The 48,314-nt window shown below is 35.4% G+C and carries 42 protein-coding genes and 3 pseudogenes; 18 read left to right on the top strand and 27 right to left on the bottom strand.

The features are described 5' to 3' along the window. Positions 1-689: 689 nt before the first annotated feature. A complete protein-coding gene (locus CQZ94_RS25875; protein ID WP_105587747.1) occupies positions 690-3,734 on the top strand; it encodes an efflux RND transporter permease subunit in 3,045 nt (1,014 codons plus the stop codon). Positions 3,735-3,783: 49 nt separating this feature from the next. On the opposite strand, the pseudogene CQZ94_RS31960 reads toward CQZ94_RS25875, so the two are convergent. The 4 genes and pseudogenes from CQZ94_RS31960 to CQZ94_RS25855 all read right to left on the bottom strand — a co-directional run. Beyond that, positions 3,784-4,220, bottom strand: a pseudogene (locus tag CQZ94_RS31960) (P-loop nucleotide/nucleoside kinase family protein); the annotation flags it as partial. 15 nt (positions 4,221-4,235) lie between these two features. Further along, positions 4,236-5,156, bottom strand: coding sequence for a phosphate ABC transporter permease PstA (gene pstA, locus CQZ94_RS25865; RefSeq protein ID WP_105587746.1), 921 nt, complete (start codon positions 5,154-5,156; stop codon positions 4,236-4,238). Between the two features lie 2 nt (positions 5,157-5,158). Then, the gene (gene pstC / locus CQZ94_RS25860) at positions 5,159-6,049 is read right to left on the bottom strand and encodes a phosphate ABC transporter permease subunit PstC (RefSeq protein ID WP_002090872.1); all 891 of its coding nucleotides are present in this window, start codon (positions 6,047-6,049) and stop codon (positions 5,159-5,161) included. Positions 6,050-6,120: 71 nt separating this feature from the next. Further along, positions 6,121-7,020, bottom strand: a complete 900-nt coding sequence (locus tag CQZ94_RS25855; protein WP_142395938.1) for a phosphate ABC transporter substrate-binding protein PstS family protein — start codon at positions 7,018-7,020, stop codon at positions 6,121-6,123. 509 nt (positions 7,021-7,529) lie between these two features. Between CQZ94_RS25855 and CQZ94_RS25850 the strand changes: the two genes are divergently transcribed. The 3 genes from CQZ94_RS25850 to CQZ94_RS25840 are packed head-to-tail and all read left to right on the top strand — an operon-like array spanning position 7,530 to position 9,884. Further along, positions 7,530-7,787 (top strand): FeoA family protein, encoded by a 258-nt coding sequence (locus CQZ94_RS25850; RefSeq protein WP_105587743.1) that lies wholly within the window; start codon positions 7,530-7,532, stop codon positions 7,785-7,787. Continuing rightward, complete coding sequence (locus CQZ94_RS25845; RefSeq protein WP_105587741.1) at positions 7,784-8,506, top strand: FeoB small GTPase domain-containing protein; 723 nt, start codon at positions 7,784-7,786, stop codon at positions 8,504-8,506. The genes CQZ94_RS25850 and CQZ94_RS25845 overlap by 4 nt, the downstream gene beginning before the upstream one ends. Further along, positions 8,484-9,884: a nucleoside recognition domain-containing protein gene (locus CQZ94_RS25840; protein WP_105587739.1), complete on the top strand. Its 1,401-nt coding sequence runs from the start codon at positions 8,484-8,486 to the stop codon at positions 9,882-9,884. The genes CQZ94_RS25845 and CQZ94_RS25840 overlap by 23 nt, the downstream gene beginning before the upstream one ends. Before the next feature lie 217 nt (positions 9,885-10,101). Here CQZ94_RS25840 and CQZ94_RS31370 read toward each other — a convergent pair whose 3' ends face one another. The 8 genes from CQZ94_RS31370 to CQZ94_RS25800 form a co-directional block, all read right to left on the bottom strand. After that, entirely contained in the window at positions 10,102-10,239 is a 138-nt protein-coding gene (locus CQZ94_RS31370; RefSeq protein WP_105587737.1) for a hypothetical protein, read from the bottom strand. A gap of 12 nt (positions 10,240-10,251) precedes the next feature. Beyond that, positions 10,252-11,418 carry a Ger(x)C family spore germination protein gene (locus CQZ94_RS25830; RefSeq protein WP_142395937.1) on the bottom strand — a complete coding sequence of 389 codons (1,167 nt, stop codon included), beginning with the start codon at positions 11,416-11,418 and terminating at the stop codon, positions 10,252-10,254. Continuing rightward, entirely contained in the window at positions 11,402-12,523 is a 1,122-nt protein-coding gene (gene gerLB / locus CQZ94_RS25825) for a spore germination protein GerLB (protein ID WP_105587735.1), read from the bottom strand. The genes CQZ94_RS25830 and gerLB overlap by 17 nt, the downstream gene beginning before the upstream one ends. Further along, positions 12,524-14,002: a spore germination protein GerLA gene (gerLA, locus tag CQZ94_RS25820; RefSeq protein ID WP_105587734.1), complete on the bottom strand. Its 1,479-nt coding sequence runs from the start codon at positions 14,000-14,002 to the stop codon at positions 12,524-12,526. Positions 14,003-14,104: 102 nt separating this feature from the next. Further along, on the bottom strand, positions 14,105-15,577 hold the full coding sequence (locus CQZ94_RS25815) for a sodium:solute symporter family protein (RefSeq protein WP_105587733.1): 1,473 nt from the start codon (positions 15,575-15,577) through the stop codon (positions 14,105-14,107). Continuing rightward, entirely contained in the window at positions 15,574-15,771 is a 198-nt protein-coding gene (locus CQZ94_RS25810) for a DUF3311 domain-containing protein (RefSeq protein ID WP_105587732.1), read from the bottom strand. Before CQZ94_RS25810 ends, CQZ94_RS25815 begins: the two co-directional genes overlap by 4 nt. A gap of 1 nt (position 15,772) precedes the next feature. Further along, a complete protein-coding gene (locus CQZ94_RS25805) occupies positions 15,773-16,948 on the bottom strand; it encodes an amidohydrolase (protein ID WP_105587731.1) in 1,176 nt (391 codons plus the stop codon). 129 nt (positions 16,949-17,077) lie between these two features. Beyond that, entirely contained in the window at positions 17,078-17,788 is a 711-nt protein-coding gene (locus tag CQZ94_RS25800) for a C39 family peptidase (protein ID WP_105587750.1), read from the bottom strand. Between the two features lie 409 nt (positions 17,789-18,197). Here CQZ94_RS25800 and CQZ94_RS31365 point away from each other — a divergent pair. The 8 genes and pseudogenes from CQZ94_RS31365 to CQZ94_RS25765 form a co-directional block, all read left to right on the top strand. Beyond that, positions 18,198-18,355, top strand: a pseudogene (locus tag CQZ94_RS31365) (amino acid permease); the annotation flags it as partial. A gap of 282 nt (positions 18,356-18,637) precedes the next feature. Beyond that, positions 18,638-19,513 carry a cytochrome aa3 quinol oxidase subunit II gene (locus tag CQZ94_RS25795; protein WP_105587730.1) on the top strand — a complete coding sequence of 292 codons (876 nt, stop codon included), beginning with the start codon at positions 18,638-18,640 and terminating at the stop codon, positions 19,511-19,513. Positions 19,514-19,546: 33 nt separating this feature from the next. Then, positions 19,547-21,481 (top strand): cytochrome aa3 quinol oxidase subunit I, encoded by a 1,935-nt coding sequence (gene qoxB / locus CQZ94_RS25790; protein WP_002204397.1) that lies wholly within the window; start codon positions 19,547-19,549, stop codon positions 21,479-21,481. A 13-nt stretch (positions 21,482-21,494) separates the two neighbouring features. After that, positions 21,495-22,097: a cytochrome aa3 quinol oxidase subunit III gene (gene qoxC, locus CQZ94_RS25785; RefSeq protein ID WP_105587728.1), complete on the top strand. Its 603-nt coding sequence runs from the start codon at positions 21,495-21,497 to the stop codon at positions 22,095-22,097. Then, a complete protein-coding gene (gene qoxD / locus CQZ94_RS25780) occupies positions 22,098-22,409 on the top strand; it encodes a cytochrome aa3 quinol oxidase subunit IV (protein WP_070140909.1) in 312 nt (103 codons plus the stop codon). Between the two features lie 221 nt (positions 22,410-22,630). After that, positions 22,631-24,460 carry a monovalent cation:proton antiporter family protein gene (locus CQZ94_RS25775; RefSeq protein ID WP_105587726.1) on the top strand — a complete coding sequence of 610 codons (1,830 nt, stop codon included), beginning with the start codon at positions 22,631-22,633 and terminating at the stop codon, positions 24,458-24,460. A gap of 18 nt (positions 24,461-24,478) precedes the next feature. After that, a complete protein-coding gene (locus CQZ94_RS25770; protein WP_142395936.1) occupies positions 24,479-24,769 on the top strand; it encodes a DUF4022 family protein in 291 nt (96 codons plus the stop codon). A 14-nt stretch (positions 24,770-24,783) separates the two neighbouring features. Then, positions 24,784-25,221 carry a GNAT family N-acetyltransferase gene (locus CQZ94_RS25765; RefSeq protein ID WP_105587725.1) on the top strand — a complete coding sequence of 146 codons (438 nt, stop codon included), beginning with the start codon at positions 24,784-24,786 and terminating at the stop codon, positions 25,219-25,221. A 41-nt stretch (positions 25,222-25,262) separates the two neighbouring features. On the opposite strand, the gene CQZ94_RS25760 is transcribed toward CQZ94_RS25765, so the two are convergent. From CQZ94_RS25760 to CQZ94_RS25750, 3 genes are all read right to left on the bottom strand, one after another. Beyond that, positions 25,263-25,697: a hypothetical protein gene (locus CQZ94_RS25760; RefSeq protein ID WP_105587723.1), complete on the bottom strand. Its 435-nt coding sequence runs from the start codon at positions 25,695-25,697 to the stop codon at positions 25,263-25,265. A 4-nt stretch (positions 25,698-25,701) separates the two neighbouring features. Then, complete coding sequence (locus CQZ94_RS25755; RefSeq protein WP_105587722.1) at positions 25,702-25,902, bottom strand: helix-turn-helix transcriptional regulator; 201 nt, start codon at positions 25,900-25,902, stop codon at positions 25,702-25,704. Positions 25,903-26,038: 136 nt separating this feature from the next. Next, entirely contained in the window at positions 26,039-27,331 is a 1,293-nt protein-coding gene (locus tag CQZ94_RS25750) for an NCS2 family permease (RefSeq protein WP_105587720.1), read from the bottom strand. A 281-nt stretch (positions 27,332-27,612) separates the two neighbouring features. On the opposite strand from CQZ94_RS25750, the gene CQZ94_RS25745 reads away from it, so the two are divergent. Continuing rightward, a complete protein-coding gene (locus tag CQZ94_RS25745; protein WP_105587719.1) occupies positions 27,613-29,004 on the top strand; it encodes an amino acid permease in 1,392 nt (463 codons plus the stop codon). A gap of 173 nt (positions 29,005-29,177) precedes the next feature. Continuing rightward, the gene (locus CQZ94_RS25740) at positions 29,178-30,725 is read left to right on the top strand and encodes a DNA-binding protein (RefSeq protein ID WP_105587717.1); all 1,548 of its coding nucleotides are present in this window, start codon (positions 29,178-29,180) and stop codon (positions 30,723-30,725) included. A 40-nt stretch (positions 30,726-30,765) separates the two neighbouring features. Here the strand turns inward: CQZ94_RS25740 and CQZ94_RS25735 are convergent, their stop codons facing one another. Continuing rightward, positions 30,766-32,487, bottom strand: a complete 1,722-nt coding sequence (locus CQZ94_RS25735; protein WP_105587716.1) for a DUF2339 domain-containing protein — start codon at positions 32,485-32,487, stop codon at positions 30,766-30,768. A 139-nt stretch (positions 32,488-32,626) separates the two neighbouring features. Continuing rightward, the gene (gene brnQ1, locus CQZ94_RS25730) at positions 32,627-33,928 is read right to left on the bottom strand and encodes a branched-chain amino acid transport system II carrier protein BrnQ1 (RefSeq protein ID WP_105587714.1); all 1,302 of its coding nucleotides are present in this window, start codon (positions 33,926-33,928) and stop codon (positions 32,627-32,629) included. A gap of 253 nt (positions 33,929-34,181) precedes the next feature. Between brnQ1 and CQZ94_RS25725 the strand changes: the two genes are divergently transcribed. Next, positions 34,182-35,567 (top strand): peptide MFS transporter, encoded by a 1,386-nt coding sequence (locus tag CQZ94_RS25725; protein WP_105587712.1) that lies wholly within the window; start codon positions 34,182-34,184, stop codon positions 35,565-35,567. Positions 35,568-35,597: 30 nt separating this feature from the next. Here CQZ94_RS25725 and CQZ94_RS25720 read toward each other — a convergent pair whose 3' ends face one another. From CQZ94_RS25720 to CQZ94_RS25700, 5 genes are all read right to left on the bottom strand, one after another. Beyond that, positions 35,598-36,719 carry a YHYH domain-containing protein gene (locus CQZ94_RS25720; protein WP_105587711.1) on the bottom strand — a complete coding sequence of 374 codons (1,122 nt, stop codon included), beginning with the start codon at positions 36,717-36,719 and terminating at the stop codon, positions 35,598-35,600. Positions 36,720-36,862: 143 nt separating this feature from the next. Next, complete coding sequence (locus tag CQZ94_RS25715) at positions 36,863-37,495, bottom strand: class A sortase (RefSeq protein WP_105587709.1); 633 nt, start codon at positions 37,493-37,495, stop codon at positions 36,863-36,865. A gap of 116 nt (positions 37,496-37,611) precedes the next feature. Next, the gene (locus tag CQZ94_RS25710) at positions 37,612-38,085 is read right to left on the bottom strand and encodes a DUF2178 domain-containing protein (RefSeq protein WP_105587708.1); all 474 of its coding nucleotides are present in this window, start codon (positions 38,083-38,085) and stop codon (positions 37,612-37,614) included. Continuing rightward, positions 38,078-38,305, bottom strand: coding sequence for a helix-turn-helix transcriptional regulator (locus CQZ94_RS25705; protein ID WP_105587707.1), 228 nt, complete (start codon positions 38,303-38,305; stop codon positions 38,078-38,080). Before CQZ94_RS25705 ends, CQZ94_RS25710 begins: the two co-directional genes overlap by 8 nt. Positions 38,306-38,409: 104 nt before the next feature. Next, positions 38,410-39,660, bottom strand: a complete 1,251-nt coding sequence (locus CQZ94_RS25700; protein ID WP_105587705.1) for a 3D domain-containing protein — start codon at positions 39,658-39,660, stop codon at positions 38,410-38,412. Between the two features lie 661 nt (positions 39,661-40,321). On the opposite strand from CQZ94_RS25700, the pseudogene CQZ94_RS32465 reads away from it, so the two are divergent. After that, positions 40,322-40,702 (top strand): annotated as a pseudogene (locus CQZ94_RS32465) (methyl-accepting chemotaxis protein); the annotation flags it as partial. A 255-nt stretch (positions 40,703-40,957) separates the two neighbouring features. Next, a complete protein-coding gene (locus tag CQZ94_RS25690; protein ID WP_002010553.1) occupies positions 40,958-41,770 on the top strand; it encodes an undecaprenyl-diphosphate phosphatase in 813 nt (270 codons plus the stop codon). Positions 41,771-41,957: 187 nt separating this feature from the next. Here the strand turns inward: CQZ94_RS25690 and CQZ94_RS25685 are convergent, their stop codons facing one another. After that, positions 41,958-42,161, bottom strand: coding sequence for a hypothetical protein (locus CQZ94_RS25685; protein WP_105587704.1), 204 nt, complete (start codon positions 42,159-42,161; stop codon positions 41,958-41,960). Positions 42,162-42,332: 171 nt separating this feature from the next. Here CQZ94_RS25685 and CQZ94_RS25680 point away from each other — a divergent pair, with 171 nt between their 5' ends. Then, the gene (locus CQZ94_RS25680; RefSeq protein WP_105587702.1) at positions 42,333-43,484 is read left to right on the top strand and encodes a VanZ family protein; all 1,152 of its coding nucleotides are present in this window, start codon (positions 42,333-42,335) and stop codon (positions 43,482-43,484) included. A gap of 7 nt (positions 43,485-43,491) precedes the next feature. Here the strand turns inward: CQZ94_RS25680 and CQZ94_RS25675 are convergent, their stop codons facing one another. The 4 genes from CQZ94_RS25675 to cerA form a co-directional block, all read right to left on the bottom strand. Continuing rightward, a complete protein-coding gene (locus tag CQZ94_RS25675) occupies positions 43,492-44,805 on the bottom strand; it encodes a D-arabinono-1,4-lactone oxidase (protein ID WP_105587701.1) in 1,314 nt (437 codons plus the stop codon). Then, positions 44,793-45,965 carry an amino acid deaminase/aldolase gene (locus tag CQZ94_RS25670; RefSeq protein ID WP_105587699.1) on the bottom strand — a complete coding sequence of 391 codons (1,173 nt, stop codon included), beginning with the start codon at positions 45,963-45,965 and terminating at the stop codon, positions 44,793-44,795. Before CQZ94_RS25670 ends, CQZ94_RS25675 begins: the two co-directional genes overlap by 13 nt. Before the next feature lie 106 nt (positions 45,966-46,071). Beyond that, positions 46,072-47,073, bottom strand: coding sequence for a sphingomyelin phosphodiesterase (gene sph, locus CQZ94_RS25665; protein ID WP_105587698.1), 1,002 nt, complete (start codon positions 47,071-47,073; stop codon positions 46,072-46,074). 77 nt (positions 47,074-47,150) lie between these two features. Further along, complete coding sequence (gene cerA / locus CQZ94_RS25660; protein ID WP_105587696.1) at positions 47,151-48,002, bottom strand: phospholipase CerA; 852 nt, start codon at positions 48,000-48,002, stop codon at positions 47,151-47,153. Positions 48,003-48,314: the final 312 nt, after the last annotated feature.

The following is a 48,314-nucleotide window of genomic DNA, read 5'->3' as shown; positions in this document are numbered from 1 at the left end:
TCAAACTCTCCAATAAAGTTAGTTTGTCTAGCATCTAAAAATAAAAATTGACGTTTCACGTTGTTTGTTTCGTTCAGTTTTCAAAGAACTTATTTGCCGCTTCAAAAGCGACTTCATCATATTAACATCTTCATTTTTCGATGTCAACTATGTTTTTTAATTTCTTTTTTGTCGTTTTCTGCGTTTCCGCATCAGCGACGTTTATTAATATACCATCATGATTTTTAAATAACAAGTATTTTTTATAAAAAAATACAAAAAGTTATCTATCTTACTTTCTTCTATAGAAAGAACCATTATCCTTTCTACTGAAAACATCCATTTTGATTGTATACAAGTTACTATACACTATCATCAACCAGGCGGTATTTCACAACAACTCCCTAACCTTTAGTCCTCTCCTTTTTAAATTTTACAATTACCACAGTTCTACTTAAGAAGGACAAATAACCATTTAAATGTAGAGTAACAAAAAACGAGGCCACTATACTAGAGCAAAACTTTAATTAATGATTTTTCTCTCCAATCAGGAATTTTACTTCCACAAATAACGAACTTCCCCTCGAAATATTAACTTAAGATTATTGTTAGAATTTTTTTACATTTAATTAATGAAAGATATCCATTTTTTGTTATATAGTAAGAAAGTGCCCACAAAACTATAAATAAACTACTGGAGGAATTATCTTATGGATAGGTTAACAAAATTTTCATTGAAAAACCGAGCCGCTATTATTATCATGGTTTTTCTCATTTCCATACTCGGCGTTTATTCCGGCTCTAAATTACCTATGGAATTTTTACCAAGCATCGATAACCCAGCGATAACTGTCACGACATTATCACAAGGGCTTGATGCTGAAACGATGACCAAGGACGTAACTGATCCCCTTGAAAAACAATTTCGTAATTTAGAACATATCGATGGCATCACTTCTTCCACACACGAGGGATTATCACGCATCGACATTGCATATACATCCAAGGCAAATATGAAAGACGCGGCACGCGAAGTCGAAAAAGCAATTAATACAATTAAATTACCTAAAGTTGTAACTAAGCCTGTAGTTAGCCAATTAAATACTTCTATGATTCCACTCGCTCAAATTACCATCCAGAAGCAGAACGGATTTTCAAAAGCTGACGAAAAACAAATCGAGAAAGAAATCGTACCACAACTCGAAAGCATTGATGGTGTTGCCAATGTTATGTTTTTCGGAAAATCAACTTCCGAATTATCCATCGTACTTGACCCTAACCAACTAAAAGATAAAAATGTAACATCAGAGCAAGTATTAGCAGTTTTACAAGGAAAAGAAACTTCCACTCCAGCCGGAGCAATTACCGTTAATAAGGAAGAATACAACCTTCGTGTCATCGGAGATATAAAAAATGTAAATGACATTAAAAATATTACCGTTACACCTCAAGTAAAGTTACAAGATGTCGCTCAAATTGAACTAAAACAACATCATGATACCATCTCGCATATAAACGGAGAAGAAGGAACAGGATTAGTCATCATGAAAGAGCCGAGTAAAAACGCGGTTGCAATTGGAAAAGAGATTGATAAAAAGATTAAAGATATAAGCAAGCAATATAAAGATCAGTTTTCTATTAAACTTCTAGCTTCAACTCATGAGCAAGTTGAAAATGCTGTTACTAGTATGGGAAAAGAAGTAATCCTCGGGGCAATTGCTGCAACTCTCATTATCTTAATCTTTTTACGCAGCTTCCGAACAACACTCATCGCTGTCGTTAGTATTCCATTATCTATTTTATTAACACTATTTTTACTCCATCAATCTAACATCACACTTAACATTCTAACTCTTGGCGGCTTAGCCGTTGCCGTGGGACGCCTCGTCGATGATAGTATCGTTGTAATCGAGAACATTTTCCGTCGTTTACAAAAAGAAACCTTCTCTAAAAATATTATTCTTGAAGCAACCAAAGAGGTCGCAGTCGCAATTACCTCTTCTACTTTAACAACAGTCGCCGTTTTTTTACCTATCGGCCTCGTGTCAGGAGTAATCGGTAAACTAATGTTACCTATGGTATTAGCAGTTGTATATTCTATCCTTTCTTCTTTAGTCGTTGCGTTAACAGTTGTTCCACTTATGGCTTTTTTACTACTCAAAAAAACAAAACGTCGCAATTCACATTCTTCACCGCGATATGTCGCTACATTAAAGTGGGCTCTTTCTCATAAGTTTATCATTCTACTCACTTCTTTTTTATTGTTTGCAGGATCCATTGCAGCCTACATATTACTACCGAAAGCGAACATAAAGTCTGAGGACGATACAATGCTATCCGTTAACATGACATTTCCAACCGATTATGATCCTGAAGCTAAAAAACAAAAAGCCTTTGATTTTGAAAAGAAACTACTCTCTAATTCTGATGTAACAGATGTTATTTTGCGAATGGGATCTAGCGCAGAAGATGCACAATGGGGACAGACAACTAAAAACAATCTTGCAACTATATTTGTAGTCTTTAAAAAAGGATCTGATATCGACCAATATATTAAAGAATTAAAAAAAGAGCATAATGCTTTTGAACCAGCTGAACTTGATTATATAAAAACTAGTTACTCTGACTCTGGAGGCGGAAACAACTTACAATTTAACGTAACTGCTACTAACGAAACAAATTTAAAAAAGGCCGCTAACATCGTCGAAACAAAACTAAAAAGTATGGACGATCTCTCTAAAGTAAAAACAAATATAGAAGACTCTAAAAAAGAATGGCAAATTCATATCGATCAAACAAAAGCGGAACAACTCGGTTTAACACCAGAATTAGCAGCACAACAAGTATCATTCCTTATGAAGAAATCTCCTATTGGGGAAATCTCAATCAATAATGAAAAAACAACTATTATGATAGAACATAAAAAGGCATCCATTAACAAACAAGAAGATATTTTAAACACAAACATACTATCACCTATTAACGGACCAATTCCTTTAAAAGACATTGCAACTATTTCAGAAAAGCGACTTCAAACAGAAATTTTCCATAAAGATGGGAAAGAAACGATACAAATTACTGCAGAAGCTTCAAGTGAAGATTTAAGTAAAGTAAGCGCAGAAGTAAACAAGGCTATAGCCGACTTAGATTTACCTAACGGAGCAAAAGTAAATATCGCAGGTGCTACCGCGTCTATGCAAGAAAATTTCACAGATTTATTCAAAATTATGGGGATTGCAATTGGGATTGTATATTTAATTATGGTTATCACCTTCGGGCAAGCACGTGCTCCTTTCGCGATTTTATTCTCTTTACCATTAGCTGCTGTCGGTGGTATTTTAGGATTAATCATTTCAAGAACACCTGTTGACGTAAATTCATTAATCGGCGCATTAATGTTAATCGGGATTGTCGTTACAAACGCTATTGTATTAATAGAAAGAGTGCAACAAAATCGGGAAAACGGTATGGAAACAAGAGAAGCCTTACTAGAAGCTGGATCTACTAGATTGCGCCCAATTATTATGACAGCTATAACAACAATCGTCGCTATGCTACCACTCCTATTCGGTCAATCTCAAGCAGGAAGTATGGTATCCAAAAGTCTGGCCGTCGTTGTAATCGGTGGTTTGGCAGTCTCAACGGTTCTTACATTAGTAGTCGTTCCCGTTATGTATGAACTATTAGATAAAATCGGGAGAAAAAGACGCTCCCGCAGAAAAATAAGTACTTCTACAGAAACACCTGATATTTAAACTAAAAGGCGTTATCTTCATAATTGAAGATAACGCCTTTTAGAATTCCCTACCTATCGATATAATCCAGCACTTTTTTCGTATATCGCTCTAGTGGCTTACCAGAATCTACAAGAAGATATTCATCATTTAAAATCCTTTTACTGCCATCTAGCCACTTTTTTCAAACGCTACTTCTGATTCTACTGACTTATCTTATGTTCACGCGTTTGTAACCTACGATTAATTTCTTCTATATTATTAAGATAACATTCAATATATTTATATGTAGCACCATACTTCCGACATAAACCTATTCCTTTTTCAACCATCCCATCATAGAGACATGGACTATCTAATATAACACTATGTTCTTTTTCCAAAAAAACCTATCAGTTCCCACTCAATATCATAGGAGACTCCCCCAACAACTGTTGATTCAATCCCTTTTGCCGTTATTGATTTTAATAAATGGCCGTAAAAAAACTCCCTGTTTATAAACAGAGAGTTCTTACCTTCAATTTATGCCGCTTTTACCTTCTTCGTCGTTTTACGACTTTTTTTCGTTCCTGTAAAACGCTTGTGTAATACAGATGCTACGAAACGAGAAATGATATTAAAGAGTAATACCATAATAATTAATACAGCTGCAGATTTCGTTGCAATTAACTTCGCATCTGGGATAATCCCTTCAGAGTTTAATTTCCAAATATGAACAGCTAACGTTTCAGCTGGTCTAAATGGATTTAAAGGATGCGCAGGGCTCGAGAAGTCCGCTGCTGAATTTAAAATAGGTGATGTTAAACCCGCAGTATAAATTAACGCCGCAGCTTCACCGAATATACGGCCTGCCGCTAAAATAATACCTGTAATGATTTGTGGTAACGACGACGGGATAATGATACGGGCAATTGTTTGCCATTTCGTAGCACCTAGTCCAAGACTCGCCTCTTTTACATTATGAGGAACTTCAGAAATCGCATTTTCACAAACACGTGTTAAACCAGGCAAATTCAAAATAGTTAAAGCAAGCGCTCCACCCATTACTGTATATCCCCAGCCTGTCATTGTAACAAATACTAATAAGCCAAATAGTCCAACAACAATAGAAGGTAAAGACGCCATTGTTTCAATACATAAACGAACAAAACTTAAAAAACGACCTTGTTTTGCATACTCCGCTAAATATATTCCAGCACCTAATCCAAGAGGAATAGATATAACAAGCGTTATAACAAGCATGTAGAAAGAATTGAATAACTGTGGACCAATTCCCCCACCAGCTCTTGTATTACTCGGTTCTCCGAATAAGAAACTAGGATCCCAAAATCCCCATCCCTTTTGCAGAATTTCGTACATTAAAAAAGCCAGCAAAGCTACAACTAAAGCTGCAACCGCATAAAAGATACCTGTCCAAACTTTATTTACCGTTCTTGCATTCATTATTATCGCTCACCTCTTTGACCAATCGCTCGAATTACTAAAATAAACAGGAATGAAATAACAAGTAAAATCATTGCTAACGTCCATAACGCATTGTTCCAAGCTGTTCCGTTCAATGTATTCGTCATATCCATTGTCAGAATACCAGTTAACGTTGCTGTTGGACTATATATTCCTTCCGGTAATTTAATCGTGTTCCCGATTACCATTTGAACCGCTAACGCTTCACCAAAAGCACGCGCTAACCCTAAAACTATACCTGTTAAAATCCCTTGTTTTGCAGCAGGAACAATAACTCGGCTAATCGCTTGCCATTTCGTCGATCCTAGACCGTAAGAAGCTTCCAAGTAATCAAACGGAACAGAGCGTATTGCATCAGAGGCAATACTAGCAATAGTAGGTAAAATCATAATACTCAGGACAATAATACCCGCAATTAAACTAAAGCCTACTCCACCGAACGAATCACGTAATAGAGGAACCAAGATCGTAACCCCTAATAATCCGTATACAACTGATGGAATACCGACTAATAATTCTAAAACAGGCTTTAATACTTTATTCCCAAACTTCGGCGAAATTAAATTCATGAATATAGCAAGAGCTATAGCAATTGGTGCACTAATGACAACAGCACCTAACGACACAAGCGTCGAACCAACAATAAAGATTACAGCACCATACGTGCCTTGATCAGCATTTGGATTCCATTTTGTCGAAGTTAACACCTCAGAAAATGAGATACCACTTTGCGTGAAAGATTGAATTCCTTTGCCGCAAATAAACGCAATAATAGCTAATGTAATAAAAACAATAAAAATACCGCAAAACGTAACAAGTGATCTACCTATATATTCACTCTTTACGTAATTAATTTGTTTTTTCCCCTTCATCACAGGACAGACCCCACTTCATAGATTGAAATGAACAGGACTGGCCTTGCAGCCAGCCCCATAAAATTTTATTACTTATTTAATTTAGACATTGGGATGTAACCCATATCTTCTACTTGTTTTTCGAAATCTTTACCTTTTACATAGTCAATGTAAGCTTTTGTCGCTTCTTTTGCCTCACCTTTAGTTACCATGTACTCGTAAGACCAGAATGGATATTTACCAGCTGAGATGTTTTCAACTTTCGGTTCAGCACCATCAATTTTCACAGTTTGCAATGCACCTTTTTTATCGCCAACCATGTAAGACATTGCTAAATAGCTGATTGAACCTGGAGTAGAGTTAATCGCTTGCTCTACTGCACCGTTAGAATCTTGTGTTGTACCAGTTCCATCATTAATTTTAGCTTCTTTCATAACTGTTTTTTCAAATGTAGCACGTGTACCAGATGAAGCTGGACGATTAATTACATTGATTTTTTCATCTTTTCCGCCTAACTCTTTCCAGTTTGTCACTTTTCCAGTGAAGATATCTTGTACTTGTTTTGCTGTTAAGTTATCAACTTTTACATCTTTATTTACGACAAGCGTGAATGCGATACCCGCTACCTTGTTATCTACTAATTCTTTTGCTTTTTCAGCATCTTTTATTTTATCTGAAGCTGGAACATCCGAATTACCAATTTGTACTGCACCAGATGCTACTTGGTTAATCCCAGTTCCACTACCGCCACCTTGAACTTGAATAGAAACTTTTGAATTTTCCTCCATGAATTTCTTTCCAGCTTCCTCCGCAAGAGGTTGAAGAGCTGTAGAGCCAGCCGCTGCAATCGTACCTGATAATTCTTGTTTTGCATCGCTACCTTTAGCAGCTTCCTTATTATCCGTACTTTCTGCTTTTCCACATCCAACTAATGCACCTGCAACAACTAAAGCCGCTAAAGAAAATTTAATACCCTTTTTCATAATCATGTCTTGTACCCCCATTTGGATTATCACTTTTCGAATTCATCTTCTTTCGAACACAAATTCATTGTAGGACAACAATATTATGTGAGTGTTAAGCAATTTTTAAGTTTAAGTAAATGGAGGTAACATCCCATAAAAGCTAGACATTCCAACATTTACAGTTGAAAAGGCCAACAAAACCCACACTAAACACGCAGTATTGTAAATTTAATCTTAACAATGTAAATTCAATGTAAATGTTTTTCTGTATTTTTCCCTTTAGGTTAAAACTACATTTACAATTCCCCTATATTTTTAAGCTTTTACACTCTTACTTTATTTACATTAAGAAGAATTCCAGTAATATTTTTCGGTACAACTAAATAAATTGGAACAATTCTAAAAATATTTGAATATTTTTAAAGTACTAATTGACAGCATCATTAAATGTAGTCTACTATATTAGTATCGAAAAGTTTACCTAAGGAAACTTTTTAAACTAAAACTAAAAATATAGAGATGAGGTAACTTTTATGGTATCGGCTAATACTAAACCCCTTTCCGAATTCAGAACAGGGGAATTTGTACAAATTGAGAAGATACAATTAGAAGGAACTATGAAACGACGTTTATTAGATTTAGGCTTTTTTCCTGGAGCGATAATTAAAGTATTACAACGCAGCCCACTTGGAGACCCAGTCGCTTATCAAGTAAGCAACACAACTATTGCACTGCGTAGTGAAGAAAGCTCCCTTATTTTCGGGGTATTAATAGGAGATGATTTCAGATGAGTAACCATCGCATTGCATTAGCTGGTAACCCGAATACCGGGAAAAGTACATTATTTAATACTTTAACAGGCTTAAAACAACATACTGGAAACTGGACGGGGAAAACTGTTTTAAAAGCTGAAGGGGAATATGAGCATAGCGGAAGTATATATACAATAATAGATTTACCTGGAACTTACTCACTGTATTCAAATTCGGCGGATGAAGAAGTCGCACGAGATTATATTATATTTGAAAAACCAGAAGTAACTGTAGTTGTTATAGACGCAACTGCAATGGAAAGAAATTTAAATTTAGCACTCCAAGTAATGGAAATGACAAACGATGTGGTCATTTGTATTAACTTAATTGATGAAGCGGAGAAAAAAGGAATCATTATTGACGAAAAGAAATTAGCAAAATCACTTGGTGTACCGGTAGTTAAAATTTCAGCCCGAAACCGAGTTGGTATCGGACATTTACTAAGCGTCATTGCTAAAGTAGCAACTAAAAAACTCATTCCAACACCAATTAAAATTACTTATAATGAAAAAATTGAAAATATGATTCAAGAATTAGAACCACAAATTTATAAAGTGTTCGGCAATACGTATCCAGCACGTTGGATTGCGTTACGTATTTTAGATGGAGATAAAAATTTCTTAACTACACTTCAAAAACATCATAACGAACCACTTGTAAGGGAGGTCGTAATAAATGGAATCTCACTCAGCCAGTAAGGATCTTCCGCTGGACTATATTGTTCAACATGCACAAACACTTTCAAAAGAGGACATACGAGATGATATTGTCGGAGATATTTATCGAACCTCCGCAAGTATATGTAAAGAAGCTGTCCAATATACGAATACTGATAAATTATATCGTTCAGAAAGATTAGATAAGATTTTCACTTCTCCTATTTGGGGATTTCCAATTATGCTCGGTATTTTATCTATTATTTTTTATCTTACAATCGCCGGTGCTAACGTGCCATCCGAGATGATTGCTGAATTTTTTGGCTGGGCCGAAGGATATTTAACATCTTGGTTCCAAGCAATGCATGCACCAGAATGGCTACATGGCGTTTTAATACTTGGTTTATTCCGTGGTACCGGAGCTGTTATTAGCGTTATGTTACCACCTATGGCAATCTTCTTCCCTATGTTTGCCCTATTAGAAAACTATGGATATTTACCACGCGTTGCGTTTAACATGGATCGTTTATTTAAACGCTCTGGCGCGCATGGGAAACAATCTTTAACTATGGCAATGGGGTTTGGATGTAACGCTGCCGCTATTATGTCAACACGTATTATCGAATCACCACGTGAGCGTATGCTTGCTATTTTAACAAACAACTTCGTCCCATGTAATGGACGCTGGCCTACATTAATCTTAATGGCTTCATTATTTATGGCTGCTGGATATACAGGCAGCATGCAAACACTTGTTACTGCCGGCGTTGTCGTTGGAATGGTCGTAATTGGCGTTATTGTAACTTTAACTGTTTCTTGGGTTTTATCAAAAACTGCTCTAAAAGGCGTTCCAACTCACTATACGTTAGAGTTACCACCATACCGTAAACCAAAAATTTGGAATACAATTGTGCGTTCAACGCTCGATAAATCAATATATGTTTTAAAACGAGCTGTAATTGTAGCTGCACCTGCCGCTGTATTAACTTGGATACTTGCTAATATTTTTGTCGGTGACACCAGCTTACTTATGCATTTCGTAAACTTCCTAGATCCATTCGCTAAATTACTAGGACTTGATGGTTTTATTCTAGCGGCATTTATCCTTGGGCTACCAGCTAATGAAATTGTTATTCCAATTTTATTAATGTCTTACTTATCAACTGGTGCTTTAACTGAAATAGATGATTTTAATCAAATTAAAAATCTATTCTTAGAACACGGTTGGACTTGGCTAACTGCGTTAAACACAATGTTGTTCTCACTCCTTCATTTCCCATGCGGAACAACACTAGTTAACATATACAAAGAAACAAAAAGTGCAAAATGGACATTCTTATCATTCGCAATCCCTACTGTTATTGCCGTTGTTGTTACATTCCTCTCTACACAATTGGTACATTGGTTAGGGCTTTTATAAAGTGAAACTTTACTCAGTAGGGTGCTCTATCCCCTACTGAGTATTAGCCTTCACCAATCGGGCTTTTACGGGCAGTTGACTTCCTATCTAACTTCCTTGTTTCCACCGAATTTTTTAGGTGGAAGTCTTACTGCCCGCAAATAGCGGGATAAAACAAAGCTTACATAGAAGGTATCCCCCTTCAACATATGCTTTGTGCACAAAAGAAACCTAAAACTTATTCAGGTTTCTTTTTTTGTGCCTCTTCTTTCCACGGCTGAGCTCCATACGTTGTGATTTTTTTATGAATAAAGTATATGGCCCCTGGAAGAACCGCCATTAATATCGTGCAACTAATTCCTAATCCAGTAAACAAATTTAATCACCCTTATTTCACTCTCTTTGGTAAAGCAGAACCCGAATGTTCAATTGTTGGATGAACATGAACAGTAATTTCAGCGTTACTAAAGTAATTTTCGCCTTGATCCCAATTCTTACTTATCTTTTTCCACTCTTTATAATTATGTCGCTTATATACTTCCCCCAATGCTAATACATCTACCTTATATTTTTTTTGAACAAGCTTAATCGATTTTTGGATGCGCTTCTCCATTCCCTCCGCGATGTTTTTCTTTAATCGATTTTCACTCATAATTTGTTTATGATCACTAAAATGCAACTCAGCTAATGTCCCTTCCAAAGATAAATGAATATCAAACTTCGGTTTTGTAGCATTTTCCGTAGATACTTTAATCTTTCGGTGCATCTTATGAATTTCATATGTAATAAGCTGGTCTTTTTTACGGATAGTAAAAAAACCTCCAATTTTTTTACCTATTATATAATTCATTCCTAATGTTTGTTCTCCACTTAAATTGCCTACACACTTATTATCCTTCCCACGAAACAGCGCTGCCCCATTCATTTGTACCCCTTGTTTTGTTAGTTCGAGAATAGGTAATACGAAACTTTGGTTAGCAATCATTTTTTGCTGTACCTCACCAATTCTTGCAGCCTCAATCATTTGGGCATTTTTCGGAGGATGTTCAGCTAACATATCAATATACTGCGCCGGTAAGTTCTCAGGCTTGGCACTCTGCTTTAAAATAGCTTCTGCATTTTTCTCAGAAACGAACAAACGAATATTTCTTCTCATCTCGTGATCGCGAATATATACATCTAACGTATTTTGTAAAACATATGGATTCGAAAGTAATTCTTTAGAAAAAATTATCACTTGTATATGCGGAAAGAATAATGAACGACTAATTTTTTTAGCGATAATTCGTATTTGCTCAAAGACACTATCTGCTTTCGCACTAACATTAATATAATTTTCACTATCTCCACCGCCTTGGCCACCTTGTTGCGCTAACTTACTGGGAAGTACCATCTGATACGTCCCTTTCATAATTGGATTTGATTTCTTTACCTTCACAATATCGTAAGCTGCACCTACTACAAATCCTCTTTCTTCTATTTCTTCTAGCTCAGAGCACCCACTGATAGATCCAGCTAGAACCATAACCATTATAATTTTAAGAAGGTGTTTCATTTCTACCATTCCTTCTTTTTATTTTATATACAATAAAAACTAACAAAGGCGCTAGCACGACAAACCCCATATCTATCCAAGCTAAATAAGTCCCATAACTTGACAAAGCATTTAAATTACTAGGTATCATATTCAACATAAAAATAAGCGGGGCACTTACAAAAATGAAAATATGTTTCTTCACTTTCGGAAACATAGCGCAAAATAATAAAGATGCGATGTCATAATACATTGCTGTAGTGTTATAAATAGTAATAATCCAAGTAGTAAAAAAAATGGCATCAAATCTTTCTAAAAACCCTCCACCAATTTCAATTTCTTTCCCTAATTCAATTGTTGGATACGTCAATCCACGGGTTGTCATATATGTAAAAACACTAATACAAGTTACATAAATTAAAATGTACGACAGCACATTTACCATTACTGCTTTCGCAACTGCCATTGGTGCTTTTTTTGCTGTGTCATTTAACATCACCGCATAGAACAAAGCTACCTCAAATCCAATAAACGTAAAAACAGAGTTTTTAACTCCTACAGCATATTGACTTACGTTCGTTTGAAAAGCCGGTAGTAAATTGTTTATTTCCATTAAATTCACATTCAATAAAGAAAGCAACACTATTGCAATTAACACGATAGGTAAGAATAGAACACTTAACCTTAATAAAGCTGCTCTCGATCCTGCTATTCCATAAATAACAACTAATAAGAAGAAAAAAGACAGTAGCTGTACTGGTGTATCACTAAATAAATACGTTTGTGAAATAATTGCAATCATTCGCGATTCATATGCTGTCAAAGCAGCAAACGTTAATACTAAAATGCTACTAATTGTGTATGCAACAGGCTTCGTCAAATGCGCACTTGTATATTGAACAAAGTTTTGTTTTGGGAATAAAATAGCTACCCTCGTTACAAACCAACCTAAAACCGCACATATCAATCCACCCAAAAGCAAAATAATCCAACCGTCTGAAAATAAAGTTTGCATAGCAATATCTCGAGGCATAGATAATGCACCTATACCGATAATTGTTGACGATACCGCAAAACCAAGTTCCCGAGATCCAATTTCCTCATCCCCATATTCAAATGGTTTCAATTACTCTCGCTCCTTTGGACGTAATGTAGAGTCTTTCGTTTGTAAATATTCTGGTCTCTCTTCTAACATTGATTTTGGTAGGCGAACCAATTCTTCTTCCCAATCTTTATAAAAAGCAGGAGCAATAGGTGTTGTATACGGAACCCCAACACTCTTTAAATTTGTAATATGAACCGCAAGTGCAATAAGAGCTAAAATGATTCCGTACAACCCAAAAGCAGTTGCAGCTAACACGAAGACGAAAAGTAAAATTCGAAATGTGATCGTAATGCTATATACAGGAAGTGAAAATGTAGCAATTGCGGTAACCGCAATAATAATTACTAAAAACGGATTTACAATCCCCGCATTTACTGCCGCTTCTCCAATTACAAGACCACCTACGATACCAATTGTTTGCCCCATCGGTTTCGGAAGCCTAATTCCAGCTTCTCTTATTAATTCCATCGTTAATGCCATCATTAACGTTTCTATATATGCCGGAAATGGCACCCCTTCTCTCGCTCCCGCAATAGAATAAGCTAGTTTAGATGGGATAAGCCCTTGATGATACGATACAAGCGCTACGTACATGGCAGGTAATAAAACAGCAGCGATACCTGATCCCATACGTAAAATTCTTAATAACGTCCCAATTACCCAACGCTCATAATGATCTTCTACAGATTGAAAAATATCAACAAACACTAGTGGAGCTATAAGAGCAAATGGTGACCCATCTACTAAAATGGCCGCTTTCCCTTTCGCCAATGCAGCCACTATATTATCTGGTCTTTCTGTATTTAAAAACTGCGGAAACGGCGACAAATTATTATCTTGAATTAATTGCTCAATCGTTCCTGTCTCAAAAATGACATCTGTCACTATTGATTGAAGACGCCGATCTAGCTCTTTTACGATGTAAGGGTTAATAATATCTTCTATATATACTAGGGTTACTTCTTTCTGCGATCGCTTCCCCATAATATAAGATTGAAACCGTAACTTCGGATCACGTAAACCACGGCGAATTAACATTTTATTCACATTAATATCTTCATTTAATCCAACTCTCGGTCCACGTATTAAATCTTCTGTCACTGGCGGTTCTAGACTTCTTTTCTCCCAAGCCCTACTGTTAACAACAATAGCCGTTTGAATATTATCAATTAATATGACTGTATCTCCTGCTAAAACCGCATTTATAATATCTGGAAAAGTTGTCTTCATACCGACTTCTGCAATAGAAATAAAACGATCCAATAACGTCTGAACCACAGCTGCTTCATTTGGTATTTCTTCATATTGAAGTGTACGAACTACATATTTATAAACATTATCCTTATCTGTCAATCCACATAAAAAAACAACCGCACAACGTGTAATGCTACCAGCAAGAGCAACTTCTCTAATTGTTAAATCATTAGGTGAACCTAACTCATCTCTAATTTCCTTCATAACTTCAAACAAGTTACCCTTTAGCTCTAACAATTTCCCCACCTAACTTCCTTTTCAACAAGTTTTTAGTTAGATTCCGCTAATAGAAGAAAATATATACAAAAAAAGAGCTATCTCTTTTCGAAGATAGCTCTAACACGCGGGTTACTTTTCTACTATTATATTGTCTGTCTTTATAGATACACTTTTCGTGAATCCACTAACTATAAACATCACAATAATATTAATTAACAATGCGACTATACCTACATTCAAATCTTTTATATATTGCGGGAAACCCGGAAACATTGTAGCTATAGTAGAACCAGATAAGGTGATATATGCAACAACTAACAGCCCAATCCCCATCCCTGCAATCGCTCCTTGCTTCGTAATAATTTGCCGAGGAAACAAACTACATACAAGCGCAGGGAAAAGTTGTGTCACTATACTGTATCCCATTAAAAGAAGTGCCCCTATTGTTTCTCCTCCTTTAAATGTAAACAATACTGCTACGAGCGTTACTACAGGCACAAATAATTTTGCAGCTTTAGCAACTTGTCTATCTGAAGCAGATGGCACCATTGTTCGATAAATATTTTTTGCCAATAATGTGGAAGCAGCCATAACAAGCATGGAACCTGGAACTAATGCTGTTAAAACTCCAGCACTACCAATAATCCCAATAAACCAAGGGTCAAAAGTTTGTAAAGCAAGACGAAATAATGAAAGATCTACATCCGCTCCCTTTAACCCTGGAATTTGTAATATAGCAGCAAAACCTGCAAAGAACACGAAAAGCAAAACTAAAGAATAAAGAGGCATAATCGCCGCGTTTTTCCTAAATACTTTTTCATTTTTTGCAGAGAAAGCAGAAGCAAATGTATGAGGCCACATATAGAAACCGAGGGCCGTTAATATAATAGTAGAAACAAACCAAGAAATACTCATTCCTTCTTCAGGTAAAGATAAAAACCCTGGTTTCGCAGCTTCTACAGCTTCGAACATCGGCTGAAATCCTCCATAATAATGATACGGTAAATATATACCTAAAAACATAACGATGAATAGTATCATAATATCCTTCAAAGCAGCTGTCCAAGCCGAACCATGTATACCTGAAACCATTACATATATAGTTATAACAATAGCACCAATCCATACCGCAATAACAGGTGTCACTCTTCCATAGGAAGCTTCCGAAACGATAATTCCTAATCCCTTTAACTGTAAAACAAGATACGGGATAATCGAAATAACACCAATAATTGAAACAATTATCCCAAGCGTCTTACTCCTGTATTTCTTCGCAAAGAAATCTGATTGTGAAACGAGGTTATGTTCTTTTGCATACTTCCAAATTGGAGGCAATAAGAAATACGATAAAATATAAGCTAATGCACCATACCCTAAAATATAAAATGTAGGAGCTCCTTTACTATACGCCCAGCCACTTCCTCCTAAAAATGTGAACGTCGTATAAATTTCCCCTGCCATAAGGAGAAAAACGAAAATAGTCCCAAATCCTCTTCCTCCAACTGACCATTGTTCTAAATTCATATCTTTTCCATGTTGTGCCCGAATCCCTAAAAATAGTGCTAGAAATAAAAATAAAATAATGATAAGTAATGCTATCATTTTACATCCCCCTTATTAGCAGGATCGAATACGTACACAAGCCCCATACAAAGAGACGTAATAAACACTGATAATAATACCCAAAATAATAAAAATGGCATCCCCAATACGTAAGGAGTAACTGAATTCGCAAATATTGGTCCAACTACTAAACAAAACACTGGAATAAGTGCTAGCACGTGTATTTTCTTCATCTCATTCTCCTTTACTTATAAAATTCATAATGGATGACACGAAGACTTCCACTCCAATTGGTAATGCATCTTCGTCAATCGTAAAACGAGGATGGTGATGCGGGTATATAATGCCCTTCTCTTTATTTCCTGCTCCGATAAAAAAGAATGTCCCTGGTGCCTTTTGTAAAAATGCTGAAAAATCTTCTCCAGCCATCGTTGGCTGTAAGCGAACAACCCTTTCTCTCCCATAAAGCTGTAATGCCGTGCGTTCAATAAGCTCTGTAGTTTCACAATCGTTCACAACTGGTCGATATCCATATTCATAAGAAAATGTATACTTAGCACCGTAGGATTCTGTAATATGTTTTACAATCCTTTCAAGTTTCTTCTTTGTTTCTTCTCTTAATTCATGCCTTAAACTTCTCACTGTCCCTTCAATCTCCGCTTGTTCCGGGATAACATTATGAGTTGTCCCAGCGTGAAATTGCGTAACAGATACTACGAGAGAATCTAACGGATTCGTGAGGCGAGATACAATTTGCTGGATTTGCGAAACAACTTGTGCACCGATTGCGATACTATCAACTGTTTCGTGCGGGATTCCAGCATGCCCACCTTTTCCCTCTATCTTAATTTTAAAAACGTCCGGTGCGGCCATCGCAGCTCCATAAATCACCCCTACTTTCCCAACCTCTAACGACGCCCAAAGGTGAGCACCAATAATGTAATCCACACCTGCCATCACTCCCGCTGCGACCATTTCCTCTGCACCACCCGGAAAGTTTTCTTCTGCATGTTGAAATAAAAAGCGAATCTCTCCTTTAACTTTCTCTCTTTCCTCTACCAACTTATGTACTACACCAAGCAATATTGCCATGTGACCATCGTGACCACACGCATGCATCACACCTGGATATGTAGAAATAAAATCAAACTTATTTTCTTCATGAATAGGAAGGGCATCCATATCAGCACGAACCGCGATAGTTTTACCAGGCTGCTTACCAATTAACCTTGCCATTACACTATATTTAGTAGGTCGCGAAACTTCTAAATACGGGATTTCCCGAAGTATGTCGAATACAAATTGAGATGTTTTTTCCTCTTGAAAAGATAACTCTGGATACTTATGAAAATGCCTTCTCCACTCAATCAACTGATTCTTTGATAAAACAAGTTCCTTTGCGACATCCATTTCTCTTCTCCCCTTCTTCACCAATTTAAATGTTATTATAGCGTGAACCATTAACTTTTAAAAGAATATTCAGAATTTTCAACAATAAACATTATAAAATAAAAAGCCATCTCAAGATGACTTTTCATTTTATAAAATAGTAATTGCTTGCTTCCCCATTTGCTCCCATGCCTTTTCAAATTCAGCACGAGGAACAGCTTTTCGTGGATTGTTTGCAAGGGGATCATTTACGTATACAAAGTTTTGATCATATCCAATTACTACAACACTATGCTCATAATATGTAATTTTCACTTCACCTGAACTCGTATTCCATGTTTCAAAACTACTTTCAGCTAATGGTTTAAACGTTGTATTAATAATTACCCATATCGGAGAACCAGAACTAATTACCTTATATAAATCTTGCACGTCTCTGCCCGTTAAATTAATTACTTTTCCAGAAACATATTTTTCTGCTAAATTAAAAATCGGTTGATTATATACACCGTATCCCGGCTCAGCTTTCGTATAAATATTTCCAACGAACCCCTCATAAGGATTTCCATGCAAACCATTTTGTTTAAATGGGACGCGATGAATTTCACTAGCAAGTTGCATCTTATCTACTTGTACACCTTTATGTTGTAGTAGCATAGCTAAACTTGTCACTTCACAACCTCTAGGTAATTCAGGTAACTGTCTAATAAACGGAACCTCTGTAATCATTGCACTTTCTTTCATCTCAGAGAAAAGGTCTAACCGTAATTCTTGTGCCTTTTTCATAATTTTATCTTTCTCGAAAAAAAACACGACAGCAAATATAATACCGAAAATAAAAATATATTTTAACTTTTTCATCATAAACCAAACTCCATTATATCAATTATTTTAAAGGCGCAGCTTCTATCATTGTACCTTTCTTCTTACTAGTTTGCTAGAAAGATTCTGCGAATTATTATTCACAAATACCATTGTGAAATTCTAATTATTTTCAATAAAAAGAAAAAACGATATACTTTTTTAGAATGTTTTACTAAAAACAAAATTATTAACATAGTGAAAGAATCGTATTTCCTTCACTATGTTAATAAACATTATAAGGTATTTAGTCATAGTTAGTTTTTCCTTTACATACTCAGTTCACAACAAAATAAACCGGGTATGTTTTTCACCCCCACTAATGATTAAAAGTCTCGAATGAAATTTAGTTAACACATACAAAAAAATATGGGGGGAGGGGCATATAAATCAACAAGTAGAACAAGCAGATTTAAAATACCGTACACCACTTTACCCAATAGTTCCAATCGTAGCTTTCTTGCGGGATTCCATTTAGGATCATTTGCTACATTTTATACCAAGTTAAACATTCGGAAAGTTGTCACATTTGAACAAAAAAGAAATATAACTCAGGTAACAAACTAAATATACTAAAAATTCAGTAATCTTTCTTATAATAAGATAATTTTTTTCTATTTATTGGATATGTTGGTATAACTTTATTTATCTTAAAATTCCCACAATAACGTTTTTATCTGGAAAATAGTTTACAATGTTATCAAGTTACAAATGATATTCACCTTAAAAAGCGTGCATTTGTGTCTATTTTTTAACAATATGACAAAAACTATTGCCAACTATAAATTAATAGGTTTATATTGTTTTATTGGCATAGTTTCAATCCAAGGAGAAAGGAGATTTTCAATCGTGCAACTAAAGAAAGCATTTTGGAAGTTGGCTTCGCTTCTTCCGTTATCATTACTTCTGTTCCTCGGTGGCTGTGATAAGAAACTCGCAGTATTAAATCCGCAAGGACCCGTTGCAAAGGCACAGTATGATTTAATTGTTTGGTCATTCGTGCTTATGTCATTAATTATCGCAATTGTATTCATCTTGTTTACAGTCATCTTGATTCGTTATCGTGAAAAACCAGAGAATATGGACTATGAGCCACCTGATCAACATGGTAACACATTATTAGAAATCATTTGGACGATTATTCCTGTTATTATCGTTATCGCATTATCGATTCCAACAGTTAAAGCAACTTATGCTTCGGAAGAGGTTCCGCAAGAGTCCAAACATATTAAGCCAGTTGAAATTTATGTTACATCTGCAAACTGGAAATGGTTATTTAGTTATCCGGAGGAAAAAATTGAAACCGTTAACTATTTAAACATCCCAGCTGGTGTACCAATTCAATTTAAGCTGACTTCTGTAGGTCCAATGAATGCTTTCTGGGTACCAGAACTTGGTGGTATGAAGTATACAATGGATGGCATGATCATGGACTTATATTTACAAGCTGATAAGCCTGGTTCTTACCTAGGTCGTAGCTCGAACTTCTCGGGTGAAGGATTCACTCACATGGAGTTCGAAGTTGAAGCAAAAACAAAAGAAAAGTATGACAAGTGGGTAAAAGAAGTACAAGAAACTGCTCCTAAACTAACAGAAGATAAGTACAACGATATTGTTAAACCTGGTGTAGTTGGTCGTATGACATTCTCTAGTCACCACTTAAGTTATGTAGATCCAAAGTCACTTGAATATTGTGATTACAACTACTACAAAAACAAAAAATAATAGCTATTATTCCAACAGATTGGAGTGAACACAGTGAAGCTTGATGAATTTTTTGTCACAGGTGACCCGATTATTTACGGAGCTGACGCATCTATCGTTCTTGTGACATTAGCGATTCTTTTCGTACTAACAAAGTACAAAAAATGGAGATGGCTTTGGGATGAATGGTTGACAACTGTTGACCATAAAAAAATAGGGACCATGTATATTATCTCTGCCGTTATAATGTTATTCCGTGGTGGTATGGATGGTTTAATGATTCGTGCCCAGTTAACATTCCCAGATACAACATATTTAAACGCTGAACACTATAATGGAATCTTTACAACACATGGTACAGTTATGATTCTTTTCATGGCAATGCCATTCGTTCTAGGATTAATGAACGTCGTTGTACCATTACAAATTGGTGCTCGTGACGTTGCATATCCGTTCTTAAATGCTTTAAGTTTCTGGTTATTCTTTATTGGAGCAATGTTATTCAACATCGCTTTCGTAATCGGTGGTTCTCCAGATGCTGGGTGGACTTCTTACTTCCCAATGGCGGGTACAGAGTTTACTCCTGGTGTAGGAAATAACTTCTACGCAATCGCCTTACAGATTTCAGGTCTTGGTACGTTAATGACAGGTATTAACTTCCTAGTTACTATTTTAAAAATGCGTACACCTGGCATGAAATTAATGAAAATGCCAATGTTTACATGGTCTATTTTAATTACATGTGTAATCATTATTTTCGCTTTCCCAGTATTAACAGTAGCTCTTGCATTAATGACATTTGACCGTCTATTTGATGCTCACTTCTTTACGATGGCGAGCGGCGGTATGCCAATGCTCTGGGCCAACTTGTTCTGGGTATGGGGACACCCTGAAGTATATATCGTTATTTTACCGGCATTCGGTATTTTCTCTGAAATCATTAGTACATTCTCACGTAAACGTCTATTCGGTTACAGTGCGATGGTATACTCAATGGTTGCAATTTCTTTACTAAGTTTCGTCGTATGGCTTCACCACTTCTTTACAATGGGTGCAGGTCCAGCGGTTAACTCGTTCTTCTCGATTTCGACAATGGCGATTTCGATTCCAACCGGTGTTAAAATATTTAACTGGTTGTTTACGCTGTATAAAGGACGTATTCGTTTTACAGTTCCAATGCTTTGGTCATTGGCATTTATTCCAAACTTCGTAGTCGGTGGAGTTACAGGGGTTATGCTTGGAATGGCAGCAGCTGATTATCAATACCATAACAGCTACTTCCTAGTCGCTCATTTCCACTACGTATTAATCGCAGGTACAGTATTCGCTATGCTTGCTGGATTCACATTCTGGTATCCAAAAATGACAGGTCATATGCTAAATGAACGCCTTGGTAAATGGACATTCTGGATCTTTATGAGCGGATTTAACATCTGTTTCTTCCCAATGTACTTCCTAGGTTTAGATGGTATGACTCGTCGTATGTACACTTACTCTGAAAGCCTTGGATGGGGTTGGTTGAACCAAATCGCATCTGTCGGCGCAGTAATGATGGGTATCGGATTCGTACTTCTTTGTTATAACGTAATTTGGAGTGCACGTCACGGTGAACGTGATACAACTGGAGATCCATGGGATGGCCGTACACTTGAATGGGCAACTCACTCTCCTGTACAACATTACAACTTCGCGAAACTTCCTGAAATTAAAGAAGCTGATGCTTTCTGGTTCATGAAAAAACGCGGAGAAACAATTACACCAACAGCAGATGAATTAAAACCAATTCACATGCCAAGTAATTCTGGTGTGCCTATTATTATGTCTGCATTCTTCGGTCTTGCAGGTTTTGCATTAGTATTTAGCTGGTTCTGGATTGCAGCAATCGGTGGTATTGGTATTTTAGGTTGCTTAATCTATCGTTCATTCGATTATGATGATGGCTACTACGTAAGCGTTGATGAAATTAAAGAAACAGAACATATAGCATGAGAGGTGAAATGACATGGCGGCTTTAGATAAAAGCTTACCTTTGGAATATCAATCCGAGCAAAGCAGATTGAATATCCTAGGATTCTGGATTTTTCTTGGGGCTGAAATTATGCTGTTCGCAACACTTTTCGCCTCTTATCTAGTCCTTGCTGGTCGTACGGCTGATGGCCCAACACCAGCGCAATTGTTTGAAGTTAAAACACTTTTAATTCAAACACTGCTGCTTTTAACAAGTAGTTTTACATGTGGGATCGCAATTCACGAAATGCGTAAACACAACCAAAAAGGAATGTTAGCTTGGTTCATCCTAACTTTACTTTTAGGTGCAGGCTTCCTATTCTTTGAAATTGAAGAATTCATTTTGTACGTTGGTGAAGGCGCAACGATTCAAACAAGTGCATTCTTATCTGGATTCTTCGTTCTTCTTGGAACGCATGGTGCCCACGTAACAGGTGGTATCATTTGGGCAACTTGTGTTATTATCCAAATTTTAAAACGAGGTTTAACACCAGTTACAGCTCGTAAAGTATTTATTATCAGCTTATACTGGCATTTCCTTGATCTTGTTTGGGTCTTTATTTACACACTAGTTTACTTGAACGGGATGGTGGCGTAAATGGGTCAAAATAATAATCAAGCAAACGGGCATGCGCATAGCGGATTCCCATGGTCACACGTTTTCGGATTCATTTTATCGCTTGCACTAACGTTTCTTGCTTTATATGTTGCACTTTACACAGACTTGCCACTTTCAACGATATTAACAACTATTATCATAATGGCAGTTGCGCAAGCGTTGTTACAATTAATTATGTTCATGCACTTAAAAGAAGGAGAAGGAAGCATTCAAATTCTTACAATGATATACAGTTTCTTCGTTGCAGCTGCAACAGTTGGTCTTACTGTATGGATCTTCTTCTCAATGTAATTTGCATGAAAAAGACTGCTGAGATTCCTCAGCAGTCTTTTTTTTATTCTCTCCCCTATTACATCCACATTACGGAATTAACAACAGAATCATGAAAAATATACTTATTATGACAAATGTTAAGAAAACTCTTTCTTTATGAAATCGAATCCATATCCGTTGCTTTTCTACCTATTATATGGCTAAATAGGTACTATATTTATTTGAAGGGAGAGAACGCAATGGAACATCATTCTTCTGTTCTATCACTTATGGTTGTCGTCGCAATCGCGTTTTTCGTTCCCCTTTTGTTACAACGCTTTAAATTAAAAGCACTTCCTGTCGTTGTTGCAGAAATTATCGCAGGAATCTTTGTAGGTAAAAGTGGATTTAACATCATTGAGCCAGATATGTGGCTTCAAGTCTTATCAACACTAGGGTTTATCTTCCTAATGTTTTTAAGTGGTTTAGAAATTGACTTTTCGATCTTTAAGCAAAAAGGGAAAAAGAATACGACAAACGAACCAAACACATTTCAAGCAGCAAGCATTATCTTCTTATTTATTTTCATTTTATCTTATGCCCTATCATTACTATTCGTATGGCTAGGATTCGTAGATAATGCAATGTTCATGACTTTAATTATTTCAACCATTTCTTTAGGTGTTGTCGTACCGACATTAAAAGAAAATAACTTAGGAAAAACCGCAATCGGGCAAATCATTTTATTAGTCGCTGTTATTGCAGACTTAGTTACAATGATTTTACTCGCTGTATTCGTCGGATTAAATTCCGAAAGTGGTCAAAGCATGTGGCTTCTACTTCTTCTATTCGGTGCTGGTATTGTAATTTACTTTGTCGCAAGACGTTTTAAAAATATTCCATACCTAGAAAGCTTAAAAGCCGGTAGTGTACAAATTGATACACGAGCTGTTTTCGCACTCATCTTAATATTAGTTGGATTATCTGAATCTGTTGGGGCAGAAAATATTTTGGGAGCCTTTTTAGCAGGTGTACTCGTATCTTTATTATCACCAAATGAAGATATGGTTGAAAAACTCGATTCCATCGGATATGGTTTCTTCATCCCTATTTTCTTCGTAATGGTTGGTGTAAATCTAGAAGTATGGTCTATTTTTAAAGAGCCTTCTAGTATGCTAATGATCCCAATTTTAATTGTGGGACTCTTTATTTCAAAACTGTTACCATCATTAGTCTTACAAAAATGGTATCCACGCAATATCGTACTCGGAAGTGCTATTTTGTTAACATCAACACTTTCTTTAGTTATTGCGGCTGCACAAATCGGTGAAAAGCTAGGCATCATTAGCCCAAGTTTATCAGCATCTCTTATTTTAAGCGCAGTTATTACTTGTATTTTTGCGCCTATATTATTTAAAAAGATGTTTCCAAAAGTGGAAATACCAAAATCGAAAGTATCTATTATTGGCGCAAGTAGAATTACCCTCCCGTTATCACTTGATTTAAAACGTGAAGAGTATGACGTAACGCTATATATGATACGCCAGAATAAAATAAATGATGAGGAAGCGAAATCTCATGACTTCCCTATTGTAAAATTAGATGAGATTACTATTCAATCTTTAATGGAGCAAAAAGCTTTCGAAGCAGACCGTGTTGTTGTTGCGACAAGTGATGATGAACAAAACTTATTATTAGCAGAACATGCAAAAGAATTAGGTGTTGAACACGTCATCGCAAGTGTAGAAGATCCCCTTCTACAAGAAAAAGCGACTCAAGAACATATCGCTGTATTCTCGACTATTAACTCTACACGTATTTTATTACGTGCACTTATTGATAAACCAAGTCTCGTTCGCTTAATTACAACAGCAAATGAAACAGTACGTGAGGTTGAACTACGAAGTAATAAATATAACGGTTTAGCACTTCGTCGCCTTCCGTTTTTAGGTGATGTACTTGTCATTCAAATTTACCGTGGTAATAAAGCATTAATACCACATGGTGATACGAAGTTACAGCATGGCGATACTTTACTTGTAACGGGTTCAAAAGAACATATTGATACAATGAAAAACATATTAGAATAGAAAATGCCCCTCGCATAAATGAGGGGCATTTTTTCATTTTCATATGGTAAAATGTTACTATCACATATTATGAGGATGAATAACATTATGTCTATTTCAACTTTAGCTCTCTTATTATTAGCAGAAGTACTCGTCGCCATTATTCTCATCGGTATTAGTATTGAAATTTGTAGTTATGGATGGAAAAAATCAAATGGAATTAAATACTTTTGTCTCGTACTTTCACTCCTTCTCGGAACCGCTAGCATACTAGGACTTCTCGTTGCACCCGCATATTTCTTCTTACAACTTATAGAAAGAGGCTTATAAGAAAGGATGATATTATGATTACAGTGAAACATATTGATGCGTCTGAAACATATTTATTTCGTCAAACGATTTTGCGTCCCAATCAACCTTTAGAAGACTGTAAATACCCTTCCGATTACGAAACAGACACCTTCCACTTAGGTGCATTTATAAACGATGAACTTATTAGTATCGCTTCCTTCTCAAAAGAAATATATCCAGACTTACAAACTGGTATTCATTATCGACTACGAGGAATGGCAACATTACCTAACTTCCGAAATCAGCGTGCTGGAAGCTCCTTAATCCATAAAGCCGAGCAAATCTTGCAAGAGCGTAACGCAAACATTTTATGGTGTAATGGCCGAATTACTGTAACTGACTATTACAAGCGCTTAGGCTTCCATGAACATGGTGAAATCTTTGAAATTGAACCGATTGGCCTTCATAAAGTTCTATATAAAAAAATATAAGAAAATATAAGAAAAGCTTTCCGCAACGTACGGAAAGCTTTTTATATTTCATCTTCACTTTTTATTTTTTTCATATATATGTATATAAACAAACTAGGAACTAAAAAACAAGCAAACATAATAAGTCCTGTTATACTAATTTCCTTCATTGAAATATCCGGTGTTACAATGATACAAATAGCTAAAATACCAATAACAATCCCTACTGGAATGAATAATAATTTCATGAAATAACTACGAGATACTCCCCCTGTATGTTCATACACTTCCACCGAATTTTTTAAGTTTAAAAAGTTAATAACTACTATCCCGCCCATAAATACCATTAATAAATCCGAAACACTTTCATATCCTGCCCCTTGCAAAACATAACGGTAAAACACGATACTTAGTATGACAATATTTTGTAAGATGAAAGCTAGTCTAATATGTTTTAACCCCTCAATCATTAAACGTTCATCTTTCACGATTTTCACCCTATCACTCCTTTTCCTCCCAAAACAAATCATTCAATGTTTTATTTACCGCATAACAAATTTTCAAACATAAATCTAAAGACGGATTGTATTTCCCCTTTTCAATTAAACTAATCGTTTGTCTTGTAACGCCTACTTTTTCTGCTAATTGTTGCTGCGTTAAATCTAACTGAACACGTGCGATTTTTATTTTACTTACAGCCATTCATGTTCCTCCTCCACTTATATTGTAACATATATATTGCATTTAGTAATTTATAATTTGCGAAATGAGTTTAAATTTCAACTTATTATACACAAAAAAGGGACCTCTCATAAGAAGCCCCTTTCCTATCTCTATATTATAAGAATAAATGACATCCAAATAAAATTGTAAATAAGTATAGTAACGGATGTACTTCCATTCCTTTCCTCTTCGCGATTTTTAAGATTGGATACACTAAAAATCCGATTGCAATTCCATTTGCAATACTAGATGTTAATGGAATACCTACGAATATTAAAAATGCTGGTAATGCATCTTCAAATTCATTCCAATTAATATCACGAATGCTTTGTGCCATTAAGCTACCTACTATAATTAACGAAGGAGCTGTAATAGCTGCCACGCTGGATAAGGAAGCGATAACTGGACTGAAAAATGCTGTTACAATTGTTAAACAAACGACTACAATACCTGTTAAACCTGTCTTACCACCTGCTGCAATTCCAGCTGATGATTCGATTGTAGCTGCTGTAGGACTAGTCCCAAAGACAGCTCCTGTTGTTCCACCAATTGCATCTGCAATAAACGCCTTACCAAAGCGCTTTTCAGTGTTATCTGCATTTAAACCTGCTTGTTTAATTAAACCAAGTAAAGCACCTGTTGTATCAAATAAAAGTACAAGTAAGAATGAAAAAATAACTCCGTACAACCCGTATTGAATTACATCTGAAAATGCATTGATAGGGTTTGAAATAATAATTCCTTCTGGTAAATGTGGCATTGCGACAATGTTATTTTCAAACTTTAATTGCCCCGTAAAGAAAGCAATAATTCCTGTCACAATCATACTAATAAACAATGCACCACTAACGCGTAACACCATTAATACCGCCGCTAACACTAAACCAACTAAAGTTAAAATAACAGCCGGTGAATGAAAGTCTCCGATTGTAACTAAGTTAGACGGATGGTCAACGATAATACCCGAAAGTCGCAATCCGATAAAAGCAATAAATAATCCGATTCCACCTGCAATTGCATGTTTTAAACTGTCAGGAATTGCGACAATTAGCTTTTGCCTAAATGAGGTGAAAGATAATAAAAGAAAAATGATACCTGTTACAAATACTGCCGAAAACGCAATGACATATGTAATCCCCTCTGCCTGTTGAACAACAGAATAAGCAAAATATGCATTCATCCCCATAGCTGGAGCAATAACAATTGGATAGTTAGCTAAAAACGCCATACATAGCGTTCCAACAACTGTCGCAATAATAGTTGCCGTAAATGCTTGATCAAATGGTACACCTGCATCAGATAATATTTTCGGATTGATGACAAGAATATACGCAAATGTAAAAAAAGTTGTGATGCCAGCTAAAATTTCTTGCTTCACAGAAGTGTTATACTTTTGTAATTGAAACATACTTATGTACCCTTCCTACACCTGAATTATTATCACACGTTCTTTTCTTATTAGTATGTGAGAAAATGTAATACTTAATCTTAACAATCAATAAAAAGAAGAGTCAATATATTCTCTAATAGTTAGAATTTTAAGTTTAAGTCTAACAAGTTATAGCTGTAGTACAGTTCATTACGATTATTTTTGTAGCATAACAGATAGAAATGTTTTATAATTTGAAATAGTTAAATATTTAGTAAACGCATTCAAATATCGTTCACTCTACAGGGGGTATTCTTCTTATGCAGCAAACAAACAAATCTGAAAATTTAAACCGTGGTTTAAAAGAACGACATATTACCTTAATGTCTCTCGGTTCAGCTATTGGCGTTGGATTATTTTTAGGATCTGCTTCGGCTATTAAACTAGCTGGTCCTTCCATTTTATTAGGCTATATGATTGCCGGACTCGTTATTTTTTTCATTATGCGCGCACTCGGAGAAATGGCAATTGAACAACCAGTTGCTGGCTCTTTTAGTAAATATGCAAATGATTACATCAGCCCACTAGCTGGGTATATTACAGGCTGGAATTATTGGTTTTTATGGGTTGTTACTTGTATGGCGGAAATTACAGCGGCAGGAATTTACATGCAGTACTGGTTCCCAGATATCCCGCGTTGGATCTGGGCGTTACTAGCTCTTTTATTAATGAGTGCTTTCAACTTCTTATCTGTAAGAGTATTTGGAGAACTTGAGTTTTGGTTTGCTCTCATCAAAATTGTCACAATTATCTGTATGATAATAGTCGGTGCTGGTATTATTTTATTCGGATTTGGAAACGGAGGCGTTGCAACTGGCATTTCAAATCTTTGGGAGCATGGAGGCTGGTTCCCAAATGGATTCTCTGGATTACTACTTTCCTTACAAATGGTATTATTCGCTTATTTAGGAGTCGAACTTATCGGGGTTACAGCTGGTGAAGCTCAAAATCCAAAAAAGACACTTGCAAAAGCAATTGATAACGTATTTTGGAGAATTTTATTATTCTACGTTGGAGCTCTATTCGTTATGATGGCAATTTATCCATGGAACGAATTTGGTGAGAAAGGAAGTCCATTCGTACTAACGTTCCAGCAAATCGGTATCGCAAAGGCAGCAGGTATTATTAACTTTGTTGTTTTAACAGCTGCTCTTTCTTCTTGTAACGGTGGTTTGTTTAGTACAGGCCGTATGTTATTCACATTAGCACAGCAAAAGAAAGCACCTGAAAGATTCGGTCGTTTAAATAAGAATGGTATTCCGAGTCAAGGAATTGTAGCAACTGCGATTGTTTTACTCGTTGGCGTTATGTTAAACTATCTCGTTCCTGCAAAAGTATTTACTTGGTTAACTAGTATTTCAACTTTCGGTGCAATTTGGACTTGGGGTATTATATTAGTCGCTCAAATTAAATTCCGTAAAGGATTACAAACTAATAAAAAGGATAAGCTAGCATATAAAATGCCTTTACACCCATTAAGTTCATATTTCTCACTCGGCTTCCTTGTACTTGTACTAGGTATAATGGCCTATTCAGAAGATACACGAATCGCATTAATCGTCGGGCCAATTTGGCTTATCGGCTTAGCTATCGTGTATTATATGAAAGGTTTTCATAAGATTGATGAATCATCTAATTCAAAAATTAGTTAAGTCCACGATCTCTTCCTACTTTACTAGGGAGAGATTTTTTCATTATTCGCTCAAATATTTCTCAATCAAATTAACGTTATCTTTACACTATTTAATATTTTCTATCTTTATTTTCATAGAAAAATCAATTACATTATTAAAGCACATATATTTATTATTAGGGGGATTCTTCTATGAAGAATAAAAAATGGATTACATTTTCTTTAGCAACAGCAATCACAATTAGTATGGGGAGTTCGTTCATACCGTCTACTTATGCCGAAAGCTCTGTAGACCCTGCTCCTGAAATTGCCGCAAAAGTTGTAAATCAAAACAATGGGAAGAAAGTATTATTCGATAATACTCACGGTCAAACGGCTGGGACAGCTGACTGGGTTATTAACGGAGGATTTTCCGATTTTGGAAACGGCATTGCCCAAAACGGATATCATGTAAAAGAACTTCGTAAATCAACACCTATTACATACGACGATTTAAAAAATCACAATGTGTTTATCGTTCCCGAAGCAAATATTCCTTATAAAAAATCTGAGCAAGATGCAATGTTACAATACGTGAAAAATGGCGGCAGTATTTTCTTCATTGCCGATCATTATAATGCAGATCGTAATAAAAACCGCTGGGACTCCTCAGAAGTGTTCAATGGATATAGACGCGGGGCATGGGATAATCCAGCAAAGGGAATGTCTAATGAAGAAACAACTTCACCAGCTATGCAAGGAGTAGAAAGCTCTGATTGGCTATCCGATAATTTCGGTATTCGCTTCCGCTACAATGCAATCGGTGACGTTTCCGCTAAAAATATTGTCTCACCTGAACAATCATTCGGAATTACAGAAGGCGTTTCATCTGTAGCGATGCATGCTGGTTCTACACTTGCGATTACAAATCCTAAACTAGCAAAAGGTCTTGTTTACCTTCCAGAAAATCCTTCAAAATGGAATAATGCTGTTGATAGCGGCGTTTATAACGGTGGTGGCGTTGCAGAGGGTCCTTATGCTGCTATTTCGAAAGTTGGCCTTGGGAAGGCTGCATTTATTGGTGATTCTTCTCCTGTTGAAGATGCTACGCCAAAATATGTTCGTGAAGATTCAGGTCAATCAAAGAAAACTTATGATGGTTATAAAGAAGAAAACGATGCCGTTCTATTAGAAAACATTGTGAATTGGTTAGCGAAGCAAGAAACATTTACAAGCTTAGATCAAGTGAGTGGTTTACAGCTTGATGCACCTACAGCTCTACAAACATTTGAACAACCAAGTTTATCAACAGAACCACAACCAGAACCTTGGAGCGCACCAAGTCAAGGTTACCAGTGGTTCAATACAAATACTTTCAAACCAGGTTCATACGGCTATAACGGTGCAGTAACAACGAGTGATTACGTAATTACGCACCCTAGCATTCTACCAAACAATGAAGTGTTCCAAATGAAGATTCAAGTAAATAACTTATTACCAAATACAACGTACAATAATTATTCTTTAGGTATCTTCGCAACTGGTGGAACACAGGTGACAAAAGTTCAAAACACAAATGGCACTTGGCCATCTTCTTTCGGATATAGCAGTGCATTCTCTTTCATAACAAATAACCAAGGATCTGCTGAAAAAATTGTGAACGTACAACTTGATCCAAATACGACTGGACAAGCAACACTTCGTCTACGTCAAAACACAACAGCGAAATATAGTGAAACTGTAACGATTGGTAAGAAGTAAAGTACAGTAAAAGGCAATCCGTAAATGGATTGCCTTCTTTTCACTTCTCTTCTTTTGAGAAAAACATTCTTGAAATAACGATACCTATACTACCAACGATTAAGAATAACACCGCCCTAATCATCATCGACACCTCTGGTAGGTCGAGAAGGAATAACTTCCCTACTGTTACTACTAATACGACTAAGCCAGCATATAATATTTCGTTCATCTGTCTATAACGGCCAAACCAAACTGCAAATAACGCATATACCATCCATAATAACGATACAGATACGCTAATTATACTTCCATCTGTAGAAAGAACTTCACCGATCCTAGTAATTGTAATAAATACAATGATCATTAACGAATAGAGCGCTATGGAATAAACATATTTACCAAAACTCGCTAACACTTCTTTCGCTTGTCTCATGCAATAATAGAACGTTCCTATCAAAATAACATGAGCGACAAAGCCCGCTGAAATGAACTGATCAAACGGGCTAAAAATCGTCTGTATCATTCCAATAGCATAAATCGTTGCACTTACATACAATTTAATATTTTGCTTTACTTTAATAGCAGTAACCATACCGAGGAAACCTTGTAACAATAATACGATTGCTGCATTCACTAAACTGTACTCGTATAAAATCGCTAAACTAAATGACCCCATTGCAAAACCAAATATAAGATTTGTAAATACAGAATGTTTATTCTTCCTATATTCAAGCGCGAACATAACAGCATGCACGAATGCACTTATAACTAATCCCCACGTTGTAAATTCAGGTATGTTTGCAATAGCTAAAATAAAGGAAACTGCATTCGCACTAAATAGCGCCAATCTTGCTTCTTGTATAAAACTTCTCTCCGAAAACATATGCCAAAATAATAGCAAATGAATTACGCCGTATACAACCGTTAACTGTACTTGCAAATTCCCTACTAATATGGACATAACAGCAAAGAAGACAAATAGGACAATGGCCGCAACAACATACGAAATCATATACAAGTACTTATAACGGTTTCTCATTGCATACCACAATAGACTAATTGTTAATATCGTCTCATAACTAAAGAAAATATACGTATTAGGAGTCGTACTATTTAACAAGAAAGGAACAAAAAATGCTCCTACCGCCACGAAAATAGCGAGGTATTCCGATCTATATCTTTTCGCTAAATAAATACCTAAAATAATCCATATAATGTTGCAAATAAACGCAATACTTGCAGGAATAAACTCATATAAATAATGTGCCGCAAACGTCGTTAAAACAATACCCGTAATACTTCCTCCAGCCAATACTAACCCTAACGCCTGCCGCTCTCTTTTAATTTGTATATCTCCTATATAATACAAACCGGCAGATAGTACTATACCAAATACAACCCGTATCGCTGGTGTTAACAACCCAGCATCCACCCCTGCTTTAAATAACCAAATAACGCCAAGTAGCATAATACCGACAAATATGCGTGGTAACCACGTTTGACAAAACTTTATAATATTAAATGGTTCTGGTTTAAATGCAGATATATCTACTTGTTTCACCTCTGGCTCTTGCATGGACTCCCTCTTCTTAACAACATCTTCTTGTAACTTTTCATTACTTACTGCTTCAATATATTCTTTCTTTTCCTTATTAACATTTTGTTGAACTTTATCTACTTCTATTTTTCTTTGTTTCGCTTTCAATTCATAAAGTGTCTCTTGCATCGTTTCAATTGCCGTTTCGAGCGCTTCTATTTTCTTATTTAAATCCTCCTTCATACAATCCCCCCTCATCATCGATTTTTCACTTAACCTATATATTACCAATTACCTTTATCATACTCTTAGTCTATTCATTTTCAATACTATTTTTCCAAAAAAAGAAAGGTGTTTTCCGAAATAGGAAAACACCTCTTACTTATTTATTCTTATTTATAGCAATACTAACAATTACACCGAGGCAGGCACCTACAAATGCCGGAACAATCCAACCTACACCTTCTGAATAAAACGGAAGAATTTTTAGTAGTGGTGTCCATTTATTCATCAGTACACTTTTGTTTAAAACATCAATCGCACTAAATAACGCTACGATTCCAATCGTTACCGAATATACGTATACATACTTTCCAATATACTTATGGAATAACCCTAAAATAATAAGCGTTAGTGCAACTGGATAAATAAATCCAAGAATCGGTACTGATACTTTTAAAATTTGCGTTAATCCTAAATTAGCTAAAACCATACTAACAAAACTTAATATAAATGCCCAAACTTTATAAGATACTTTCGGAAATGCGCTCGCAAAAAATTGACTACAAGACGTAACAAGTCCAATTGAAACACATAAACACGCGATAGTAAAAATAAGACCTAATAAAACGACCCCGCCTTGTCCAAATAATGTCGTCATAACTTGTGCTAACACTTTCGCACCGTTATCAAATGTACCCAATGAACCGCTAATTGAGCCAACATATCCAAGAATGACATATATAATAGATAATAAAAGTCCTGCTCCAATGCCAGCAATACTCATATATTTCGCTAAACCTTTATCATCCTCAATACCTTTTGCACGCAAAGCATTTGCTATAACAATACCAAAGATTAAAGCCGCTAGCGCATCCATCGTTAAATATCCATCTAAAAATCCTTGGAACATCGGGGCTTGTCCATAATTACCAGTGGCTTCTTTCACACTACCGACTGATGTAAACATACTTTTTATAAAAATAAGTGCAATCATACATAATAGTAAAGGCGTTAAAACCTTTCCGAATAAGCCCATTAATTTAGATGGCGATAAACTTAACCAGTAAACAACACTAAAGAAAACAATCGTATAAAATAATAAAACTACGCTACCCGATTCTTGGAATAACTGGCCTGGTCCCATTTCAAATGCTAAACTTCCTGCACGGGGTATACCAAGACCAGGTCCAATAAACAAGTACACAATACACGGAAAAATAATTGCAAATGAAGGATGCACTCTACCCGCTAACGTTTGAAAGCTTCCCGCTTTCGCAATAGCGATAACCCCTAATATAGGAAGACCTGTTGCTGATATAATAAAACCTAACAATGCAATCCATACATGTTCTCCTGCTTCATATCCAAGGAAAGGTGGAAATATAAGATTTCCGGCCCCAAAGAACATAGAGAATAACATAAGACTAATAAGTAAAATTTCTTTTTTCTGTAACAATTTCATTTCTTTCTCCTTCTTCAATTTCACCTTACATGAAATCAATTCCACACATAAAAAAAATGCGGTAATCCGCTTCCTTACAAAGAAAACATAGTCCATAGTCTACCATAAAAGAAACACCCATTCTATAGCTATTTCCCAGTTCCAATTTCTTCTGAAAAATCAACCTTCGTTGACTTATAATAGTTAATAAAGTAAAATATTAAATATACAAAACTATTAACTTTGTTTTTGTTTGTGTCAGGAGGAAAATAACATGGAATCAGCGATACAACTAGAAAGAGAACAACAAAGAAAAAAGAAACATCCTCCAGGTTTATACTTACTCTTCTTTACAGAAATGTGGGAAAGGTTTAGTTACTATGGATTACGAGGATTATTAACATTATATTTAACAACAGCTTTAGTAAGTGGTGGTCTTGGGTTTAGTCCCGCTTGGGCACTCTCTATTTACGGATTTTATACTGGAGCTTGTTATTTCACACCATTGATCGGTGGATACTTAACAGACCGTTTTCTAGGTAAACGAAAAGCCATCACAATTGGTGGTATAACAATGGCAATCGGTAACCTTACACTATTTGCCTTGCAAAACCAGGTCGGCCTATACCTCGGATTAGCGCTTATTATTATCGGTAATGGATTCTTCAAACCAAATATCTCTACACTTGTTGGAGAATTATACGAAGAAAATGATCCAAAACGTGATAGTGCATTTACAATTTTCTATATGGGTATTAACGTCGGTTCATTTTTAGCTCCACTCGTTTGCGGCTTTTTGTCAGAAAATTTATTTAAAACAACAGTAGACGGTGTTGTTCATTACGGATTCCGTTTCGGTTTCTTAGCGGCTTCAATCGGAATGATCATTGGACAAATTTTATTTACAACACTATCTAACCGCTTCCTTGGTGATATCGGTAAAAAACCAACTCGCAATTTACAAACGACAGATGGACAACAAACAGCTGGAAATACACCATTAACAAAAAAAGAAAAACAACATACAGCAGTTATCGTTATTTTAACTTGCTTCGTTGTCTTCTTCTGGGCTGGATTTGAACAAGCTGGTAGTTCATTAACATTATATACAAACAAATTCGTAGACCGTTCTGTGTTCGGATGGGAAATTCCAACATCTTGGTTCCAATCGGTCAACCCGTTATTTATTATTTTACTTGCCCCAGCCATTTCAGCATTATGGGCGAAACTGGCAACTAGAAAAAATGGTGACATGAAAATCCCAACAAAAATGGGACTTGGTATGATCTTACTCGGTATCGGTTATATCGTTCTTGTTATCGCTACGTTAAAAACAGGTAGTGACGAACATAACATTACAGAAAAAGCAAACTTACTATTTATCGTCTTTACGTATCTTTTCCATACGTTAGGTGAGCTATTCTTATCACCTGTCGGGCTATCAATGGTTAGTGCTCTTGCTCCAGTAAAACTAGCTTCTTTATTAATGGGAGTATGGCTAGCAAGCTCAGGTATTGCTAATATTTTAGGCGGACAGCTTGCAAGCTTCACAACTTCACTTGGATATGCTGAAGTATTCACAGTTATTGGCGCTGTGGCGATCGTTTTAGGTTGTGTTTTATTATCAATTTCTAAAAAATTAGTGAAATGGATGGATTAAAAAAAGATGAGGAATTTTCCTCATCTTTTTTTACGCTTTCTTTCCTTTTTCTATTGCTTGTTCATACAGGTTTTTGTACTCTTTATATTCACTTGGCACAAAACTCTTATAGAAAAATGAAAGCCAACTATCCCCTTTTTTATAACCTTCTTCTCGAATTTCCGCTGCTTTCTTATTTGATTTAAACCCTTCAGTAAACCATTTCTTTAATGATTCATTCTTTTCATACTTAGCAGGAACTTTCAAATCATAATTTTCAAATGCATATGTATATCCAGCCTTTTCCGCTGCTTTTTTTGCAGACTTATATCCTTTTTCATACGCAGTTTCATATGCTTTCACATATATTTCTTTCTCACTATTTCCTGGTTTCTTTTCAGCTAACTCTTTACCAGCCTTTTCACCTAGTTCCGCCTGCTCTTTTTCAATTTTTTCTGTTCTTTCTTTATTTCCTACTTGAAAACCTTCTACAAAGTTCGCCTTAAACTCTGGAGCGATTTGACTATCATCCATTGTCTCTTGTGCTAATCCTTGCTCTTTTCCTTTTTCAAGATGTTCTTTTTTCTGCTCTTCTAAAGACCAAGCTGCAGTATAAGCAGTTGTAAATGCTTGTTTATATGTATCAGATTTTCCAGTTAAATGCCCTTCCGCATTATTTTTTCCTACTTTAAAATCTGTCTCTCCATTTTTTTGTCCTTCAAGTTGTCCCTTTTCCATATCAGCTTGGCGCTGGGCTTCCTCTTGCTTACGTGCCTCTTCTGCTTTTCTTTGCTCTTCGGCTACACGCTGTCTCTCTTCCTCTACTTTGCGCTGTTCTTCTGCAGCGCGCTGTCTCTCTTCCTCTGCTTTACGCTGTGCTTCTGCAGCACGTTGTTTTTCTGCCTCCGCATTACGCTGCGCTTCTGCTTGTCTTTCAGCTTCTACGGTACCATTATTATTTTGGCTAGGAGCTGGACTCGTTGTACCACTACTAGAAGCTGGTTTATTGTGATAATGATATTCCCCGTACTGCAATCCCCATTTTTCACAATTTGTACGACACGTATGTCCACCATTAGCATCTGTACGTCCTGGATGTGCATAAGCAGAAATTGGCGCTACCAATAACGCTACACTTGTTGTTAAAAGAAGTCTTTTTACTTGCTGTTTCACTTTTGTTCCTCCTAAAATCTAGAATCATTAATTTATTATATATAAATAGAAAAATATTTAAATACTAACTAAAATATTCTTTTATTTCTCAACATTGGATAAAAAAAGAAGGTTCACTCTTTAAAGAGTGAACCTTCTTTTTTTTATTTGTTCGCCTTTGTTCCTACTAGATCACCCGTAACAACAAAACGTTTCGAGTTATCCGAAACTGATACACATGTAATAAGTGTCAGCTCATCTTTCCCATGATCCTCTACAACTTCCCATTTATCAGGAGTCACTTCAGATACACCGGTAACAGTATACTCATACTCATTTGCATTGTCATACAAATAAATTTTATCGTTCTTCTTTAAAGTTGATACATCACTAAATAAAACACCTTTTTTTGACATATTATGCCCTGCAAGTGCATAATTTCCTTGTCCCATTACTTGATTTTCTTTTACAGTTGCCGCACCTGATAATAAATTCTTTTCAGTCGACGCTTTTAAAACAGGAAGTTCTAATGAGATGCTTGGAATTGAAATACGACCGATTACTTGTTTTTTATCTAACGATGCACTCGCTACTTCTGCCAAGTCTGGTTGATTAATTTTTGAAGCATCTACAAATTCCGTCTCATGCTTTTCATATGCCATCTTTTGAACAGCTTGCACATTTTCTGTCTGTTTCGTTTCTGCCTTATATCCATCATAGAATGGCTTTCCGATTAATACACCACCTACAACAAATAGAAGGATTGCTACTATACTATAAATTCTTTGCTTATTCATATACAATTCCTTTCCGTTACAAAATCTTACTCTATATAAAATGATAAGATAATATTGCTATATGTACAAGTGTAAGCTGAAAAGAAACCTTCTTGCCGGTGCAAGAAGGTTTCTTTTTAAGCTAATTTATTTTTGTATAGGGATATGTGGAAAACTGTCATTTGAATAAAGAAAATAGAAAATATAATATACAGTGGGTACCCGGGAAGATATTCATTAATAATAGGCGAAAAAGTTAAAAATCCGACTGCACAAGGTAACACATACCATAACGAAACAAAAGTTGTTCGACAGGCTTTATCCGTAATCGCTTTTTCACGTTCATCTTCTAGTGGAAATAATAATGGATACATCCAAAAAGATAAATTCTTGTATTTTTTCTTTTGAATTCTATAAAAAATTGTAACTATAATAGCTCCAATAAATAATAAAATGAATGGTACTCCATTAAACCATACTTCAAATGGGAACTTCTCGTTTTTAATTATATCTGCTAACTCTGTTATAACACTATAAAATTCAACAAATGTCCAGCAGGCTAGCGCAGTATAAAGCACGTTTACGATATAAGAAAAACCAATTCTATTCATCCTCTTCCCCCTCCTTATTTAAAACAAACACATCTTCCATCTTTAACTCGAACACATCACAAATTGTCAGTGCTAGTAACAATGATGGAACGTAATCCCCTTTTTCAATTGCAGCGATTGTTTGCCTCGTCACTCCTACCTTTTCTGCTAATACACTTTGCGTAAAATTAAAGCGAGCTCTCAATTCTTTCACTTTATTATGAATGGTCAAATTTACCACCTCTCACTATCATTGTATGATACTCTTAACAAAATGTAAACTCAACTTAACATTATTTTTTATAAAAAAATCCAACTTCACGTATTGTAAAGTTGGATTTCGTTTTAGTTTAAAATTGTGACTTTAACACTTCTTCTGCCCCAATTATTAGCTGCAGCTGAATCTGGCATTAATAAATCAATTATATGACCTTTAATCGCACTACCAGTATCTCCAGCAATTGCCGTCCCATAATTTTCCACATACACAGTAGAACCTAATGGAATCACAGCTGGATCTACAGCAATTAGTTTCATGTTTGGATTTGCAGTCAAATTATGTCCTAACTTAGATTTTACAGTTTCACCCGGTTTATAGCCATTTTCAGATGGATCAGCTGTATAAGCAGTTGCTGTTACATAAAATTCTTTTCCACCTTGAGCTGGTTTTGGATCCGGCTTAGCTGGTGTTGTATCTTTAGCTGCAGGCTCTGCCGGCTTAGCTGCCTGTTCTTCTTTTTGCTTAGCTGCTGCTGCCTTCGCTTTTGCTAACTCTTCTTGCTCAGCCTTTGCTGCTGCTTCAGCTTTTGCGCGCTCTTCTGCTGCAATTCTTGCTGCTTCTTGTTCACGAGCAATTGTTTCTTGTACTGCTTTCATATTTGCTTCAACTTTTGCTTTTTCTTCTGCTGCTAAATTAATTTGGTTTGCAATCGCATTATATTTAGCTTGAACCGTTTGTAAGTTATCTTGACGTTTTTTCAAGTTATCTTGCAAATCAGCTTGTGCTTTTGCTAATTTTTGCTTATCTACTACTAAAGATGCTTCTTTTTCGTCAATCGCTTTTTTATCTTCTTCAATTTGACGAAGATCTTGTTCTTGTAGACGTAAAATTTCTTTATCTGCTTCTAGAATAGTAGTAACTGCGTTCATACGTTGTATGAAATCTGCAAAGTTTTTTGATTCTACAACAACTTCTACTACTAAACTCGTATTTGAGCTATTTTGAACAGAAACCATACGTTTTTTCATAATATCCTTACGAGCAAGGACTTTATCTTCTAAAACGATAATATCTGCTTTTTTTTGTTCAATCTGCTTATGTGTTTCATCGATTTTACGTTGAATAGCAGCTTGATCCTCTTTATTTTTTGCAATTGTATTATTTAAATTATGTAGTTCATTTTCGATACCTTGAATTTCTTTAGTAACAGCTTGCTTCTCTTGCTCTTTCTTCTGCATATCTGCATCGTTTTGCTGCAATTGCTGTTGCATGTTGTTAAGTTTCTCGTCGTTTGACTCTGCTTTTACAGCGACTGTACTAGAAAGAACAATAATTCCTGCTAATACTAGACTACTGATTCGCTTAAAATAGTTCATAATCCGACTCCCTTCTTATACAGTTATACATGATTTATTTTACAGTTTGTTTACAAAACCATTAAATACAGTTTATTTTTCATGACAAAAAAAGAGAATTGTGAATAAAATGTAATAGATTCTTAAATATTTAACAATTACTATATTTAAAAATTATAAAAGATGCTAAGATCCAAATATAGAGAAATTAAAAATCCTAAAGGCGGTTGAATTAAATAAAATGTTTACTCAAAAGAAATCACTCCAACATAAAATTGATCAACTAGAAACTCATATACATGAACTAGAAACAGAATTAAAACAAAAAGATGTGGAAAAACAAGAAATTATATCTTCTATCCATAATCGTGTAAAAAGCGTTATGCAAGAGCACGAACTTGTAAATAACCAACATCATACACTCCAAAACTTAATTCAACAATTGAACGCATGCTTTGAAAATGTTTCTATGCGTACTACACATTCCAACGAATTAAATAACGAAATGCTACAAAAAGAGCAAAACTTAATTCAATCTATTGAAGAAATTATCGATTGCTCTAATGAAGGAAAAGAATCCGTTCATCGCTTACTCATTGTAATTAATAGATTAGGTGAACAATCTCAACGTACTTCTAATAGTATGAATCATTTAAGCGAACGCTCTAAAGAAATTGAACAAATTGTAGAAGTGATTCAAAACATTGTAGCACAAACAAATTTACTAGCGTTGAATGCAAGTATTGAAGCTGCACGTGCTGGAGAACACGGTAAAGGATTCGCTGTTGTTGCTAATGAAGTAAGAAAACTAGCAGAAAGCACAGCTGAAAGTACAAAAAATATCGGTAACTTAACGAAAAAAATTCAAGAAGAAATTGAAAAAGCATATGAAAATACAAAAGATAATTTACATTTAGTTGATGAAGGTGTAGAAATGAGCGCTGATACTAACGCTAGAATTGAAAATATTTTAATGATGATTCAAACATTACAAAGTGGTGCTACAAATGTTATTAAAGCTATCGAAAACCAAAAATCTTGTAATGATGATATATTAAGATAATTTGCAAACACACAACAAATGTTCCAAAAGTTAAATACTACTATTATGAATCATATTAATGATGCTGAAAAAGTCGATGTCCAATTATCAAAAAGTATTCAAGAAATAATAGTTTCTCAGTAATGTGAAAAATCCCCTATGACGTAATAGGGGATTTTTATTATATTTCGAATATTATTTTCTTCTCAATATTCACTCTCTCTTTTGTTATAATAGAAAAGTTATTTCTTTCGACTAATACACAAGGAGGATGTTATGGAACAATTTTATTACATTTTGAAATATTTAATTCTTGGTCTATTCCAAGGACTAACAGAACCAATTCCGATTTCTTCAAGCGGTCACCTCGTTTTAGCACAGCATTTGCTAGGATTAAAGATAGAAGGGTTTAGCTTTGAGCTACTTGTTAATTCAGCTTCATTATTAGCTGTATTACTTATTTATAGAAATGACTTAATTCGTCTAACAAAGAATGGTCTATCTTATATATTCACAAGAGCAGAAGATGCAAAATCAGATTTTTTCTTTATTATTTACCTTGTTATCGCAACCATTCCAGCAGGTGTAATTGGAGTTTTATTTAAAGATTATATCGACCACTATTTAAAAGGTGTTAAAATGGTTGGGATTTCCCTTCTTATTACTGCTATCGGCCTTTGGATTATTCGAAACTTGCGTGGACGAAAAAATGATGGCGACCTTTCTATGAAAGATGCAATCATTATTGGTCTAGCACAAGCTTGCGCACTAATTCCTGGTATAAGCAGATCAGGTGCTACAATCGTAGCAGCAATGTTACTTGGTATGAAGCAAGAAACAGCTCTTCGCTTCTCATTCTTACTATACATTCCTGTTAGCTTAGGTGGTTTATTGTTAAGTATTACAGACATTGCAAACGATCCAAATTTAGATACATTATTTGTACCTTATATTGTTGCTTTCATCGCAACATTTGTCATGACATATATTTCATTAAAATGGTTTATGAACATTATGGCAAAAGGAAATTTAAAATATTTCTCTTTCTACTGTATTATCGTAGGTGTGCTAACTATCATTTTCTTATAAAGTGAAACTTTAATCAGTGGGGGTTTTGTTCATCCCCCACTGATTATTAGCCTTCACCAATCGGGCGTTTACGGGCAGCCCGCAAATAGCGGGATAAAGTGAAACTTACACTCTTTAAAGCAAGTCATTCTATTAAAATATGAAATAAAAAACCTCTTACTGCCCCCATACAGTAAGAGGTTTCTCCTTATGCATAAACTTTCTTTTCCTGACAATACAGGCGAATAACATGTTTATTATTTTGAAATACATCATGTGTTAAGCGAATAATAATAAAGTTTCGTTTTGTGTTATCATCATGGACAAAAACCTGTTCCCCCTCTTGAAAACGCCATGCGCTTTCAAAAGTTGTAATATGACCCCCACTTACAGAAAAAAGCTCATATTGCATATCATGTACCCTCTCTCAACTTGTATCATTATAATATCCTTATATTAAATTTAGTATAACGTAAATCCTATATAATTTGTAATTTTTTCTATTTCAAACTAATATATCTTTGCTATAAACTCTTTTTAGGGCTATAATACTAGACGTATTTTTATTGAAAGGAGCTTCATTTTGACTGCATATTTATTCCCAGTAAAAACAGCATTTATTTTATTTCCTATTTTAGCAATGTTTCTCTTAATTCCTTTTTTAATATTTAATTATCGAAAATACGGTTATTTAAATAAATGGCGCTCATTTATTTTATACTCATTATTACTTTACTTATTAAATGCCTATTTTCTTGTTATTTTGCCGTTACCACAAACGTACGATACTTGTAGCCTACAACCTGCTAATACACAGCACATGCAACTATCACCATTTTATTTCATACAAGAGATTAGTAATCATACATCGGCAATTTTAACGAAACCAGCTACTTATTTCTACTTATTAAAAGAATCTGCATTTTTACAAGTTGCTTTTAACGTTCTACTAACCGTTCCATTCGGTATTTACTTACGTTATTATTTCCGACGTAGTTTCTTACAGACTATTTGTATTTCTTTTTGTCTTTCACTATTTTTCGAGCTAACACAGGTGACTGGATTATACGGTATATATAATTGTGCCTATCGCTTATTCGATATCGACGATTTGTTTTTAAATACATTAGGAGGAATCATTGGTTTTATTATCGCACCAGTATTTACGTACTTCCTTCCGAAAGCAAGCGAATTAGATAGTCATATTGATTTGGAAACGAAACCAGTTGGATTCGTTCGTCGCCTTATCGCGATGCAAATTGATTGGATTTTCTTATCTATCGTTGTACCGGTCATTAAAAACAAAGGAAATTCTATCTTTATTTCTAGTATTCAATCTTACACAAATGTGTATGAACTCATTTTCATTACGTGTTCGATCTTTATTTATTTTATTATCATTCCATACTTTACGAATGGAAGAACAATTGGAAAAGCATTACTTCGTATTTACGTGAAAGGAAAATCAGAACGTATTAAAATGAAGGAATTATTCATTCGTTACGGTATATTCTATTTTATTTTAGGTGGAATCAATTATATTCTTTCTAGTAGCTCTATTTTAAATCTTACAGAGCCTTTAGTATTACTGGTTACATTGTTGTTCCAATTCGTAATTAACGGCCTATTCATTATTCATGTTTTATTGCATGTATTTAGCCGTGATAAATTACTATTTTACGAGCATATCAGTCATACAAGAAATGCAATTACACTAAAAAAAGCTGACAAATGATTATTTGTCAGCTTTTTTTCATACTCATGAATAACTTTTCTGCATAAGGATTTAAAAACATTCCTGTTTCATCTAGTGACTTCCTCACCTTTAGAAACGAATGAAATTCTGGGTATATATCTTGTAATTGTTCATACGATAATGTATGCATTTTCCCCCAATGTGGGCGTCCTTCATACTTTCGAAAGATTTGCTCCACCTCACCAAAATAAGCGGCATACTTCATACCTTTGTACATATGAACGGCAATATACGCTGAATCTCTTCCGTACGCTGGACTGAGCCATATATCATCACCATGCACATAGCGACATTCGATTGGGAAATGCACTTTATACTTTTTCTTTTCAATAAGATTTGAAATCTCTTCTACAACAATCCTCATATGTTTTGCAGGGATACTATACTCCATTTCATAAAAAGGAACAGTACGAGATGTAGCAAACACTTCATAGCTTGGTCCAATTATTTTTGTATTCGGTACAGCCTTGGCTGATAATTGGCTTACCCCTTTACTAATAGAAGGAAACCACTTACACCCTTTAGATAGCAAAGAAAAGATCCTATTTTCAAGTAATTCGCCCTTTAGTTTATGCCACTTCAAATCAGTTCCTTTACTTGTTGTTTCATTTGTAAATTTCACTTGAACTTCATCTGAATAAGGAAAAATGAAAAATTCAAAATGGCGATTCTTCTTATATTCTTCTAATTTATCCATTACAGTAGAAAAAGGCTGTTTTTCACTTTCATAAACAAGTGAATAAGCTGGAATAACTTTCAGTTTGACCTTTACAATAATACCAAGCATTCCAAGTGATAGCTGGAACGCTTTCCAATATTCATGGTTCTCCGTTTCAGAACATACAATACTCTCACCTGTAGACAGAACGGCTGTAATCTCTACTACTTGCGTTGATAAGCTCCCAAATGTAACACCCGTCCCATGAGTCCCTGTACTAATTGCTCCTGCAATAGATTGCGAATCAATATCTCCTAAATTCTCTTGTGCATAACCTTTCTCCTCAAGCACTTCCCCTAAATCATGTAGTTTTGTTCCCGCCCATACTTCTACTGTCAGCTTCTCTGGATCAACATTCATAATTCCCTTGAGTTCATCTAACGAAACTAAAATTTCTTCTGTTTGGACGAGAGGTGTAAAAGAATGCCCTGAACCAACAACCCGAATTTTCTTTCCCTTTTCTTGTGCAAGTCCTACAACTTCTACTACATCTTGTATACTTTCTGGGTACATCGTATAATGCGGAGTTCCCTCTACATTTCCTGTCCAATTTCTCCATTTCTGTCCCTTTACAGAAAGCATTGACTATCCCCCCGATATGTTGAATACTCTCCAACAAGTTTCCCTTGTTTAATACGGTACAAAATAGGAAAGCGCTCGCATAACTCCCCAGCCTTACTATGGCGAAACAATATGGCATCCCCTAGACTCAATTGCTCTTCACCGTTATAATAAATCGGTGTTTGCGCTTCACCAGCTCCTTCTAACGCTAATAGTTTTGCACCATGTGGTTTCCAAATCTCAGGCTCTTTATCTTTACCAACTGCACCTGAAGCAATATACCCACCACCTAGACAAGTATAAATATGTGGAGCTGGTTTACGTACAATTGGTACAGCAAATCCAACGGCTGGCTGAAATTTTACTTCTTTATAATAATCAAACAGTTTAGGAGAATAAAAGGCGGATCCTACAGTAATCTCCGTAACTGAGTTATCTTGCTCAGTTGTTTTTATACTCCCCGTTCCGCCCCCATTTACAAACCTTAGTTCAATACCAAGGTTTTGTATTTCTTTCACGATACTCCCTCTTCTTTCGCTAATTTCTAGCACTGATTTCTTCTTTAAATACGAAATAAGTTTATTTTGAAGTCTTTGTTTTGGCATATCATCTCCCACTCCAGCAATTTGAGCTTCATAGCCCATTACACCATCCAATATTAAATATGGTGATGCCTTCACCTTTTCTACTATTTTTAAAGCACTCTGGACATCTTTTACTGGAGATCTTCTCACACCAAAATGAAATTGAAAAACACGACTACTCATATCAATATCTAAACAAACGCGAAAACACCCACTAGATTCCACAGCAATTTTTTCTAAATAAACAATATGTTCTTCACAATCTACCATACAAGTAATAATGATCCCTTGCTTTGTAAGTAAACTAATTTCATGTAAAGCTCTTTCATCATAAGCAGGATATCCTAGCAGTAAATCATTAAACCCTTCTTCAATTAAAAATAAAGCTTCTCTAGGTGAAAAACACATAATGCCTTGAAAACGATCATTTGCAGCCAAAATCTTTTTCATAATTGGAACAGAACGTAATGATTTACTCGCTATGCGAACTTTTTTATCACCGCTTAGTTCAATAACCGATTGAATATTTCTCTCTAACGCTACTTCATCTAAAAATGCACACGGTAATGGCAGCTCTTTAAAAACACTTCTATCCACATCGTTCTCTCCTCTTCTCTATATGTCTTATACATATTGGAAAGAAAGATTGATTTTCCTGTTTTCAAATAAAAAAAGTTTCTTCTTCACGAAGAAACTTTTTTGACTACTTCATAGAAATAGTTGCCTCTACTGGATAATGATCTGAGTAATCATTATACGTATATTTTTGCAACCATGATGTAACGGACCATTCTGGAGACTTTGGCTGTAACACTTTATTTTCTATACGTGCGGGATTTGCATGGTCTTTACTGGAAACAATGTAATCTAAATATTCTGCTGGGCTATCTGGGAAATTATACTTTGCAATACTATTTGTTGTTGCATCCCAAGTTGCTGTATGTCCTGCATAAGATGGTACAGACGCATGTAATGTTTTAAACATCGATGCATACTCTGAATTGCTATTATTCTCAGCATTTATTTTATTTACATTCATATCACCACCAATTAACACATACTCGTTATTTGGTATATTTTTATTTTTAATAAACTCTTGAATTTCTTGTAGCTGTTTTGTACGTACAGATGCTGGCGAAGTTTTTCCACACATACTGTCTTCAGCTTGTAAATGCGTTCCAATTACATGCACAAAATTATCATTTTTCTTAACTTTTGTGTATACAAACCCTTTATTTGATAAGTTATCTGGTCCGCATCCTTTTTCAAATACATATTGAATCTTTTCAACGATCGGCCATTTACTTACAATAGCTACGCCACCATCTTCAGGGGTTGAAGATGAATAATTACCTAAAGTTTTATCCCATTCGTTTCCGTTACTACGACCTAATACCGCCGTTTGATTTGGATATTCTTTCTTTAAATTCCCTAACAAACGATCTGATGCACTATTATCAAATACTTCATTTAATATAACAACATCCTGATTCTTTATATAATTAGCTGCTCCAATTAAATCAGCACGCTGACTTTGTCCCCAGTTCGGATATAAATTCGTTGATAACATATATACATTATGAGTCATCACTTTCAACGTATCATTTTGATTTGTAGACATTTCCGCTTGAGCGGAAGATCCGCTATATAAAGCTCCTAGACCAATCCCAAAGCTTAGTACACCTTTTAGCAATTTACTTTTCACAATTCATATCCTCCGTTTACTGTATAGTGATAAAAAGGCCAAATACTCTATTCGGAGATTTGACCTTTTTCAAGTACTTAACGATTTACATACGTATCAAACCAAAGCTGGATATATCCAGCAGTTACGCGTTGTGCATCCATTAAGCGCTTACCTGTCATTGGTGTAACTTCAGCGCGCCATTTATCTGCGTAGTCTTGCGATACAGCTGCTTTCACGAACCAATCTTTCGTATTATCATTTACAATACCGGAGTAATCTTGTTTCGCCACTACTGCCGCTCCATGAATCCAATCTTCAGGGTTCGTACCTTTCCAGTTCCAATATCCATTTCCATCCGTTACTTTATAATTATCTTTTATCGTATCTACAAAGTTTTCATATTTAGAATGGAATCCTTGTGGATACGAAAGATTTGTGAAGTTTGCCGCATGCATCGGTTGGTTTACATCCCCTAAATAATGAAGAGATAATCCTAAATAGAAGAATGCCTGTTTCATATCTTTATTTTTGTATGACTCACCTGCTAGTTTGAAATATTTAGCTCCTGTTTCCTTCGCCTGCTTTGCAAATGGAATATACGTTTTCCCATTATCAGGATCATAGAAATGTGAAGCAAATGTACTATTATCATAATAAGGATTTTCATAGTCAGCAGAATAAATACCGTTCTCTAGATCCGTACGCCATTCATTTAATAGTGCAACTTGATCTTGTTTTACGAGTGTCGTATTACGAGACATAATATCAATTGCACGGTTTACGATCCATAAATGAGAGTTTACGCCTTCTTTATGTTTATCTTCAGCAGACCAGCGCGGAATAACTCCAACTTTATGTCCTCCATCGTTTTCATGAGCAAATGCTACGCTTTGTAGTGGAGCTACTAAAGTAATAGCTGCTGCTAAAGCAAGAACTTTCTTTTTCATCTGAAATCCTCCATTTTATAATTGAATTATTGTAAATAGTTTGTCAGGATCCTATAATGTCTTTCGGTTAACCTATGACTAGAATATCCCACCTTTCACTAAATTTATATTAATAAATTAAAATATGCAAATGTTCATATCATTATAACTTTATACATAGTGAATATAATGATTGAATGTACTTACATTGTAATAAAGTATTGTTAAGCTACTGCAAATACTTGTCTAAACTAATGTAAAAAAAGAGTAAAGCGATTTAATCTGTACCCTTTGTAAAGGACATTTTGAAAAAAGTTAGGCAACATCAAGAAG

The organism is Bacillus sp. MYb209, from assembly GCF_002975175.1.
Lineage (GTDB): Bacteria > Bacillota > Bacilli > Bacillales > Bacillaceae_G > Bacillus_A.
Note: the sequence above shows the minus strand (reverse complement) of the source record. Positions and strands in the feature narration are given on the sequence as shown.

Coding starts and splice junctions, on each gene's coding strand:
- CQZ94_RS25875 (WP_105587747.1), top strand. CDS start 690: ATGGATAGGTTAACAAAATTTTCATTGAAAAACCGAGCCGCTATTATT.
- pstA (WP_105587746.1), bottom strand. CDS start 5,156: ATGAATGCAAGAACGGTAAATAAAGTTTGGACAGGTATCTTTTATGCG.
- pstC (WP_002090872.1), bottom strand. CDS start 6,049: ATGAAGGGGAAAAAACAAATTAATTACGTAAAGAGTGAATATATAGGT.
- CQZ94_RS25855 (WP_142395938.1), bottom strand. CDS start 7,020: ATGATTATGAAAAAGGGTATTAAATTTTCTTTAGCGGCTTTAGTTGTT.
- CQZ94_RS25850 (WP_105587743.1), top strand. CDS start 7,530: ATGGTATCGGCTAATACTAAACCCCTTTCCGAATTCAGAACAGGGGAA.
- CQZ94_RS25845 (WP_105587741.1), top strand. CDS start 7,784: ATGAGTAACCATCGCATTGCATTAGCTGGTAACCCGAATACCGGGAAA.
- CQZ94_RS25840 (WP_105587739.1), top strand. CDS start 8,484: ATGGAATCTCACTCAGCCAGTAAGGATCTTCCGCTGGACTATATTGTT.
- CQZ94_RS25830 (WP_142395937.1), bottom strand. CDS start 11,418: ATGAAACACCTTCTTAAAATTATAATGGTTATGGTTCTAGCTGGATCT.
- CQZ94_RS25815 (WP_105587733.1), bottom strand. CDS start 15,577: ATGATAGCATTACTTATCATTATTTTATTTTTATTTCTAGCACTATTT.
- CQZ94_RS25810 (WP_105587732.1), bottom strand. CDS start 15,771: ATGAAGAAAATACACGTGCTAGCACTTATTCCAGTGTTTTGTTTAGTA.
- CQZ94_RS25805 (WP_105587731.1), bottom strand. CDS start 16,948: ATGGATGTCGCAAAGGAACTTGTTTTATCAAAGAATCAGTTGATTGAG.
- CQZ94_RS25800 (WP_105587750.1), bottom strand. CDS start 17,788: ATGAAAAAGTTAAAATATATTTTTATTTTCGGTATTATATTTGCTGTC.
- qoxC (WP_105587728.1), top strand. CDS start 21,495: ATGGCGGCTTTAGATAAAAGCTTACCTTTGGAATATCAATCCGAGCAA.
- qoxD (WP_070140909.1), top strand. CDS start 22,098: ATGGGTCAAAATAATAATCAAGCAAACGGGCATGCGCATAGCGGATTC.
- CQZ94_RS25775 (WP_105587726.1), top strand. CDS start 22,631: ATGGAACATCATTCTTCTGTTCTATCACTTATGGTTGTCGTCGCAATC.
- CQZ94_RS25770 (WP_142395936.1), top strand. CDS start 24,479: ATGAGGGGCATTTTTTCATTTTCATATGGTAAAATGTTACTATCACAT.
- CQZ94_RS25765 (WP_105587725.1), top strand. CDS start 24,784: ATGATTACAGTGAAACATATTGATGCGTCTGAAACATATTTATTTCGT.
- CQZ94_RS25755 (WP_105587722.1), bottom strand. CDS start 25,902: ATGGCTGTAAGTAAAATAAAAATCGCACGTGTTCAGTTAGATTTAACG.
- CQZ94_RS25750 (WP_105587720.1), bottom strand. CDS start 27,331: ATGTTTCAATTACAAAAGTATAACACTTCTGTGAAGCAAGAAATTTTA.
- CQZ94_RS25745 (WP_105587719.1), top strand. CDS start 27,613: ATGCAGCAAACAAACAAATCTGAAAATTTAAACCGTGGTTTAAAAGAA.
- CQZ94_RS25740 (WP_105587717.1), top strand. CDS start 29,178: ATGAAGAATAAAAAATGGATTACATTTTCTTTAGCAACAGCAATCACA.
- CQZ94_RS25735 (WP_105587716.1), bottom strand. CDS start 32,487: ATGAAGGAGGATTTAAATAAGAAAATAGAAGCGCTCGAAACGGCAATT.
- brnQ1 (WP_105587714.1), bottom strand. CDS start 33,928: ATGAAATTGTTACAGAAAAAAGAAATTTTACTTATTAGTCTTATGTTA.
- CQZ94_RS25725 (WP_105587712.1), top strand. CDS start 34,182: ATGGAATCAGCGATACAACTAGAAAGAGAACAACAAAGAAAAAAGAAA.
- CQZ94_RS25715 (WP_105587709.1), bottom strand. CDS start 37,495: ATGAATAAGCAAAGAATTTATAGTATAGTAGCAATCCTTCTATTTGTT.
- CQZ94_RS25710 (WP_105587708.1), bottom strand. CDS start 38,085: ATGAATAGAATTGGTTTTTCTTATATCGTAAACGTGCTTTATACTGCG.
- CQZ94_RS25700 (WP_105587705.1), bottom strand. CDS start 39,660: ATGAACTATTTTAAGCGAATCAGTAGTCTAGTATTAGCAGGAATTATT.
- CQZ94_RS25690 (WP_002010553.1), top strand. CDS start 40,958: ATGGAACAATTTTATTACATTTTGAAATATTTAATTCTTGGTCTATTC.
- CQZ94_RS25685 (WP_105587704.1), bottom strand. CDS start 42,161: ATGCAATATGAGCTTTTTTCTGTAAGTGGGGGTCATATTACAACTTTT.
- CQZ94_RS25675 (WP_105587701.1), bottom strand. CDS start 44,805: ATGCTTTCTGTAAAGGGACAGAAATGGAGAAATTGGACAGGAAATGTA.
- cerA (WP_105587696.1), bottom strand. CDS start 48,002: ATGAAAAAGAAAGTTCTTGCTTTAGCAGCAGCTATTACTTTAGTAGCT.